Consider the following 57671-nt stretch of genomic DNA (forward strand, 5'->3'; position numbering starts at 1 on the left):
CATGATAATTATTTTAGGATAACATCTGATGAAGGAAGAACACCTTCTTCTGTTATCTAATCATAGAAACTTATTAACCGAGTAGTCTTATTGACTACACCATTATTATACTAGGGGGAAGAAGCATGGCCATATTTAATGCCGACATCCGGTTCCGGGATCAGAAACGAATGAGCCTGCCGATCGTCAAAGTCCCGAAAAATATCCGGGAAGCGTTTCATATCGATACATTATACGAAAATGGCATTGCTAAATTGGAAAAAGGAAAGAAAAACTGCCTGTATGACCGGTGTTACCTCTTTGAGGAGATCAATTACATCAACAAGGACGATGGGGAGAAGACTCGTTTCTTAAATCAATTCATGAGCTGGCTGAAGGCCATGAACGTGGATTTTAAGATCACAATAGCAAACGAGTTCCAGTCTGCGGCAGAGTTCATCCGGAAATACCGTTCCAATAAAAATAAAGAAAGCTATCCGGAGACGGAAAAAGGTATCCGGGATTGGATTGAGGAAAAAATGGGGGAATCTAACCCCAACGTGACCACATACCGGTATCTGACGGTGTCCTGTCGGGCAGAAACCCAGGCGGAGGCGGTCATTTTGCTAAATGCGATTGATACCGTTATCCATGACATGTTCCGGGCATGGCGGGGGCAGGTCATGCGGCTCTCGGCGAAGGAACGTCTCTTCTGCATCCATTCCCTGCTCCGTCCGGGGAAGAAAGAGGAAGAAACCTATCTTGCTTTTGGGAAGGGGCATGACTGGAAAAATGATATCCTGCCTCAGACGATCCGTCAGAAAAGCAACTTTCTTATCCTGGATGATACCTATATGTCTGTCCTGTTTGGGCATAAGTACCGGGGGTCCATTGATGCGGACAGTTGTATCCGCAGCTTTTCCCATATGGAGTTCCCGTCCTTCCTGACGTTGGATTATGCCCCGGTGACACCGGATATCATCGAGGATAAGTTAGGGTCTGCATCCATGAATAACGAGCGGGCCATCAGCAGTGAAGAAGACCAGAAGAGGAAAAGAAACCAGATTTCCACCGGACCGTCCTACCGTCTGCAGAAACGGAAAGAGAAAATAGAGGAGTATGCCGACCAGATCAATGACAATGATGAGACCGGTTTTTTTGTCAACTTCCTGTTAGTTGTCACTGCCCCGGATGAGGAGATGCTGGCGGAACGCGTCGGCCAGATGGAAGCCATCGGACGAAAAGAAGGGGTGTCCATTGAGACCGCAGACTGGCATCAATTAAAGGCCTTGAACACAGCCCTTCCTTATGGCGGACGGCAGGTAGATTACATGCGCTTTTTCCTGGCATCATCGGTGGTTGCCTTACAGCCCTATTATGCGCAGGATATCATCGACCTGGGCGGATATTTTATGGGGATCAACCGGACGACAAAACGGCTGATCTTTGGAAACCGAAAACTGCTAAAAAATCCCCATGGAATCATCATCGGCCATACCGGTTCCGGAAAATCCGTCATCATCAAGCTGACGGAAATCTTACAGACCCTCATTGCCACCGATGATGACGTGCTGGTCTTAGACCCACAGAATGAGTTCGAGGATATCATCCGTGCGCTGGGCGGTGTTTATTTTGATCTGACACCGAAAAGCGAGATGCACTTAAATGGCTTTGAGGTGACAGAAGAAGTTTTTTATGCCGATAAAAAGACAAGGGAAAAATTTGTAGCAACGCAGACTGCCTATGCAAAGAGCCTGGTAGCTGCCACCATGAATCATATCCTCTTCACGCAGGAGCATGCCACTTTTGTGAGCCGGGCGACAAATGTAATGTACGAAACAATCTTCGCGCAAAAACGGCTGAAAAAACAACCGACACTAAAGATGCTCCGGGAAGAGATCCATACGATTTTATCCGGGGAGACCGGGCAGGATAGCCACAACCGGGAAATCCTGCAGACCATCGATAACTGTCTGGAAGAGTATACGGAGGGAAGCTGTGACATGCTGGCCCATCCCTCCACCATCCGGCTGGAGAATCGTCTGGTGGGGTTTGGTCTTAAGAACGTGCCGGAAGATAATTGGGAGGCGGTCATGCTGACTGTGATGCACTATACCTCTTCCCGGATCGAATATAATCAATCCCTGCAGAGGGCCGTCCATTTCGTCGTGGATGAGACTCAGGTCATCTGCCAGAAGGGAACCTCAGCGGCGCAGTTAAACACTGCTGTTACGACTTACCGGAAATTTGGCGGGATCTGTACCATGTCGATGCAGAATCTGACGGCGGCACTTAACGATGAAAAACTGACAGAGCTGTTTTCCAACTGTGATTATAAATGTTTCTTAGATCAGGGCGGTGTGGATGCCAATGCCCTGCGGGAAATACAGGAATTATCCCAGACGGAGTTTGACGCGTTAAGCAGCGACCAGACAGGACAGGGGGTCATGGTCTGGGGGAAGAAAGTCGTGCTCTTTGATATGCGTATTTCAAAAGACAACCTCCTGTATCCCATGATCTCCACGAACTTCCACGAGCGGGCAGCACAGGCAGAAAAGGCCGGACAGGAGCTGGCGGAAGAGCCTGTTTATACAGAAGCAGACCGGACGGAGCAGATCATCCTTCAGATGGCCGATTTTGCGGAGATCAGTGCCAGAGATATTTTATCGGTGTTGGATATCACGCAGGATGAGGCAGAAGTACAGCTTGCTTATCTGGTAGAGCAGAAAAAACTTGTGGAGACCCGGACAGAGGGGATCCCACGATATAAAAAGGCAGGATGCGTATGGGAATAAAAAAGAGCAGAGATTCTACGTTTACAGTCGTAAAGAGCGGGTTCCAGATTTCTAAGGATGGCATCCGCCTCGCTGGGAGATATGCAGATCCTATGGGACAGAAAAAAGAGGAGGAAGAACAGGACCCTGTCCAGTTCCTCCCAAAAAAGTTACAGAAAAAATGGATGAGACTGCCGGAAGACAAAAAACAAGCTTATAAAGAGCAGGCCCTCCGTGCTGTCCGCAGGAAAGCCGGGAAGAAGGGACCGGCAATCAGTGAGGAACCGCCTGGCGTATCCGGAAAGGAGGCAGGGCAGGAGACGGCCCGTCTCTTTGTAAAGGATGAAACCTATCCGACCCATGGCTGGCGCAGGCCGAAGGATAAAAAGATCATCGGGGAAGGCGGACTGCCGGGGATGGTGTCCCGAAAAAAAGTAGGTGCGGCGGCGATCACGGGCAAGCGTCAGGCAAGGAACAGCCCGGCAGCCACTTCCGGAGAAAGTTTGAATGGCAGAACTGTAAGTACAGGGATAAACAACCAGACAGCCGTAGGAACATCCGGGCAATTTTCTATGGATAATCCTGTCCGACTATCCGATCAAGCCGGAAAAAAAGTGATGACGGTAACATCTGCCCCTTTACAGACAGGACTTGCTGTGGAGGCGGCAAAGAAAGCCGCCGGTATGTTCGCGGAGCAGATCCGGTTTCAAAATACTGCACTGGAAAATCAGCGAGTCCGCCTCCAGTCAAAGATGGACAGCGTAAAAGAATCCCATCGGCAGATGGAGACGCCGACTGACATACTGGCTTATACCGCGGCAGTGGCGGCCACAGGATTGCTGGCGGTAGCTGTTGTCGCTGTCCAGGTGTTTGCAGCCGTCCTATCTGTTTTTTTATTGCTCCTGCTCCCTCTCCTTATCCTGGCAGTCCTCGTTACGACAGTTATTGCATTGCTCACCAGTATATTTTCTGCCGTAGATACTACGTATGCATATGGCACTGGCGAAAGTATCGTGGCCGTTGCCATCGGGGAGATCGGTTATCATGAGAAAGCCGGAAACCAGACAAAGTATGGGGAGTACACCGGCACCAACGGTCTGTCCTGGTGCCATGCTTTTGTGAGCTGGTGCGCCAATGAGTGTGGGTTTGTTGATATGGAAATCTTTCCAAAGACGGCGTCTTGCGAGACGGGCCGCCAGTGGTTTATCCGCCATCAGGAATACCAGGCATCGGGTGGAACCTATGAACCACAGCCGGGGGATATCCTCTACTTTGATTATGACCATGTGGGTGTTTCCCATCATGTAGGTATCGTAGAATATACGGAAAATGGCGTGGTACATACCATTGAAGGAAATAAAAACGACCAGGTCATGCGGGCACACTATGATCTGAATTATGCAGGCATTATGGGATATGGCCAGCCAGCATATCCGGAAACCGGCATCAGTGAATACGGGACAGCAGCAGAATTTTTAGCAGAATGTAAAGAGATCGCAGATACCATTGTGAGTGATGGGAACTGGATCTATTCCAATTCCGATGTGAAATCCAGTTTTTCTTCCGCCAGAAAAGCGGAGGTACGGAAGACGAATTGTGCGCTTTATGTGGGTTTTGCCATGCAAAAATTTGGTACGCTGAAAGAGGGGCAGACCTTTTACAGTGACGCCAGTGGAAGGCTGATCTGCAGCAGTACCGTCCGCGAACGGCTGGAAGAGTACTATGACATTTACCATATAGGGGATGACTTTCCGGAGAAAGATATCAAACCTGGGGACATCTGTCTGTGGACAGGGCATACCAACATCTATGCCGGTAAAGACAGCCAGGGGGAAAAAGTCTGGTATGATTTTGGACGAGATCAGACTTCTGACGGACAGACGGACAGTGGTCCATTTGTACGGGGCACCCGGACAGGAAACATTGGATGGGCGGGAATGACGACGGTCCTGCGCTTGAAAGGCCAGGATTCCTACGGAACCGGCAAGACGATCACTCTGCCAAAAGGACTGGGCGATGTGTATTCCTATATGGGATGGAATATGATCACCTACCGCGGGACAAGACAGTATGAACTCCGGATCCAAAGTGGAGAACCGTATGACCGGAATAGCTTTGGTGTCATTGATGGCCGCTATGTGGTTGCCTGCACTTCTACTTTTGGAGAAATTGGAGACGAGGTTGATTTTGTTCTCGGCAATGGAAAAGTCATCCATGCCATCATTGGAGAATATAAAAGTTTTGATGACCCGGATTGTAACACCTGGGGACATGAATACGGTCACTGTGTCGTAGAGTTTTGTGTGAATAAATCTTCCTGGTATGGTTCTGGAAAGAGCATTACAGGCTATCATCCGGAGTGGGCGGATACCACTGTTGTAAAAGCTGTGAACTTACAGAAAAACTTTTTTGATGATTAATAGGATAAAAAGGATGTACTGAAATTCAGTACACATGAAAACATCAGTGGTAACAGATTTGAGAAAGGAAGGGAAGACCCGATGAGAAAAAAAACACTGCTGTTTGGAATCCTGGTTGCTGTTATACTTATTGCCCTGTGCATTTGCCTGGGGCTTTTTTTATTGCGGCAGGATGACGGTAGAGAAACGAACAGAACCGAAACGACAGGGGAACAGATCGGCATAAGCACAGCAGAAGAGAAAACAACAAAGGCAGCCAATGTTCTGGAAACAACGACGGAAAAAAAGGAAAATCCATATACGTTTTTGAATCTGGGAAAAATTTATTATCTTCCGCTGGATACGACGGCTTTCAAAAATCAGGTGGCAGCCTTTATGGAAAACAATCATCTGACTGCCACAACGGTACTGGCACTGGGAAAGGTGGAAGACAATAAGGAAGACCCAGACGGAACTGCAAATTTTTATCTCCAGCTTGATGATGCGGCAGGTACGATTTTGCAAGCGGTCTATGATAAACAGACGGCAGTATTTACCCTGTCTGTTTCGGAGTCTATCCCGGATGTAGAACAGTACGGCGGCGTTGCAACGACAGAAGCCAATGAAAATATATCGGGGACAGAACCGGAGTATTCCAGTGAAGGAACAGAGATTATCAACTTTGGCGATGCCAATATCACAGATGTGGAACAGACCTTATCTCGTGTGGCAGATATGGCAACGCTGCAGCATGACCTGGGGATTTTCTTAAGAGAAAACGGAGAAGAACGAAGGAACCTGTTTGTTTCTTCTGTAGAAAAAACAGAAACAGGTTATAAAACGGTCCTGGAGTTTGAGACTGCCCGGATTGATCGGAAGAAAGTACAGGTACTTTTTGAAAACGGAAAATATCATTTTTCCCTGGTGGAGTAAACAGAAAAAAGAAAGAAGGTGAGCGTGATGGACAGAGAAGATCTTATTTTCGAATCGGAGAAATATTTTCTGAATTTAATGAAAGAGAGCAAGACCAGCCTTTATATCCGGGCAGGGGAGATCGATTGCAAAAAAAATTTTTTTCAGCATTTGAAAGAAAAGGAAGATATGTTAGAGGATGGGACTTACCTGGGGCTGGTCTCTGACGCGGCAGACCGATTTTATCTTTTCTTTTTAGAGAAGTATGAAAAAAAGCTGCAGGATCTGTATGGCAGGGCTGCGGCGGAATGGCTGCAGGAGGTGTTTTACCGGGAAATTTCTGCCGCCGGGAAATGAGGTCTTGTGGAAACCGGGGTTTTAGGGGTGTCCCCTGACAAGAGGCATTTGTATATACAAAATGCGTATCTTGCAAAAAGCCTGCGGCTTTTTATGGCATAGCACAGACGGTGAAAGACCAAAACCGGTATGTATTTACCATAACTGGTAGCAAAAGAATACCGGAAATGGTCCACGATTCTACCAGGATTGGTATTCCAAACAGAGCGAAAATGGTAGGAAAACGGAGAGGAGGAGAGGGATGGCGGTGCAGAAACATTTCCGACTGCCGGAAGACGTGGCGGAAAAGATTGCAAGCAGGGACAGGGAAAAATATCCGACAGAAAACAGCTATGTCAGTATGGCAATCCGGAAATTCTCGGTTTATGAGGAACAGGAAGAAATCCGAAAAGAGCTGTTGGAAATCCGGAACAGAGTGGAGGAAATCCATGCATTTTGTAGAAATGGTTTTCCTGCTGGCAGTGATATTTATGGAAAAAATTTTTCATACTAACGAGTACACAGTCAGGCATAGAAAAACCGTTTATTTTTGATGGATAGATGGAGGTGGAATTTATGGACTGGCAGGAACAGATCATCCGGCTGGAAGAAAGATTGTATAAGATCACAGAAAAAAAGAAAAAGATCTTAGAGGAAGAAAAAGAATTATTGGAAAAACTCAAGGAGATTAAAAAGAAAAAGGAGGAAGAAGAGAACCGGAAACTGGCGGACATGGTACAGGAACAGCTGGGAGAAATGAGTGAGCAAAAGATGAAAGCGTTAAAGAATTTCCTGATGCGGCATGCAGGGGAAATCCAGGGAAATGCAGAAAGTTTTGAGGAAAAGTCACAGGAAAATAAAAAGGAAAGGAGGGAGGACCACTGGGCAGGGACCGGACATTTTTGATCCGTTTTACACAGGAGGAATACCAGGAAATCGTGCGGCTGGCTGAGCGTGATACAGAGACAAAACAGAAGAAAACACAGGGAAAAAATGTATCCGCCTACATCCGCAAATGTGTTTTTGACAGGAATGAGAATTCGGCAGCTATCAAAAAAGAACTGAAAGAACTGGCCTACCAGGTACGCAAGATCGGTGTAAATATCAATCAGGTGGTGACAAAGATCAATGCGGGATATGCTGTGCCGATGGATATTGATACCCTGATCTTTTACATGAAAAAGGTGGAAGAAAAATTTGAATATCTGGAAAAAAATCTGGAGGGACGCGGGATATGGCCATCACAAAATTAAATTATATTGGCATGCCAAAAGGCGGCGGGGCGGCTCACCTGAAAAATGCCATCAACTATATCATGAACCCGGACAAGACAGAAGATGCCATGTGGATCGGCGGCAATGCTGGGAACACGCCGAAGGAAGTATACCAGACGATGCTGGATACAAAAAGGGAGTGGGGAAAAGAAGGCGGGAGGCAGGGATATCACTTTGTCATCTCCTTTCCGCCAGGGGAAGCAACGGTACAACAAGCCTACGCGGTCATCCGTGACTTTTGCAAAGAATATCTGGGGGAAAATTATGATTACGTGTTTGCCATCCATACAGACCAGGCCCATATGCACGGTCATGTCATTTTTAATTCGGTGAACCGGATGAGCGGATATAAATACCGTTATGAGAAAGGCGACTGGGAAACATGCATCCAGCCGATCACAGATCGCATCTGTGAAAAGTATGGGCTGCCGCCTCTTACTTATGAAAGGGAAGGAAAGAGGAAAGGAAAGACATATGCAGAGCATTTCGCAGAAAAAGAGGGAAGACCGACAGAAACAAAGATCCTCAAGGCAGATATTGACTATTTTATCAAGCGTGCAGTCAGTTGGGAAGATTTTGTGAAACAGATGCAACGGTGTGGGTATGAGATCCGGCAGAAAAAATATGTGACCTACAAAGCGCCGGGGTATGGAAACGGACGCCGGGACTATCGGCTCGGACCGGGATATACGAAAAAAGAGATCATCGAGAGAATCGCCCAGAAAGACAAGGAAATGCCAGGGAAGCCTTTGCTGTCCCCAGAACTTTTCCACAGATATCAGAGAGGATTGTTCCAGTATGTTTCTCCCACTCTGTCCCCATACCAGATGAAAAAACTCCGGATTTTTTACCGGGCAGGCCGTTACTTAGAGGATAGAAATCCGTATCGCAGGGACCGGGCTTATGTCCGAAAGCATGCCATCCACATCAACCAGCTCTATGAAGAATGCCGGTACATACTGCAAAGCGGCATCAAAAACCCAGAAGATCTGCAGGGGCGTTTGCTGGAATTAAAAAAAGAAGAAAGCATGTGGAAAAACCGACGCAGTACATCCGCGGCGGTCTATGACCAGGAGCTGGTGAAGAAGTATCAGAAGATGAAAAAAGAACTGGGCTCCCTTCCGGCCTGGGATGACCAGTTTGAGACACTGCAGGAAGAACTGGCACAGATTGAACAGGAAATGCCAGAAAACTTTTTCACTGATTTTGCAAAAGAAAAAGAAAAGATCGACGCCAGCCTGCGGGATATCCGTAAAGAGAAAAGGCTGGTACAACGGATGCTGCGGGAAGAACAGAACAAAGAAAAATATGAGAAAAAAGAGAAAGAGGTGGAGCAAAGTCCCAAAAGGTAATGTCTGTACTTAATGGAAGGTACAGGCTTTTCTTTTTGGGAAATGGATATGGAGAATATATCAGCAATGCGTCAGCATCAGGCTGTGCTGGCCTGGGTAGACTGTGCAAAAGAAATCCAGCAGTTTATCGAAAAGATACCAGACGGGCTGCTATGCGAATTGTTTTATCTTTGTGCGCTGGATGGAATGAAATTGAATGAATTGCAGAGGCTTGATGCCTTGCCGGCAAAAGATCGGACGGAAAAAGCAGTCATGATCTGGAAAGAACGCCAGATATTTTTACAGAAAATCTATGGAAATGATCCAGAAAGGGAGAGACATAGGGAAGCATTGCACCGGGAAATAAAGCAGATGTTCGCCAACAGTGAAAAAATATGGAAAAAGTTAGAGGAGGGTATGGCAGAGACACTGGAGATGCAGCACTCCTTATTAGAAGGACAAAAAGTGACCAATGAGACGGTTCTGGATGAAAAGAAAAAACAGATTCAGGAGAAAGAGCAGAAAATACAGGAGCTGGAAGGGCGGATATTCTCTTTGCAAGAACAGTGTGACCGGCTGCAGAAAGAAAACCAGCGGATCAAGGAAAATGTGAAAAGAAGAGATGTTCGTCCCAGGAGCTTCCGGGGCATATGCTGGAAAGTTCGGAGAAAAGCAAAGGCAGACGCGTTTATTGCAGCGTATCTGGAGAATAAGGAATACAGTAGGGAACAGAAGGAATATCTGCTGCAGTGTCTAGAAAGTGGGGACAGTTTCCGGGAGATCAAGACATTTGCTTCTCCGGGACTTACTATCCCCATGATGGAACGACTCCGAAATCTTAACAGGAAACCATCCGCTGGCCAAAGAAAGGAGGAATAACGTGGGAAGACCGATGGAACCGCAGCCGGTACGGCCCCTCCTCCTTACCTCCCGTGATCCGTCTGACAGGATGAAAGAACTGACAGACCGCCTGGAACAGGGAATCCGGGATGTATTCCAAAGCAGGCAGTACCAGGAGTACCTGCAGGTCATGGCCAGGTTTTATGATTACAGTTTCAACAACGTGCTCCTGATCGCCATGCAGAAACCGGATGCCTCTCTGGTTGCCGGATATGCAGCCTGGCAGAAACAGTTTGGACGGTATGTGAAAAAAGGGGAAAAAGGAATCAAGATTCTGGCGCCGATGTTCCGAAAAACGAAAAAAGAGGAGGAAAGCAGAGAGACAGCAGAGCTTGCGGCAGAGCAGCCGGGGGAAGAAGAAAAGACAGAAAAGATCCTCACGGGTTTTAAGGTAGTATCTGTTTTTGATATTTCCCAGACAGAAGGGAAGGAGCTTCCCACGTATGGTGTTCCTATGCTGCAGGGAGATGTGGAAGGATACGCGGAATTTTTTCAGGCAGCTAGGGAGATATCGCCGGTTCCGGTATCCTTTGAGACCATACAAGGGGAAGTCCATGGGTATTACCACCAGATGGAAAAGCGGATCGCTGTGGCAGAAGGGATGAGCGAACTGCAGAATGTAAAGACTCTCCTTCACGAAATTGCCCACGCAAAACTGCATGCCATGGATCCGGATGCCCCAAAAGGGCAGGAGACATTGGACCGGCATACAAAGGAAGTCCAGGCGGAGAGTGTCGCTTACGTGGTCTGCCAGCATTATGGCCTGGACACCTCGGAATATTCGTTTGCGTATGTGGCGGGATGGAGTTCGGGGAAGGAATTGCCGGAGCTGCGCTCTTCCCTGGAAACGATCCGGAGTACAGCCAGGGAAATGATCACAGGGATCGATATCCGGCTGCCGTTGTTATGGGAACAGAAAAAGCAAGAAAGGAAGAATGAAAATGAAAGAGTATATCACAGAAACACAGGATATCAGGAAATGGGGAAAAAGACAGAAGGAAAGGCTGTCGGCGTATCAGGCAAGGATAAAAGGGTACACAAACAGTGAAAACAAAACACAGGGAGGAAAGAAGGCATGATGGATAAAAATGAATTTTTTGATTATATGAGAGAACATATCCGTACCTATCTCCCGGCAGAGTATGCCAATGCAAAGATCACGACAGAAGAAACCGTAAAGCATAATGATGTACATCTGACAGCGCTGCTGATCCGGCAGGAAGGGATACCCGTCGTACCGAGCATCTACATGGATGACCTGTTTCAGGATTACCGGAATGGGCGGCCGATAGAAGATTGTCTGGAAGCAGTTGCACAGCTGCGAGTCCGGGAAGAACAGAACATACGGGTACATATGGATAGGATCAAAGGCATCATGGATTATGACAATATAAAAGACCGCCTGCAGCTGCGGGTCTGTGATTATGAGGATAACAAAGAACGGTTACAGGGGACGGTCTATCAAAGACAGGGAGATCTTGCTCTGACGTGCCATGTGCTTTTGGAAAGCAGCCAGGAGATGGAGGCAGGATTCCGGGTAATGGAAAGCATGCTGGAACAGTGGGGCGTAGACCGCGATACCGTTTATCAGGATGCCCTGGCAGCTGATGCAAAAAGAGGACCGGTCCTTCACAACATGGATGATGCACTGGGAATCGTCCTGTACGGCAACCCGAGCTGGGGAAACCTGCTGGAAAGGGAAGGAATATTGGATATGGAAAGATGGAACCTGCCGTTATTTGTCCTGACCAGCCAGTCAGGAAAAAACGGAGCGGGCATGCTGTATCAGCCGGGGATGATGGAAAAACTCTCGGAACTCTTGGGAGGGGATTATTACGTACTCCCTTCTTCTGTCCACGAACTGCTGGTCGTCCCGGCTGACGGGGCAGTCGATGCAAAGACATTGGAATCCTTTGTCCAGGAGATTAATGCAAAGGAAGTCGATATCCAGGACCGGCTCTCCAATAAAGTCCAGTATTATGATGCGGCAGGTAAGACACTGGTAAATGCCGTGGCTTTTGAACAAAAAGACAGGAAGCTGGATGTACAGAAGGTCAGTCCAGTCTTACGCTCGATCATCCTGGCATGTGCGGAGATAGATGCTGATACCTATACTGTAAAAAAGGGAACCCTGCACTTTGGGGAACTGCAGGCACTGCAGCAGGAATGCCGGCAGGAAGGACTGGGAGAATATATACAGTTTGGCCAGGAAGGAAATGATGTCCAGTGCAAAAAGACAGTGACAGAAAGATTTGACATTCCGGCAGCTATGGAAAAGAAAACGGGCGGCCGGACACCAGAGAAGACACAGGAAAAAATGCGGCAGTTATGAAACAGGGGGAACCAACAATGCGGGTATTTTTGAAATTGAATCAGGTGATGTTTTCTCCTGCTTTGGTACAGAGTGTGGAGAAGGAATATAATACCAGCTGTATCATCACTTTTGAAAACGGAAGACGCCTCCGGGTAGAGGAATCCTATCCAGACGTGTGCCGAAAGATCCAGGAATCTTTTACAAAAGCTTCCGGATCTGCAGAGGGAAAGGAGGGGGGAGACCATGGAGATTGACCAGGAAACGCAGCAGATCTTTTTAGGTATCCAGCGGGCGGCTGCCTGGATGGATCCTTTTCTCAAGCTGACAGCCATGGGCGGTATCCTGCTCTTACAGTATTTTGCCCGCATGGTCACGGAAAAGAAGCTGCGGGCAGGTACTTTTCAGGATTTTCAACAGTTTATCCATCTGACGGACGGAAAATATGACATCATGAACATACCCGCAGTGGATACAGAAGGAATCAGTTTGGAGTTACATGACCTTGGTGTGCGCCATATGGTGCTGCCGGATCTTGATAAGGAAGACGGGATGCTGCAGGTGGCTGTATATCAGCCGGACAGGGATAAGTTTGGTGCCTGGTACCAACGGCACATCCTCCATCAAATGCAGGGAGGGGAACAGGAAGTCTGTGACCTTAGAAACCTGACTGCTGGCAGGACGAGTATCCTTTCCCTGCCTGTGGCGGCGCTGGATATAGGATGGAAGGAAGATTTCAAGAACATGGGGGTGAATTATGCTTCCCTGCCGGATCTTCGGGTCGGGGATGGACAGATACAGGTCATTGTCGCAAACAGTGACCTGCCGCAGGTGGAGCAGTGGTATCAGTTAAAAAGGGAAGATTTAAAAAAAGAAGGTATCGCTCTGGATGATTACAGCACCATCTCCATGACAGAGTATTCCCAGATGGGGCAGATGACGGAACAATCCTATCTTGACAGCGCATCTTCCGAATACCAGGAAGCAAACCGGAAGTATGAAGGGGCAGAAAAAGGAGAGATAGAAAAAACAGTAGAAAATAACCAGAGGATCAAAGACGAAACAGCAGTATCCTTTGAAAAATATAAGAACGATCCAGAGTATATTCCCCTGAGCATTGACCGCACGACCCTGGTGGAGCAGGCATCCAGGAACCTGCAGGATTTCTGGAAAGAAGGGAAGTTTGCCTGCCGGATTCCCGGAACCTGGGGCAGCAGGGAGTACCTACTCCTCCTGCCCTTACAGCAGGTGTTTATCCAGAAGGAAAAGAATTCTTATCTGGCATTTATCAGCAAAAATAATCCTCCCACTGTGATTCATGCAGGAACTGGGGAAGCCATGCAGGGGATCAAGAAAATGTCCGGCCGTGCTTTTGCCAAAAAGTATTTTGACCCTGTGATGGGATCATCCATGGAGAGAGGACAGAATCTGGCAGATGCGGATAGAAAACAGGATCCTTCTCCGGAAAGAATCGATCGTTCTTCTAAAAATCAAGAAAAGAAACAGCCGGATCTGTCTATTCATTATAAGCCAGACCTTGGCCGACCGAAGCGTACTTTGCCGCCGCCAGTCTTAAAAAAATAAAACATACGCCAGCCGGATGTGGGACTTCGGCTGGCGGGAAAGGAAATCATGACGCAAAAAAAGAAAATACCATGGGGAGTTTTTTTCATTATCCTGGCTGCTGTTTTATTGGGGGCCTATCTGGTTTCCGGTCTGTTTATGATGGATGGAGTGACAGTGAAGAACTATCAGGAAAAACTTTCTTATATTCTTTTCCATCCATTTACGCCATGGTGGAATGAGAGGACTCCCGCATTCATGGGAGTGGGAGTGATCCTGTGGGTGATGGGAGTCTCTTATTATCTGACCTATCATCGGAATTTTCATCCGGAAAGCGAGCACGGTGTGGCAGAATGGGAAGATGTGAGAAAGGCAGCAAAACGGCTGCGGGATAAGGAAGAAACGAGGAATACCTATGTCAGCCGGAATATAAGGATCGGATTTGACGCATTATCCAATATGAACATGCTCATTATCGGCGGTTCCGGTTCCGGTAAGACAACCTCTGAACTGATCCCGAACCTGCTCCATATCAACATGACAAATATCATCCTGGATATCAAAGGGGATCTTCTAAAAAAATATGGAGCGTACCTGAAACACATCGGTGTGACAGTGAAAGCTATCAATTTTAAGAATCCCCTGGAATCCCACCGTTTTAACCCGTTTTGTTACATCAAAAACTACAGTGACCTGATCGGTATCATCACCAACATCCAGCAGTCCGTCAAACCGCCGGATGCTATGAAAGGAGACCCGTTCTGGGATGACGGCGTTGCCCTCTACCTGCAGTCTTTGTTTGAATATGAATGGCTCCTTTCACAAAAACAAGGATACACCGGGACAATGAACCATATCTTAGACCTGGTGAACATGGAAACAAAGACTGTGGATGAGGATGGTACGACCGCCCTGCAGCAGGAAATGGACAGCCTGGCAAGAGTATATGGGGAGGATTATCCCCCGGTGCGGGATTACCGGAAGTTAAAAGAAGGGGCAACAGAGACGGTACGCTCGATTATCATTATGGTAAATGCGCAGCTGAAACTTTTTGAGATCCCGGAGATCCGGCGGATCTTTGAGGATGACGATATTGATATCCCATCCCTGGGGTTGGGCATAGACAACAACCCGGAAAAAAAGACGGCTTTATTTTTAGTCATGCGTTCGGGAGATACTTCCTATAATCTCTTCATCAATATGTTCTATACTCTGCTTTTCCGTGTCCTCCGTGACATTGCAGATAACGACTGTCCGGGAGGAAAGCTGCCAATCCATGTGCGGCTGTGGGCGGATGAATTCTACGCCGGTCCGAAACCGGCAGATGCCGAAATGCTCCTGGGGGAGATCCGCAGCCGGAATATGTCCATGGTGCCAATCCTTCAGGACATCGCACAGATCAAGACCCTTTTTCCCAACGATAAGTGGGAGATATTTACCGGAAACTGCGCCGCCATGATCTATCTGGGTTCCGGACCGACGGCCCATACCACCCATCAATGGATCTCCGACATGTTAGAAGATATGACCATTGACACCCGTTCTGAGAGCATGGGATATGTACTGGCAGCTAACAGCAATTCCAACCTGCAGATGCAAAAGGCGGGGATGAAGTTGATGACACCGGGCCAGGTCAGCCGGATGCCCAAAGATGACTGTATCCTGTTCCTGGAGGGATACCGCCCTATCTATGATAAGAAGAACTGGCCCTTCCATACCAAAGAATTCCAACAGGCAGAAAGAGCAGCAGGAAAACAGGGGTATACCAATCCTGTCCGGGTCATCTATAATGAAAAAACAGGCCAGTATAAAACACTGGAAGGGGAAGAAAAACTCCGTATCTTATCAGAAGAGGAATTTGCTTTCTTTAAAGAAGCGGAAAAGACGGATGATTCCATCAAGACCTTTGAAATGGACATGCAGCAGTTTTTGTATACCAACTGGAAGGAGATACCGCATCCAACAGAAGAGGAGATACGTAACATGATTCAGAATATCCCCAAAAAAGATATCACGAAGATGGAGCCGCCGGAAGATGTGTATCCATTTTTGGAAGAAGAAGATTATGATAGAGAAAGTGAAGAAGAAAAGCCGTGGGATTTGTCCGGGAGTGTGGTAGATTGTCTGCTTCGTTATGCGGAACAACTGTCCCCAGAAGAGATTGAGGAGATCATTGGCGGGATGGAAGATGGATTGAGTGATAAAGAGATAAAGAAATACTTTGCATTGCATGATGTGGAGAAGATGAGGCAGTATCATCGGGCAGTGACTGCCGGGTGGTAAAATGTAAGGAAATGTAGAACAGAGTTATTTAGTCGATGAGAACCGATATCAGTATAAATAATGAAATGAAGTGATATACTAGCGTTGTAACAGTAGTGGCTAATAAGATATAATCAATTTATCAAAGAAAGAAGGAATTATTATGCCACAAAGTTACACATCTGAGTTTAAAAAGAAAATTGTCCGTCTCCATCTAGAAGAAGGACGCACTTACAATAGTATCACTGCCGAATATGGCGTATCGAAAGCCAGCATCTCCAAGTGGTGCAGAGAATTCAGCGAAGAATGCCAGGAAAAAGCCATCAAAAACCCAGATACTACAAATGAAATGGATCTTATGAAAGAAAATCTCCGGTTACGAAAAGAATTGGAAGAGGCAAAAAAGGAAAATCTCTTCTTAAAAAAAGCCGCGGCATTCTTTGCAAAGGAAATCGATTAGAGGCTTATCGATTTATAGAACAACACCATGTTCAATTTGGCCTGCGTTGGCTCCTACGACATTTTCACATTTACCCAAATGCTTATTACAATTACCGAAAACATCGGAAGGCGGATTACTATGCGCAACGCAAGAATGCTTTGTCAAAAATTACAGATATTTATCATAAACATCATGGCATAGATGGTTACCGCCAAATGCAGGTATACTTAGAACGCGAGGGATTCCCATATAGTAAAACGACTATTCATAAATATATGAATTCCATGCTTGGATTGAAATCGATCGTGTGCCCCAGGAAACCGAAATATGAGAAGGGAAAGCCGCATAAAGTATTCGAAAACAAAATCCAACATCATGTCCTTCCTGTACCGAAGGATATCATCTTGACCAGAACGATTATAAATTTGTGAAATCTGTTGTGCCGCCTGCCCTGCTCCCGCACAGTCCTGCGTCTGCTTCTATCGTGTCCTGGTGCATCTATCAAAAATACAGCCTGTCCCTGCCATTGTACCGCCAGGAAAAAGACTGGTAGCAGTTCGGTGTGGAAATTTTCAGGACGACAATGGCAAACTGGATCATAAACTGTGTTGCCAGATATTTTATCCATCTATATAGATACTTTCGGAAAGAACTTCTCAAAAGAGAGTTCCTGATGGCCGATGAGACCAGGGTACAGGTACTAAAAGAACCGGAGAGGCGTGCACAATCCCAATCCTATATGTGGCTGGTAAGGTCTGGGGAAGACGGCCAGCCGCCGATCATTATCTTCGGATATACACAGACCAGGGCCAGATACCATATCGAAAAGTTTTTATCAGGATATCCGGGAGGTTATCTTGAAACAGACGGGTATCAGGGCTACAATAACCTGAAAAATATCAAACGGTGCTGCTGCTGGTCGCATGTCCGAAGGTATTTCCTGGATGCCATTCCAAAAGGGAAACAGGATGACTTGAGCATCCCGGCTGTCCAGGGCGTCCAGTACTGCGACAAGCTGTTTATACACGAAAGATACTGTAAGGAACACGGATATTCGTTTGAACAGCGCAAAGAATATCGATCAAAAAAATCCAAACCAGTCATCGACAGTTTCTTTGCGTGGCTGGAAAAGCAGCATCCGGCCGTAAATTCCCGGTTTGATAAAGCGGTGAAGTATGCCCAAAATCGAAAACAATACTCGTATACTTATCTGGAAGATGGACGATGCAGTCTGTCAAACAATTTAAGCGAGAATTCCATCCGGCCTTTTACAGTGGGCAGAAAGAACTGGCTTTTTTGTGCAACCCCGGAAGGGGCACACGCAAGCGCTGTGGCAGATACCATGGTTGAGATGGCAAAAGCCCATGATTTAAATATTTTTAGATACCTGACTTATGTCCTGGAGAACCGGCCAAATGAAGATATGGGCGATGAACAGTTGGCATTATTGGCTCTATGGAATGAGGAAGTCAAAAAAACTTGTAAAAATAAATAGAGTAAAATACTCGCATCCAGATGCTCTAGCATTTGGGTGTTATTTTTTTGCTAGCACCTTGAGATAAGGCGCTTACAGTTCATCTAAATATTTTCTTCCGCTTTCTTCCAAATGATAATAGACGCGAACCTTTCTTCCCACAATTTTATCATAGCTAGATACAAAGCCTTCGTCCATCATCTTATACAAAATATTATACATTGTTCCGTCGCCAACACTTATCACTCCTTTTGAACGCTCTTTTATAGATTTTGTAATTTGATAACCGTAACAATCTTCTTTTTTCAAAATGCTCAGAATTAACATTTCCAGTTTATAAAAATTACTTCGATTAGCCATAACACAATTCCTAACATATCATGATATTATTTTTGATTATATTAAAACGGTATTTTGATAAAATAAATACCTTTTTAAAAAATATATAATTGACAAAATGATATATTTAATATATTATAATAACAAACAATTATGCAATTAAAAATATATAAAATTATCTGTATTCTTATGTATTGTAATCAGAGGAATTTTATTAAACGGGAGAGGGTGATTCCATTGTATACATAAAAAATCCTCATAAAACCGAAAGAGCCATTACGGCCATTTACTGCAGCCGGAATTATGAGGATAGTGTAATTATAATATAATTATATACAAATAAATAGTAACGAGGAGAAAATCAAGGCTTTTGTTAAACTTGTACTAAAAAGAATGGAGAGGTAATATTATGGATAAAAAATATTCAATAATTGCTGGTGTTGTTTTTTCTTTGATGATAATTGTAGGTGTTACAGTTTCAGTTGATGCACAAACAGTGGGTTACCGATACAACTTAAAAGTAGGGGAAAGTGAAACGAATTATGGCGCTACAAAAGCAGGTGGCAGTAAATTTGAAAATAAATTTTATGTGTCACATGAGTTTACTGCTGGACCATCTAATAAAGGATTAGAATTTGTGTATCATCCTAGATATAATGGAGCTAAAGTAGGAAAGAATTTGTCATTGAAAAGTCAAGAAATAGAAGCAAAAGGAAACAAAGAATATTTGTCAGGACAAGCTGTTGCCGGTAGAAAATATAAATTGCGTTGCAAAGCTAAATGCAGTAGTGCTCAGGGAGTTAATACTACAGTAACCGGAAGATGGACACCGTAAATAAATTTCACACAGCAGGCGCAAAACAATTGCGCCTGCTGCACGTTAATATTGAAGGAGGTAATATGAAAAAATCGATTTTTATTCTGAGTATATTTCTGTGTGCTTCTTTAGTATCTGCTTGTAATCAGGCTGGACAAAAGGAATCGGATCTCTCTGGAAACGGGACAGAAAATATACATAAAGTAGCTGCAAATTCAGCGATAAACGAAGATGAGATAGTATTATCTTTGGATGAAAATACACAGGTGAACGCGGAAGTATCGATACCGGAATCTTTGCAAAATATGAAAATGAATCTGGTAAAAGCCCATCGTCCAACGATGAAGGAAGAGGATGTCAAAAAGCTTTTTGCCACAGAGATAAATGTTAATAAAAAAGTGATGGACAAAGGATATAAATCTCGGGAACTGGGGGAATATGATATTGCTTTATTATACGGTAAACAGGGAGAGTTTATGGAAGTTTCACCAACCGATATTTATTTTCATACTCCCGATTATGATTTTTATCTGAACTGTCTATTTACAGATCCTGCTATTGAAGGCTATAATCTCTCACGTTTCTCCCTTACAAAAGAATTACCTTTTGCATCCCGGGAAAATGTATTTCAAGTTATAAAGAATTACTTTGATATGATTGGGGTTAGTATATCGGATGATTATGAAGCTTATTCCTTAAATCATAAAAAACTTCAAAAAGAGGAGAAACCGATGGACGCTGATGGAAAGATTTTGGAAGAAGATAAAAAGGAAAGCTGGACGAAAAAAGACGACGCTTATTATTTTATCTTCCATCAAGAGGTAGATGGTGTTCCCATTCGGCAGGTACAGTATGGAGATGGTTTTCAGGGAACTGGTATTGAACAGACGGAACTGATGGCTATTTACGGCGCCAGAGGTATGATTGCTTTTCGGGAATATTGGGGATATGTACTGGAAAAAACTACGGAAGGTAAAGAAATCATTTCTTTGGATCGCGCGCTGGAATCCCTGCAAATGAAATACGATATGTTGCTCACAGAGGACTCCACATTATTTGATGAAATTGCTCTGGAACTGATGCCTGTATTTATCAAGGATAATGAATATGAGATTCATCCGATTTGGTCATTTCGGGGACAGATTCAGGTTGAAGGCTGGCAGAGTAGTGATATAGAAATATTGTTTGATGGATTTAACGGGAAAGAAATCACATCCTAATTTATATATGCAATAAATTTAACAGACAGGAGATTATATCGTGATGAAACTTTTTAATGTTTTGTGGGCTGATAGCATGCGATGGTTTGGACGTAGGAAAATGTGGGCTGCTATTATTGGAATTGTTGTAGTTGATTATCTTATGCTGGGGCAGGACGCGACGACAATTCCTGACTCCTCTGTATTGGACATGGTTTATTTATACACCGATGATCCATTTTTTATTCTTTGTCTTATGTTGTCTGCTGCTGTGATGGGAACTTCTTATTGCGATGAAAGAGAAACAGGCTGTTTCTTTTTTTGGATGAAAAGATGTAGCAGGAAAGAATATGTCATTTCAAAGATTATGCATACATTTTTCAGTGCTTTGTTTATTCTGACTGCCGGAACGTTTATATGGATTTGTAGTATGCGGTTTTTTATGCCCTGGGCCAATCCTCAGGAAGATTTCTTTCATTCCATGACGTCAAATGGGATGGGAGAACTTTTACTCGGACAGAAGTATTTTCTTTATTTTTTTCTTCATTCTCTTGGATATGGAATGATAGGAGGGATAGTGTCTGCGGCAACCTTTTTAATCTCTATGATATTAAAAGATAAGATGATGGTGCAGGTTGTGCCAATATTTCTATATTATATCAATACTATTTTCTTTCCGTCGTATTCGCAACAATGGTATGATTATCGTTTATCAAATATTTTTTGTTTTATTAACAGCAGTATCTCTTCCACAAAATTGCTCTTAGTCAGAGGCGGTGGTGTCTGTACGGTTCTGCTTTTCATTTTTGGTACGGTGTCTTATTGGGTATTGGGGAGGAATGGATATGATTAGAATGACCATACATCTACTTTACTGCCAGTTCAGGCAATGGCGCGCCAAGAAAAATATATGGGTTTTCTGGATGCTTATTCTACTTCTTGCAGATTTATATCTGCGTCCGACTCGACGGCTCATCAATCTTTTGGGTGTTTCGCCGGATACGACTGTGTTTCCTCTCATCTGGAACAACACTTTCTTTTTGATGCTGTTTTACTTCGGGGTGATTCTGTATTTCAGTGATGTCCCTTTTCAGAATACCATGTCACAATTCTTGTTGATCCGATGCGGCAAATACCGGTATGCCTGTTCTCATATCCTTTATATTTTCTGCTCTGGCGTGATCATATCAGGATTGTTTTTTCTTATTCAGTGGGCTATGCTTCCGGCTCCGTTTTTTGGAAGCTGGGGAAAGTTCTGGGGAACAGTAGCGCAGACATCAGTTGCGTATGAAGTGGGGAGCGGAATTGAATTTCAGTATCATATTTTGTGGGACTTTACCCCGGAGGAAGCACTTGCCATTTCTTTTGTTGTTTCTATTTTACTAAATGTACTTAGCGGATTATTTTTATATTTTTGCAGCCTTTTTGGACAGAAAACAACAGGAATGTGCATTGTCGCCGTGTTTGCCGTGTTGCCTCACATTGTGAGCTGGCTGGATTTCACAACTTTTTATTGGTTTTCTCCGTATTCTTGGCTTTGCCTGGATACTACTATGAAAAATTATAATGGTTCATTACCGTCTTTGTCCTATGCGTTTCCTATACTGATTTTTCTGAATGTAATTCTGATAGTGGCCATCCTCATTCGGATATGGCTAAAGAAAGATATGGATTGATTGGCTGGTGTGATGGGAAAAGTGAAAGCCATCAACGTATGGACAATGAAATTTCAACAGATATTGCTCTGTTTAGAGAATAGGAAAGGATAATATTTCATGAAAATAATTGAAATAGAAAATGTGTCAAAGAGCTTTTCCAATAGGAAAGTTCTTGACGGAGTATCTCTTGCAATAGAAAAGGGAACTATTTGTGGACTCATTGGCAGGAATGGTTCGGGGAAAACTGTATTGATGAAATGTATTTGTGGTTTTCTTACTCCGGATTTTGGTAATATCCGCATAAGAGGTCGGGAACAAAATCGAAAACAGAATGTATCTGGTAATATGGGAATCATCATTGAGTCTCCTGGGTTTCTGGAATATGAATCTGCCTACAGAAATCTTCTTTATCTGGCGCGTTTGCGTGGTCTGATTGGAAAAAAGGAAGTAAAAGAGGCTATCGAGCAAGTAGGCTTATGCCCTAAAGACCGGAAAAAAGTAAAAAAATATTCTATGGGTATGCGTCAGCGACTGGGAATTGCTCAGGCTATTATGGAAAAGCCAGATATCCTGCTTTTGGATGAGCCTATGAATGGGCTTGATGAACAAGGAGTCGCTGATATGAGGAAATTGTTTCTTTCTTTGAAAGAAAACGGCGTTACAATTTTACTTGCAAGTCACAATTCAGAAGATATTAATTTTCTTTGCGATAGTGTGTATCGGATAGATGGGGGTAAGATAAAGTGTGAGGATGAATGACTTGTGAGAAAGTGTTTTAAAAAGGAGATTGATAAAAAGTAATCATGTTAGTTATAGTATGAAAAATTGTATCTAAATATAAAGCCAGAAAGCCTAGAATACTTTCTGGCTTTTTCTTTGTTAAATTTTGCGATTTTTTATCAGGATAGTTCAAAAACGTGGTCCGCCATCTATCAAAAACTAATACACGAGCAGAAAAAATTAAATAAAATTTTTCTTTTTTCGATTTTTTTCTGCTTTTTACCTGTTCTCGCTATGAAAGGGAGGATCAGGTATCTTTTATTACGGCTATATGCAGAGGGGAGGTGATCCCCTTGAAATTAAACCGGCGTGAAAAGGAAATCGTGCGAAGAAAATTCTGTGCTTACTGTATAAAAGTATTGCGCGGTGAAGTTTTGAACTATCTTGATGAGTTAAAAAAACAACTGGAAAGAGAAATCAGTTTTTCTGACCTTTTACAAAAAGATTGGAACCTGCTGTGTTCTTACGATGATTATGAAATAGCAGAAGAGTTTACAGTCATGGGGCAAAAAGTTTTTGTCCATGATGAATGGCTCAGCGAGGCTTTAAAAAAATTGCCGGCAAAGAAACGAGAAATTATTCTCATGCTTTTCTTTCTGGATATGACGGAACAGGAAATTGCTGCATATTTGAAGTTGGTGCAGAGTACGATACATTACCACAAAGATGATTCGTTGAAACGATTAAAAAAATACATGGAGTAAAAGCATATGAAATCACGAAAGCATAGAGAAATGCCGGAATTTGAAACAATTGAGATGGCTATCCAGGGAGATGCCGAGGCAATCAACCGTATTGTTTACTATTTCCAACCGTTCATCAATCAAAAAGCCAAAAGAAAATGTGAAGATGAATATGGAAGAACATATTATGTGACTGATGAATATATGAAACGGCGGATGGAAACAAAGTTGATTACAAAAATCCTGGATTTTAAGATTCAGGTCTAATTAGTAAGCAGAAGCATTCCCTTTCTGCTTCTGCTTACTGAAGAATATTTTTTGGGGACGCATGTGTATCTTGAGTTATTCTCACTTTGCGACAACATGTCGCAAAGCTCACTAATAAAAAGAACGTAAAAAAAACTGCTTAGTAATATCATCAGAGGAATAATTTATATTAGAAAAGGAAAGAATTAGTCATTAAAGGAAGGAGGGGTATTTTATGGAAAAAATGATTACAGCGACAGTGAATCGTTCTGAATTAAAAGACATTCATGATGTGGTAATTGATACAAAAAAACCATGTCGGGAAAGGATTAAAGATTTTATTTCACAGATGGGATCTCCGTATTGTTATCTGGATGATGGTGTAGTGGTTGAAATAGGATATGCGAACACACAAGTGAGCCTGCAGGATCGACTGGTTTCTTATGTGAGTGGAGTAGATCAGGAAATTGGAAATTTAAAGTAATGTGTAAGAGTATGTTGACATGTAGTTTAAAATTCGCCATAATAAGTATGGTTAATGAGGGCTGCTTTGTCAGCTGCTATGGATAATGTACCGGAAACAAATTTCCTGATGATTTTGGAATTAAGGAGGTTTGTTATGGTTGCAGATACAATTTTTCATTCTAAATCAGATTTAAATCTTTATGATGCAATGGCTTATTACCGTTTGTCCAAAGAAGATGGAGAAGGGGAGGTCAGTGACAGCATATCTAATCAACGTAAGCTTATTCATGCTTATATTGAAAATCACCCTAATATTACTTTAATAGAAGAAGCATATGATGATGGATACACAGGGACAAATTTTGATCGTCCAGGATTTCAAGCCGTTATTGAAGCAGTGAAATCAGGACGAGTAAACTGTGTTATAGTAAAGGATTTGTCCCGGTTGGGAAGGGAATATATAGAAACTGGAAAATATCTGGAAATGATATTCCCTTCCTTTGGAGTACGTTTTATTGCAATCAACGACGATATCGACAGTGAGAAGACAACGACTGGAGAGGATATCATCATTCCTATAAAAAATATTATGAATGAATCCTATTGCCGTGAATTGTCAAAAAAATTAAGAAATCAATTTCGGATACAGCGAAGCAAGGGAGAGTATTTAGGAGCGTTTGTTTGCTTTGGATATCACAAATCTTTGAAGGATAAACATAAACTTGTCATTGATGAGTATGCTGCAGAAATAGTACGAAGTATTTTTTCTATGAAGATAAAGGGATACAGCCAGGCTCAGATTGCAAATTTTTTAAATAAAGAACAGATTTTGCCACCAGCTGAGTATAAGAAAAGCATTGGACTAAAATATCAAAGTGGTTTTCAGGGTACTTCCCAGACAGGATGGAGGGCTGTCACGGTCAGTAGAATTCTGAAAAATCCTATTTACATTGGAACATTAGTGCAGGGTAAACGTGGTACACCGAATTATAAAATAAAAAAAATGAGGGTGCGCGATGAAAATGAATGGGTCGTTGTTGAACATAATCATCCTCCTATTATTGATTCATTGATTTTTTCTACCGTGCAAAAACTGATGGAACGAGATACACGTCGATCTCCGTATCGGAATACGGTCCTTCCTTTAGCAGGGACATTGTTTTGTCCAGACTGTCATCGTGCGATGCAGCTTAGAAATGTGAAAAGAGGAAATCGAAAATATTATTATTACGTTTGTGCAACATATAAAAATGGAAAAGGGTGTAGCAGCCATAGCATTGAGCAAAAAAAATTAGAAAATATTGTTCTCCGGACAGTCATCAATCAGATTCAAATGATTGTGGAAATGGATCAGCTGATACAGAAAATGGATGCACAGATAGCCGTAAATTTTAGGGTAAAAGGTCTTGACATTAAGATTGCAAAAAAGAATGAGGATCTGGACGGTCTGAAAGAATACCGTGCAAAGTTATATGAAGCATTGACAGAAGATTTGATAGACCGTGATGAATATAATAAAATGCGTCAGAAATATACCATCCAGATTCAGGAAACAGAAGAAACTATCCGTAAACTGAATTTGCAGAGAGAGAACATACTGCTAAAACCAGATATGGATCGGAATTGGGTACTGCAATTTGCAAAATATCAGAATATGCAGGAATTATCCAGAGAAGCAGTTGTCACGATGATTGACCGTATTTATGTATACGGAAACAGCAGAATTAAGATTGATTTTAACTATAGAGATGAAATTGCCCGATATCAGAATCTTTTGGATCAGGAGGTAATGTAAATGGCACGAAAAAGCAGAGTAGCAATCCGGGTAGAACAACAAAAGAAACCAAATAGGATTATTTTGGCAGGCCAGTATGGACGTCTTTCTGTGGAGGACGGAGACAACATAGAACAAAATTCTATTGGGAATCAGCAAAAGATGTGCATACACTATCTGGATGCTCATCCAGAAATCAAACTGGTCGATCAATATTTTGATAATGGATATACGGGGATGAATTATGTTCGTCCAGGTTTTCAACGTATGATGGAAGATATAAGGAAAGGGCGTATCAACTGTATTATAGTGAAAGATATTTCGCGTATCGGAAGACATTTTGTCATGACTTCCGAATTGGTAGAACGTATATTTCCAGAGATGGGCATTCGTCTGATCTGTATCAATGATAATTATGACAGTGAAGAAGTAAACGCAGATAGTTCTGCATTAATGATGCCGTTAAAAATGGTCATGAATGATTATTATGTCAAGGATATTTCCAGGAAAATTCGTTCCAGTATTTCAGCAAAAATGAAAAATGGAGAATATCTTCCTTCTTCATCCAGTATCCCATATGGTTATATTCGAAATCAAGATGCACTTACGTACGATATCGACATAGAAACTGCTGAAGTAGTAAAGCGGATTTATGCATGCCGTGCAGCTGGTCAAAGTATTAGCCAGATTGCACGTCAGCTGAATGAGGATAATATTCCATCTCCTGGACATCTTCGATATTTAAGAGGGATGACAACCGCACAGAAGTATGAAAATGCAGTATGGATACGAATAACCGTAAGAAAGATACTCCATAATCCAGTATATGTTGGATGGCGTATCCACGGATCTGTAAAAAGTACGAAGGTTGGGCAGAAAAAAGAATGTCGTCCTGAAAATGAATGGCAGATTATCAAAGATTCTCATCCTCCCATTATCTCAAAAGAGCTTTTTGATCAAGTGCAGCAGGTGAACAAAGAAGAATTGCAAAAGCGAAAGAATTTTACGAAAAGAAATAAGGTGTTTGAAAATCATAAAGAACTGTTCCAGGGAAAAGTGTTCTGTGATGAATGTGGCAGTATTATGGGAGCTGCTAAGGGGTGTGCTCGAGCAGGGGCAAAAACATCCAGCAGACTTTTTTTTGATTGTAACCGATATCGGGATTCTGGACGCACAAAGTGTGACAGTCATTATATTCGACAGGAAAAACTACTGCAGATTGTTACAAATCTTCTGAATCAGCAAGTTAAGATGGCCGTGGATGCAGAACAGTTCATAGAAAAAGTGCAAAAGATGACAAAAGTCCAATTATATCAAAAAGAAGCTTCCAGTAAATATGCAAGAATATCTATAAAAAGAAAAAATCTGGAAATGAGATTACAGAGGATGATGGAAGATTTGATCCAAGGAATTATTGATAAAGAAGAATTTCAATATATGAAAACTAAATATGACCGGGAATATGAAAACTTGATAGAAGAAGAGACAAAAGCATCTGCAGATATGCAGTCATTATCTTCAGCCATAGGAAGTACTCAAAAATGGATAGAAGCAGTAAAAAAATACCAAGACTTACCAGAATTGAACCGGGAAGTTATGGATCTTTTGATAAAGGAAATCCGAGTTACAAAAACACGGCAGGTCAAGATCATACTGAATTATGCAGATCCTTATCAGCCAATCCATCAGTATCTACAGAAAATTGAGGTGATGGAGTATGCTATCTAAAAAAGGAGAATTTTATTATCTCAGATTGTCTAAAGAAGATGGTGATAAGGAAAATGGATCGGATGAGGAAAGCTACAGTATTACCTCCCAAAGAAAATGTATAAAAAATTTTTTGAAAAAGAATGGATTTTTTGCAGATAATTTTGAAGAGATCATTGACGACGGATATTCTGGAACAAACATGGATCGGCCTGGAATGCAGCGGTTGTTGAAGATGGTACGAAAAGGTCAGGTAAAAACGATCATTGTCCGTGACCTGTCAAGATTTGCGCGTAATTACTTAGAAGTTGGTCATTATCTGGAATTTGTATTTCCGGTATATCAAGTCCGATTTATTTCGGTTATTGATCAGTTTGACAGCCAGTCAGTTGGAGAAACGACGGGAGGTTTTGAAATAGCAGTAAAAAATCTCCTCAATCAGATGTACAGCAGAGACCTTTCAAGAAAGATTAAAAGTGTAATGGATTTGAAAAAGATAAACGGCGAATATGTTTATGGCACGGCACCTTATGGGTACAGAAAAGGAGAAAAGAAAAACACCATTTTGATTGATCCGCCGGCAGCTAAGGTAGTAAAACAGATCTTCGAATGGGCAGCCACAGGCATGACTGTTACCCAAATTGCAAGAAAACTGAATGAGGAGCATGTAACAACACCATCTGTTTATCTAGCATCGGTACGGGGAAACTATAAAACCTGTGCACAGTGGTCATATGTGTCAGTGCATAATATTTTGGAGAATCGAATTTATACAGGAGATACGGTCCCGTTCAAATCCCATGTGGTGCGGGTAGGAAGTAATTTGGTGAAGCAGGTTCCCGAAGAGCTTTGGGAAATCATACCGGATACACATGAAGCTGTCATATCCCGTGAACTATATTATCAGGCAAAAAAAGTAATTAAGTCAAATAAGAAGTCAAAACCGTCATCCCATAAAAATCCATTTACTTCTCTTTTGATTTGTGGATGCTGCGGGAAACGAATGATAAAAGGAAAGGCTCAAAACAAAAACTGGATATGTGTTTCCCATCGGTATTATCCGGATTCCGACTGTAAAAAAGTACGTTTTCCTGAAGAAAAACTAAAAGAAATCGTTTTGAGAGCCATCATAACTCAGTGCAAATTGATGGATGTCAAAATAAAACAAATCCGGGAAGAAAATAAAGATATGAAGTTGGAAAACAATCTTCTTCAAAAAGAATTTAAAAAACTAAAGGGACAGCTGGACCATTTGGAAGCTACAAAACTCCAATATTATGAAGAATATGTTCAAGGAGCTATCACTAAAGATGAATTTTTCTGTAAGAAACAAGGGACAGCAAAAAAGGTGGAAGAATTTAAACTGCAGATAAACATCCTTGCTCAGAAAATAGAGGAGGAAAAGAAAAAAGAAAAAGATCGAGAATGTCAAATTTCTATTGTAGAACCGGTGACGAAATATCAGGAGATCACAGAATTAACCCCAAAACTGACCAAAGAGTTAATCCGTGAGATTGTAATTAATCCAAATGGAAGTATTCATATTGAGTGGAATTTTTGTGATGAATTGATGGGAGAAGGGAATGGTGAATGAAATTTTTTTGGATAAGGTCATGTGAGTATTAGGATTTATATTAAAGTGGAAAATGAACGATAATCCAATTCGTGTACATTGTTGGTAGAGAAGAAGTATTGGGTACCGCAATTTACAGCTGTACCCAGTGTACTTCTTAATTTAATAATGCCAGAATATAATTGTGTATTAGAAATATGTGATAGGTAATAGAAAAGAAATATTTATATTATAATATGTAGAAAGTGTATTCCAAAAGCAAAAATGAATTGATAGGTTACCACATACAATGCATGTGGAGACAGTTGTCTTGATGTCAAAAGTCAAAGAATAAGATAGCGAAAAAGTGTAGAAAACAAGGGATTTCCGGGAGTCGGGGCTTGTCAGAGGACAGGTTTTGGCTCCCGGATTTTTTCGTTTTATGGGTAAGTGGGAACTGGTCTACTGTGAAAAATGGCGGAGAGTGGAGTGGTTGATTTTGATATTGGGGGTGTTGAGTTGACAGGTTGGATAAAAGAGGTGTCGAGTTGACAGGATTGTTAAATCAGATAAAACTTGCAATTCTTTTTATATTCGATTAATATGCGACTACCTTGAAAATGCGTATGAAAAGTGCCGTTGACTTTTCCCTTGGGGCAAAGTTTATACTGGTACTGGAAAGGAGGCCTATTATATGTTGACGATTGGAGAATTTTCGAGTATATGCCGAGTATCCACAAAAACACTTCGGTATTATGCAGAAATAGGATTGATACTTCCAGAAGAAATCAATCCAGAAAATGGGTATCGTTATTATTCTATTAATCAGTTGGAGACGATGCTGTTTATTAATCGGCTGAAAGCGTATCATTTTTCGTTGGAAGAGATTAAGGCAATTCTTGAGTCAGAGGAGGCAATGGATGACAAACTATATGCGGCCCTTAGTAAAAAGAAAAAAGAGATTTCAATGCAAATGATGATGTATAAAAATATGTTGGAGCAGATAGATGCTGATATGTCTGCCATAAGAAAGGGCAAGTCGATTATGTCATATATGGAAGATATTGGTATAGAACTGGTGGAGGTGCCAAAGATGTATCTTCTGTCCATACGAAAGATGATTCAGGAACAGGATTTTCCTGATGAGTATGGGTATTGCTTTGAAAAGCTGTTTAAGAAAATGAAGGAAAAGAACCTGACAGCATCCGCTCCACCAATGGTTTTATTCCATAGTGATGAATATAGTCCATTTGGACTGGATACAGAATTTGCTGTCCCAATCAACGAGTATGCAACGGGAACAAGGGATTTTTATCCTGGACTTTGTTTGAAAACTGTTGTGCATGGTTCCTACTCTCAGCTCTCTTCTGTTTATGCGAAGCAAATTGAATGGGCAGAAAAAGAAGGGTACGAAAATTGTAATGCACTTTATGAAGTTTATGTAACAAGTCCTTCGGAGGTTTTGCAGGAGAGCGATTTCATTACAGAGGTCTATTATCCAGTAAAAAAGATATTAAAAAAATAAAGCAGAAAAAATGCGTTTACAAATAGGTTAAAGGAAAGGAGATATCATGGATCAGAAAAGAATTAGAGAACTCGAACAAAAAATCAGCACTGATTATGGGAATACCACAGGTGTGGCGGTATTAAAAGAAGGAAAATTGGTATATGAAAAATATTTCAAGGGATGTACAAGAGAAAGCCAGGTTCATGTTTATTCTGTAACAAAAAGTATTATTTCAATACTGATTGGGATTGCAGTAGATAGAGGATATATCCAAAGTGTTGATCAGAAAGTGCTGGATTTTTTCCCTGGATACATAGTAAGAAAGAGAGAAAACACCATCCAAAATATCACAGTCAAGGATATGCTGACAATGACAGCACCTTATAAGTATCGTTTTTTTGCTCCATATGTGAAATATTTTACTAGTGAGGATTGGGTGAAATTTTCTTTAGACCAGCTAGGGGGCCGGGGGAAGATCGGAACATTCCGATATGCACCTCTGATTGGTCCGGATATTTTTTCAGGAATATTAGTAAAAGCAACAGGGCAGTCAGTATTTGAGTTTGCAGATGAAAATTTATTTTCACCATTAGAAATTCATGTAGATGGAGATTTGATGTTTAAAAGCAAGGAGGAACAACTGGCATTTAATGAATCTATAGATACCAGCGGATGGGTACGGGACTCATTAGGGATTCATACAGCGGGTTGGGGACTTACACTTTCCCCTATGGATATGGCAAAAATTGGTCAGTTATATTTGAATAAAGGCATATGGAACGGAAAACGAATTGTATCAGAAAAATGGGTGGAAGAAAGTACGAGAGAGCATAGCCGATGGAAGAAACATGATTTATCGTATGGATATTTATGGTGGGTAAATGAAGATGGTTATGCAGCGATGGGGGATGGAGGAAATATAATTTATGTGAATACAAAAGATAAAATAGTTGTGTCATCTTCTGCGCTTTTTGTGCCAAAGATAAGGGATAGGATAGACTTAATCAAAACATATATTGAACCAATATTTAGATAGACTGAGAATAAACTTGCTATTCAGGGCATTCTACGGTAAACTAAAAAACCCTACATTATAACACCAGACTTATAAAATATGACATAATGAGGGATGGAGGTGCGTTGAATGAATACATATAAGACAATAGACATAGCAAGGATAATCGGCATACATGTAAATACGGTACGTTTATATGAAAAGTGCGGTTTAATTCCAAAACCAGAGCGGTTAGAGAATGGTTACCGGGTATTTACTGACCTGCATATCGAACAATTTAAATTAGCGCGGGCGGCTCTCCAGGTGGAAGTTCTTCAAAATGGACTTCGTAAACAAGCGGTTGACATTATTAAGGTTTCTGCTTTGAGGAATTATGAGAAAGCTATGGAATTGACCAGGCGATACATTGCTCAGATAGACATCGAAAAAGCCAATGCAGAAGAAGCGATACGGATTACCCATAGTATTTTATCGGGTATGAGTGAAAGCAATGTTGGAGTGCAGAGGACATATAGAAGAAAGGAAGCAGCAGATATATTAGGGGTAACGATCGATACATTAAGAAATTGGGAGCTGAATGGTCTGTTTACCATCAAGCGAACTGAAAACAGATACCGAGTGTACACAGAAGAAGATATGCTTCGCTTGAAAATTATACGCTCTCTTCGTTGTGCAAACTATTCTCTCTCTGCTATTTTAAGAATGCTTCAGGCCTTATCGGATGATCCGCAAACTAATATCCGAATAGCTATTAATACACCAAAGGAAGATGATGATATCATAAGGGCTTGCGATAAGCTATTGACTTCATTGAATGAGGCAAAAAACAATGCTTTTTATGTAACTTGTCAGATTGAGAAGATGAAAAAAATATCAGAATAAAAACCCTACAGTTACCCACCATAGTTGGATTGGATGCTAATCTTTATTTCAGAATTAAAATAAGGAGGCATACGAAATGGAAAAAACAATCCAAATTTCCGGGCTGAGTAAATCTTATGATGGAAAGAAAGTGATTGAGAATCTCAGCTTCTCAGTTGCTGCGGGTGAAGTGTACGGTCTGCTTGGAGCAAATGGCGTAGGCAAGAGTACTACAATAGAATGTATCCTTGGGACAAAGAAAGCGGATTCGGGAACGGTTCGCATTTTGGGGCTAGACCCGTGGACGGAGCGAAAGCAACTTTTTAAGCAGGTTGGGGTACAGTTCCAGGAAGCAAATTATCCAGACAAGATCAAGGTAAAAGAATTGTGTGAGGAAACGATCTGCCTTTATAGGTATCCACTGGCATATAAAGAGTTGCTGCACAAATTTGGTCTGGCAGATAAGGAAAACGCTTTTGTAAACGAGTTATCTGGAGGTCAGAAGCAAAGATTATTCATTGTGTTGTCTCTTATCCCTAATCCTAGGGTGGTCTTTTTGGATGAGCTTACCACAGGGCTTGATACAAAAGCGAGAAGAGGTGTTTGGAAAAGCCTGCAGGAGTTAAAGAAACATGGCCTGACAATATTTCTGTCTTCTCATTTCATGGACGAGGTGGAAATTCTCTGTGACCGGATTGGTATCCTGAAGGATGGCGGATTCGCCTTTGAAGGGACTGTGGAAGAAGCGGTGGCATTAAGTCCCTATGAGAAATTGGAAGATGCGTATTTGTGGTTTACTGGAGAGGAGGAAGAAGACAATGAATAAATTTTTTACAATGTTGAAAACAGAACTGAAGTTATCCTTCCGGGGAATGGACATGGTTATTTTTGCTCTCTGTATGCCGGTAGTGGTTGCTGTAATTTTGGGAGTCATTTATGGAGCAAAAACAGCGGCTCCCGAAGTAAAATATACCTTTTTGGAACAGTCCTTCGGGGCATTATCGACCATTGCGATTTGTGCAGGTGGTGTGATGGGGCTTCCGCTGTTGATTTCCGATTATCGTCAGAAAAAGATATTAAAAAGATATAAAGTTACGCCTACAAGTCCGGCATTTCTGCTCGCAGTGTGGGTGACGATTTATGCAATCTACTCGTTGCTGTCCTTGTGCCTTGTTTTTGGAGTTTTGTCCATCTTTTTTGGATGCAGGTTCAACGGATCGATAGGAATTTTCTTGTTCATGTATCTTCTGGTGATGTTTTCGATGTTCAGCATCGGACTTATGGTAGGAGGTGTTGCGCCTGATACGAAAACAGCCAGTGTGGCTGCCAGCCTCCTGTATTTTCCGATGCTCATTTTTTCAGGGGCAACCTTACCTTATGAAGTGATGCCGTCTGCATTGCAGAAAATTGCAGATGTTTTGCCTTTGACACAGGGAATTAAGTTGCTGAAAGCAACTTCGTTGGGCCTACCGTTAGAATCAGTCTGGTTTCCAATTGCAATCATGGCGGTGGTCACAGTGGTCTGTGGAGGTATTGCCATACGTTTTTTCAAATGGGAATAGATACGGAATTTGTATTTAACTTTCTAATGACAATTTAAATTGCCACCTACCAAAGTACGAGAGTCGTTTGACTCTCGTATAATGTGAAGTTTTATAATGAAGAGCAGGTGGTTTCTTTGTTAAAATAGGACAATTTTCAGTCCTATTTCAAATCAGTATCTACATGTTGAGGCATTATAATGAAATTGGTCTGTTGATTCCGGAGCAGGTAGATGAGCTTATAGGGTTACAGATATTACAGTGAAGGGCTGCCGCTAATTGCGGGGAAGATACAGGCATTGAAAAGTATGGACCTGAGTCTGAATTTGATTAAGGAAATATAGACAAAGTATTTGGACAACAAAGGTTTAAAAATTATTTTGAACTCCAGGCTATAGAGCAAAAAGAGAAGATAAAATAGAAACTGCAATTTTGTTCTTATGATTTTAGCGGCACAGCGAGGTGAGTATGTGGGAAAGCTGATTGTACTTTCGTTGGATGAATCAGAAAAAATTATATATGACAAAATAATGAAAATCGTAGGAGAATCAGATATTTGTGTGGATAAAACATTATTAAAAGAGCAGGAACCAATGCGAATCGGCGAATTATATATTCAGTCGGAGCAGCATAAAGTTTTGAAACGAGATCAGGAAGTGAGACTGACAAATATTGAGTTCCGAATTCTGTATGTACTGGCTCTTCATCAAGGTAGCATTCTTTCTAAAGAACAAATTTATAACTTCGTCTGGAATGGGGAGTATCTCCGGGATGACAGCAACATCACTTCCCATATCCGCCGCCTTCGAAAGAAAATTGAAGATGACCCTAGCCGGCCTGAGTATATCCAGACTGTACGAGGGGTTGGTTATCGAATGAATATGGTAAAAAAGGAATAGGCAGTGTTCTGAAGCGTAACGCTTGGAATGCTGCCTATTCCTTTTTTAGGAACGAGTAGGGTTTGGTATGGTGTAATATCTGCGGATATATTAATAATAATTAGCAGACTGGAGGAATGGAATATGCAGAACAAAGTATGGGAACAGGTTGGATGTTTTTTGAATAAGCTTCGTTGTGAAAATGTGACGAGGGACACCGCAGTTGAGGTGCCGGGATATAGAGATACACAGCAGGAATTAGAGGAGATGCGTGAAACGTGTGAGGAGATAGTTCGTAGTCTTCCTGAAGATCAGTGGCAAACGCTGTTGGAGTGGATGGCAAAGCTGGAAGATATGAATTCTATGGAGGGGCAGAAGGCATACTGTCAAGGATATGTAGACTGCATCCTTCTATTAAGCGGTCTGGGACTTTTCCGGCAGGAGATATCTCCAGAGGAATTGATTAAACAGATACAGTGACGAAAAGGCTCATTTTTGCAGGAGGATTCCGGTGCAGGGATGAGCCTTGAAAATTACAGGAAAAATGTGATGTAAACACCGCCTGAATACCGCCTTTATCTGTTACTCTGAATCTGAAGGCATTTCACTCTCGGACAGCAACGCTTCTGTGGTGGCAAGGATGACACGGAGTTGCCCTTCATCACAGCGTGTAAGTAGACGCTCAATCTGCTGATATGTAGTATTGGTCAGATTCTCGTTTGGATAGATAACAGTATCTGCTGACAGGTTGAAGTAGCGGATTACTTTTTCGAAGACATCGTAGCTCGGATTGTTCCGGAAGCGCTCCAGGTCTTTGAGATATGGTAAAGAAATATCCAGTATTTCAGCTAATTCTGCTTGTGTGAGTTTTTTATCCATTCGTGCATTTTTCAGCACGATGCCGAACTGTCTTGGATGAATAGCCATGATATCACCTCCTGTAAGTATGTTAGTGCCATACCTTTGAAAAGTAAAAATGGCGATACAAGACTTTTTGAGAATGGTACAACCATACTTGCTGGAAGAATGGAGATGTTTTTGATGGATAGAGGAGTGGTTTTACGGTTAAAAAAATTCAGGCAGTATCCGTAGAGAACTGCACCATCAATAGTATGGAAGAGCCATACTTCCACAAAATTATTATCTCACATAGGGAAAAGGCGTGAATGCAGTGGTGTCTGCAGGAACGCCTTTTCCCTATTTTGTATTTCAGGGAGTATGGGACACGGGAAAGGAGTGAGGAAGAAATGGGACCATAGAAATAATAGTCAGTTATATGAATACATGAGATAGAGTGCCATTGGAAGAGATTGGACGGTGGAAAATACAGATTGTTATGAAAGGAACATAAGAATGATAGAAACGGATTTATTTGATTTTGCTTATGTGCCGGACTGGTACGGACAATTGGATGAGTTGTCGAAACTGGCTCTGCCGGAGCCATGGCGGTTCAAGAAGCCAATTTATAAGACGAAAAATGAGGATACCCCCATACTGGAGCGGTACATACATATTGTTTTCCGAAAGCAGAGCATTGATTTTAATTCAGAAAGGGATGCCAGGAAAGCGGCAGGTTATTTTCATGTGGAAAATGAGTGTGCCTGTTTTCATACAGGATTATACACATCCCGATACAAAGGGATTTATGCCTGCTTTGATCGGAACCATAAAAAGACTTCGATGAAAGATTGGTACTTCAGGGGATTCTGCGATGAACTGTCACCGTTTCTGAAATATGTGCAGCCATTGCCGCAGATGCCCTCCTACTATATGGCGCAGAACGGCGCAGGTTTTCAACCAGACTGGCCTATCAGGGTCAACGTGGAACACATATTGGGAGACACAGAAAATCTGGAGCGTATTCCAGCGAAAATCCGTAAAGCCAGGAATCTGCCACTTTTATTTGAAACGGCAGTGGAACTTGGCAGGAGAAAGACAGTAGTTGAGCCGGGGCTTATAGTGCCGCAAGGGTATCAGGGAAAGATGCAGTATCTTCTCCCGATATATCTGACGAATGAGAAAAAGCCTGATCTTGCCCTGACACTGACAGTTATGGAAGGATATTATTTGGGTAATACATGCCTGACACTGGAAATGGCTTATTTGAATGCCAGAGTAATATCAAGGCCGATAGCTCCCTGGCTGACAGAACTTGTAAAATAAAAGGAATCAAGATGATTCATATACTCCCTACCCCTGAATGCCGGATAGCAGCCAAGAAAGGAGTGTATGTGATATGCAAAGAAAGAAGGAGGTACAGGCCAATGGACTAGAGAAGAAAAGGAGATCCATTCTATGTCCAAAATGCGGACACAGGCTATTGGATGCATCTGTAAATACAAAAGCACAGTTGGTTACCCCGACAAGGAACTGTAATCCCGATTTCGTGATAAAGTGCAGGCATTGCAGTTCAGAAATCGGGGTAATTAAAACTGAATAGAGGAAATCTGATTCGCTCCAAATGTTTACGCAGGGAGCTGACCGAGGCGCTACGGTAATACGGCAAGTCCCATAAGGAATGTATATGGGATAGGGAAACGGATAGCTAAATCGGGACAAGGATCATTCGTTTGTTTGAGCATGATGCACGAGGGGGAAATTTCATTCCTTAGTTATCGGTTAAACCCTCATGATACCATCTGAAAGATGATGGAGACGACATTGAGCCTGGCAAGCGGCACTTTTGTGCTGCTTGTCAGGCTCTTTTTTATTTTAGCGGCTCAGGTGCCGCCTGCCGGGCTCCGAAAGGAGAACGGCAAATTGAAAATCAATTACACATTTGCAAATGGTGAGACTTCTGACGTAGAGGTCAGAGAAGAAATCGGAAACTTGATTCTGGATTCCAGACGGGAGGAAAGCAATCAGGATCGGAAAGAGCGGTACCATTGCTATTCCCTGGATGCGGCGGAATATGAAGGCGCGGATTATGCGGACGGCAGTACGCCGGAGACAGAACTTTTTCTGCAGCTTGAAAACCAGCGGATCAAAAAGGCGTTCGAGCAGCTCTCGGAAGTACAGCGGCGCAGGCTGCTGATGCTGGCCGAAGGGGTATCCCTTCGGGAGATCGCCCGCAGGGAGGGCAAGGATATCAAGTCCATCCGGGAATCCATCGAAGGGGCCAGAAAAAAGTTTTTGAAATATTTCTGAGATACCCCCTCAAAACAGCCTTCCAATCTCCGTATGTTGAAGGACATCCCGATACCGTCCTTCAGAAAGCAGAGGTGATGAGATGAAACACACATTACAGATCCGTGTTTCAAAAAAGCCTGTGAACAGCGGCGCGGTCAGTGTACGGAATGTCTCTGTGCGGGAGCGGTTCATGCGTTTCCTGCTGGGTGACAAGGTCAGGCTGACGGTCATCGTTCCGGGCAGTTCCGTGGAGGAACTGTCCATCCGGGAGGTTGCGGAAGGAGGGCTGGCGCATGAGTAAGATGAAACTTCTTCTGGACGTGGTATCCGATCTCCGTTCCCTGGCAGACAGTTTGCAGGCGGTGGCGGACGCTGTCGCACAGGGCGGACAGGAGCAGCCGGACCAAACCACGGAGGAAAAGCCGGCTCAGAAACCAGAAAAGAAAAATGCTGCAAAGCAAGTGGAGCCACCAGTGGAGAAGCCAGAGCCAAAGCCGCTGACGCTGGAACAGGTGCGGGCGGCTCTGGCGGAGAAGTCCCGTGCCGGACACACATCGGAAGTAAAGGCGCTCCTGATCAAGCACGGTGCGGATAAGCTGTCGGACATTGACCCGGCGGAGTATCCGGCGCTCCTTGCGGAAGCGGAGGTGCTGTGATGGGAAAACACGCATTGCTTTCCGCATCCTCCAGCCACCGGTGGCTGAATTGCCCGCCTTCCGCAAGGCTTTGCGAGAAGTATGAGGATGCGGGCAGCGAGTATGCCCAGGAAGGGACGGACGCCCACAGCCTGTGTGAATACAAGCTGAGACAGGCGCTCGGCATGGATGCCGCTGACCCCACGGAGAACCTTTCCTTCTACAACGAGGAAATGGAGCAGTGCGCTTTGGACTATGCGGCCTATGTGCTGGAACTGGTGGAAGGCGCAAAGAAATCCTGCAAAGACCCGGTGGTGCTGATTGAGCAGCGTCTGGACTTTTCCCGTTTCGTCAAAGACGGCTTCGGAACCGGCGACTGCGTCATCATTGCAGACGGTACTCTCGATATTGTGGATTACAAGCATGGGAAAGGCGTGGAGGTGTCTGCGGTAGAAAATCCCCAGATGATGCTGTATGCCCTGGGCGCTCTGGAATTGTTTGACGGCATCTATGACATTGATACCGTCCGCATGACCATCTTCCAGCCACGCCGGGATAACGTGAGTGTCTGTGTCATGGCAAAGGATGATCTTTTGCAGTGGGCCTATAACGACTTGACCTATAAGGCGAAACTGGCCTATGAGGGCGGCGGGGAGTTTGCCTGCGGGGACTGGTGCCGGTTCTGCAAGGCGAAGGCGGTCTGCCGGAAGAGGGCGGAGTACAACCTGGAACTGGCGAAATACGATTTTGAGATGCCCGACACACTGGAGGACGCGGAGATCGCTGCCATCCTGGACAAGGCGGATGAACTGGCCGCCTGGGCTGCGGATGTGAAGGAATACGCGCTCCGGCAGGCACTCAGCGGGACAGAGTATCCCGGCTACAAGGTGGTGGAGGGGCGCTCCAACCGCCGGTATATCAGCGAGGACGCGGTGGCCGATGCCGTTTCCCAGGCAGGATATGATCCCTACGCCAAAAAGGTGCTGGGCCTTACGGAGATGCAGAAGCTCCTGGGTAAAAAGAAGTTTGATGAGCTGCTGGGCGGCCTGATTGAAAAGCCACAGGGCAAGCCCGTCCTTGTGCCATTGTCCGATAAGCGGCAGCCTATGAATACGGCACAGAATGATTTTAAAGATTGAGGAGGAAACCAGAATGTCAAATAAAGTCAAGAACCCGATGAAAGTGATCACCGGCCCCAATACCAGATGGAGCTATTGCAACGTGTGGCAGCCCAAGTCCATCAACGCGGCACCCCCAAGTACAGTGTCAGCCTGATCATCCCCAAGTCGGATACGGTCACCATCAACAAGATCAAAGCGGCTATCGAAGCAGCTTATAAGGAGGGCGAGGCCAAGCTGAAAGGCAACGGCCGGAGCGTACCGGCGCTTTCCGTCTTAAAGACGCCGCTCCGTGACGGGGATGCGGAGCGCCCGGACGATGAAGCCTACGCAAACGCCTACTTCGTCAACGCCAACAGCGCCACGGCTCCGGGCATTGTGGACGCGGACCGCCAGCCGATCCTGGATACTTCCGAGGTTTACAGCGGTGTGTACGGCAGGGCGAGCATCAACTTTTATGCGTTCAATTCCAATGGCAATAAGGGGATTGCCTGTGGCTTGAATAACCTGCAGAAGATCCGTGACGGTGAACCGCTGGGCGGCAAGTCCCGCCCGGAGGATGACTTTGCGGATGAGGACGAGGATTTCCTCTCCTGACACAGAAAACCGCTGGAACCGGGTGGCGGGGGTATCAGCCCCTGCTGCCCCTTTGGCGGTTGAAGGGAGATGATAAACTTGAAATCTATATCATGGGATTTGGAAACGTACAGCAGTGTGGATCTTACGAAATGTGGGGTGTACCGATACTGCGAGAGCGAAGATTTTGAAATCCTGCTTGCCGCATATTCCATCGATGGCGGGGCGGTACAGGTGACCGACCTTGCCTGTGGGGAGAAACTCCCGCAAGAGATTCTGGATGTGCTGGAAGATGAAACTGTAGAGAAGTGGTCATACAACTCGCAATTTGAACGGATTTGTCTCTCACGGCTCCTCGGCTATCCGGCCGGTGACTATCTTGCTCCGGAATCCTGGCGCTGCTCTATGGTGTGGGCCTCAACACTGGGCCTTCCACGTTCCCTGGAAAGCGTGGGCGTAGTGCTGGGGCTGGAGAAGCAGAAGTTGACGGAGGGCAAAGACCTGATCCGCTATTTCTGTGTCCCCTGCAGACCGACCAAAGCAAACGGAGGCAGGATGCGGAACTTGCCGGAGCATGACCCGGAGAAATGGGAACGGTTCAAGGCATATAACGTCCGGGATGTGGAGACGGAAATGCAGATACAGAAAAGGCTCTCCAATTTTCCGGTACCGGATACCATCTGGGAAGAATACCATCTCGACCAGGAGATCAATGACCGGGGAATCGGCGTGGATATGGAACTGGTCCGGCAGGCCATCGCCATGGATGCCCGTTCCCGTGAACGGCTGACCGCCGCTATGCGGGAACTGACGGAACTGGAAAACCCGAATTCCGTACAGCAGATGAAACAGTGGCTGGCAGACCACGGGCTGGAAACGGACACCCTGGGGAAAAAGGCAGTGGCGGAATTGCTTAAGACCGCGCCGGGGCCGCTCCGGGAGGTTCTCTCCCTCCGGCAGCAGCTCGCTAAGAGCAGCGTGAAGAAATACACGGCAATGGAGAACGCGGTCTGCGCCGACAGCCGGGCCCATGGAATGTTCCAGTTTTACGGGGCCAACCGCACCGGCCGGTTCTCCGGGCGGCTGATCCAGTTGCAAAATCTGTATAAGAATACCATGCCAGATCTGGCACAGGCACGGGCTCTGGTGCGGAGTGGTAATTACGAAGCCCTTTCCTTGCTCTACGAAGATATCCCAGATACCCTATCACAGTTGATCCGCACGGCATTTGTGCCGCAGGATGGCAGGAAACTCATCGTAGCGGATTTCTCCGCCATCGAAGCAAGGGTACTGGCCTGGTTCGCTGGAGAGAAATGGGTATTGGAGGTCTTTGAAAAAGGCGGAGACATTTACTGTGAGACTGCTGCCCGTATGTTCCACTGCAGGGTGGAAAAGCATGGGGAGAACGCAGAGTTGCGTCAAAAGGGGAAACAGGCCACTTTATCCTGCGGGTACGGCGGAAGCGTCGGTGCGCTGAAAGCAATGGGTGCATTGGAGGCAGGAATGACGGAGGAGGAACTGCAGCCCCTGGTGGACAGCTGGAGAGAGGCAAATCCCAATATCGTCCGTTTCTGGTGGGATGTAGACCGGGCAGTGAAGGACTGTATCAGGCAGAGAGTCCCCACGGAGACACACGGGCTCCATTTTGATTACCGGAGTGCTATGCTCTTTATCACGCTTCCTTCCGGCCGGCGGCTTGCCTATGTGAAACCGAGGATCGGAGAGAACCAGTTTGGCGGGGAGTCGGTGACTTACATGGGTGTAGGCGGTACGAAGAAATGGGAACGGCTGGAAAGCTATGGCCCCAAGTTTGTAGAGAACATCGTCCAGGGTACCGCCCGCGATATTCTTTGCTATGCCATGCAGACCTTAAAAAACTGCTCCATTGTCGCCCATGTGCATGACGAGATTATCATCGAGGCCGACCGACGGATGTCGGTTGCAGCGGTGTGCGAACAGATGGGAAGGACGCCGCCCTGGGCGAAAGGGCTGAAGCTCCGGGCGGACGGATACGAATGCGAGTTTTATCAGAAGGATTAGAAGGAGGTGCAGCCTATGGGTATTAACAAATATAACAGCGAGGGCTACTATGACCCAACGGTCTATGAAGCCCTTGTCAATATTGAGAAAGCGGAAAAATCGGCAAGGCGTGTATACCGGCCTCTGGTCTATATATGCTCTCCCTACGCTGGTGATGTGGAACGGAACGTGAACATGGCAAGGGCATACAGCCGCTTTGCGGTACGGAATACCTGTATTCCCATTACCCCTCACCTGCTCTATCCGCAGTTCATGGATGACGCCGTCCCAGCAGAGCGGGAACTTGCCCTGTTCATGGGAATGGTGCTGCTCACAAAATGTGAGCAGGTGTGGGTGTTCGGCAGCGTCATATCATCGGGGATGCGGGCAGAGATTGCGAAAGCGGAAAAGAAGAACATACCGGTGCGGTATTTTACGGAGGAATTGGAGGAGATGCCATGCGCGAATTAAACATTGCCTGCGCCAACAGCCGCAGCACGAAACAGTTGACGAACAAGAAGATCGAACTCTCCGCTTTGAAGGAACGGCTGAAAGTGACAATCCGCACAACGGAGTCCGCAGAGGAATACGCCCGGCTCCCCAGGTCGAAACGGGACGCCGCGAAGGACCACGGCGGCATTGTAGCTGGCGTGCTAAAGGACGGGAGGCGCAAGATCGACACGGTGGTCTCCCGGTCCATGGTAACGCTGGACGGGGACCGGATCGAGGCGGAATTCCTGGAGGACTATGAACGCCGGGTTCCCTACACCTCCATCCTCTACAGCACCCACAGCCACACGCCGGAGACGCCGCGGGTGCGGATACTGGTTCCCCTGACGAGGGATGTAACGCCGGAGGAGTATGTGGCGGTGGCAAGATACCTGGCCCAGTCCCTGGGCATGGACTATTTTGATGAATGCTCCTACCTGCCCAACCAGCTCATGTACTGGCCCAGCACACCGGCCAACGGGGAGTTTGTCTATAAGGAGACGGACGGGCCGTGGCTTGACCCGGACGAAATCCTGTCGGCGCATCCGGAATGGACAGACCCTACCAGGCTGCCTACCTCCTCCAGGGAGAGCCGGGCGAAGGGGATCGGGGATAAGAAACAGGCAGATCCGCTGGAAAAGGAAGGTATTGTTGGAGTTTTCAATAACGCCTACTTTCCTATAAACCTCGCCATGGAAAAATTCCTGAGTGACATTTATGAGCTTTCAGCGGATGGGACACGCTACCGCTTTAAGGAGTCGAGCAGCCAGCCGGGTGTGGAGATCAAGGAGGGCGGCAAATTTGTATACAGCCACCACGCCAAAGACCCGGCATATCTGAAGCTGTGCAGCGCCTTTGACATTGTTCGCATCCATCTCTTTGGCGATGAGGACGAGAAGAAGACGTTCCGTGCGATGGCGGATTTTGCCAGCAGGGACGAGACGGTCAAAATGCTGATCCTTGAGAAAAAGCAGCAGGCGGCAGAAACGGACTTTTGTTTCACGGACGGGGACGATACCTGGAAGAAAAAGCTGGAGTATGAGTCTCGTTCTATGGTGTTAAAAAACAACCTCCATAACATTACCCTGATTATGGAGAACGATCCCAACCTCAAAGGAATCGTGTTTAACCAGTTGGCAGACGGCATGGAGATCAAAGGCGAGGTGCCATGGAAACATCCGGCAAGGTTCTGGCGGGATGCGGATGACGCGCAGCTCATCAGTTTTGTAGATTCCCATTATGGCTCGTTTTCAGAACGTAATTACCGTATCGCAGTTACCAAGGTGACGGACGACCGTTCCTATCACCCGATCCGGGAAATGTTCGAGTCCCTTCCGCCATGGGATAAGGTCAGGCGGGCAGAGACCGTGCTGATCGATTATCTCGGTGCGGAGGACAACCGCTATGTCAGGGCGGTCACCAGGAAGTCGCTGTGCGCAGCGTATATGAGGGTACATTATCCCGGCATCAAGTTTGACAACATGATTGTTTTAAACGGGGCTCAAGGTATTGGCAAAAGCACCCTCATTTCCGCCCTTGGTGGGGAGTGGTTCTCAGACAGCCTTGCCCTTTCTGACATGAACGATAAAACAGCCGCTGAGAAACTGCAGGGGTACTGGATTCTGGAGATCGGCGAACTTGCGGGCATGAAAAAGGCGGACATCGACAAGGTCAAAGCCTTTATTTCCAGACAGGACGACAAATACCGCGCCAGTTTTGGGCGGAGGGTGACTCCGCACCCAAGGCAATGTGTGTTCTTCGGCACGACCAACAGCGAGAACGGGTATCTCCGCGATATTACCGGAAACCGCAGGTTCTGGAACGTCAAGGTTACCGGCCAGGGAAAGTGCAAGCCCTGGGAAATGACCGCCGAGGTGGTCCGGCAGATATGGGCGGAGGTCGCCGAGATCGCCAGGTCGGGAGAAAAGCTGTATCTTGATGCTGACATTGAGGCTTACGCCAGGCAGGAACAGCGGGAAGCGATGGAGCAGGACGACCGCGAGGGCATCGTGCGGAATTATCTGGATATGCTTCTTCCCGATGATTGGGACAGCATGGATTATTACAGGCGCAGGGAGTATATCCGAGATATTGATGATCCGACCAGGGCTGAGGGTACTGTAAAGCGGCAGACCGTGAGCAACATCGAGATCTGGTGCGAATGCTTCGGCAAAAGCAAGGAGGAGATGCGCCCCTCGGACTCCTATGCCATATCTGCCATTATGGTGCGGATCGAGGGCTGGGAGAAATGCGGGATGCGGCAGATGCTCCCCATCTATGGGCGGCAGCGCATATATACGAGGACAACCTGAGCCGTCCCACACCTGTCCTGGGGTTGTCCATGGCCGGAAAACGCAGTCAGCACAAGGGTTTCCGGTATCTTACTGGACAACTGGACAGAAAAACCTATATAAGACAAAAACATGAATTTATATGGATATAGATCCCGTCCTGCACACGCGCGAACACGCGTATTTCGCGCGTAAGGGAATTTTCCGTCCACTTGTCCGCAGAAGCGGCAAAAACGCAGTGATTTCAAGGGTTTTTGCTGTGGACAGGCCCTGTGGACAAGGGCTGGACGGGACAACTTCTGAAAGGAGAAATCGGAAATGATCAAAAATGGAAGGCCTTATACGAATGAGAACGGATTTACCGATGGGGCGCTGATCACCGGCCGTGAGGATGCTGTGGTTACCGCGGTTGACGGATGGATCAGAAAGAATATTCGAGCCGGGAAGAAGATCCTACAGGGACACACGAGTTACGGGATGAAACACCTGCTGGAACATGATACGGGCGTTTACCTTACCAACAACGAGTTCAAGGACGCCATGCTGCTTGCCGGATACCGGCCCGTGAATCCGAACAGCCTGAACTGGAAGTACCGCATTGAGCTGACACGAGAGATCAATGACAATCCCAGCCCGTTCTTCCGCTGGGCGAGGAACTTCGGGGCGGACGCCACGCCATGCGGGGATTTTGTCCGGGATATGCTCCGCGACTTTGAATTCCCGGTTCTGGCAGAACATGATGTTATTGCGCGGTACCTTGGCCGTATCGGCGCCTGCAGCGGAGCGGTGGAGGCATTTGAGGTGTTATGGAGGGAATATGCGGGAGCGGCAGATTGAACAGACCCTGGCAAAAGCCGTAAAAGCGGCAGGCGGCATCGCACCGAAATTTACCTCTCCCGGATTTGCCGGGATGCCCGACCGCTTAGTGCTGATGCCGGGCGGACACATCGGCTTTGTGGAGGTAAAAGCACCGGGAGAAAAACCGAGGCCCCTGCAGCTTTCCAGGCACAGGCTCCTTCGGCGATTGGGCTTTAAGGTGTATGTGCTGGATGACGAGGGGCAGATTGGAGGGATCATGGATGAAATACAGTCCCCATGAGTATCAGAGCCATGCCACGGAGTATATCGAGACACACCCTGTTGCGGCGGTGCTTTTGTCGATGGGGCTTGGCAAGACGAGCATTACCCTGACCGCTTTGAACGACCTGCTGTTTGACCGCTTTGAGATCCACAAAGCCATCGTGATCGCACCCCTGCGTGTGGCACGGGATACCTGGCCGGCAGAGATTGAGAAATGGGACCACCTGGGCGGCCTGATCTATTCCGTGGCTGTGGGAACAGAGGCGGAGCGGCGGGCGGCGCTGAGACGGCAGGCAGACATTTACATCATCAACCGGGAGAACGTGCAGTGGCTGGTGGAGGCAAGCGGCATCCCCTTTGATTACGACATGGTGGTGGTTGATGAGTTATCTTCTTTCAAGAATCACCAGTCCAAGCGGTTCCGTGCCATGATGAAGGTGCGGCCGAAGGTGGGACGGATCGTGGGACTGACCGGGACGCCCAGCAGCAACGGGCTGATGGATCTATGGGCTGAGTTTAAGCTGCTGGATATGGGGCAGCGGCTGGGGAGGTTTATTGGGCAGTACCGCACCCGGTTCTTCCTGCCGGACAAGCGCAATGGGCAGGTGGTGTTTTCCTACAAGCCCCTTCCAGGGGCGGAGGAACAGATCTACCGGCTGATCTCCGACATCACGATTTCCATGAAATCCACAGATTACCTGCATATGCCACAGTTCGTTTCCTCCGGCTATGAAGTGTATCTCTCTGAGGAGGAAACGCAACGGTATGTTTCCTTCAAGCGGGATCTGTTGCTGCAGCTCCCGGACGGGGAAATCACCGCCGCCAATGCTGCGGCTCTTTCCGGGAAGCTCTCCCAGATGGCGAATGGCGCGGTATACACAGATGAAGGAGAGACCATTGCCATCCATGACCGGAAACTGGATGCCTTGGAGGACATCATCGAGAGTATGGGAGGGAAACCGCTCCTGGTGGCTTACTGGTTCCGGCACGACCTGGAACGGATCAGGTCGCGGCTCCATAAGCTGAAGATCCCATTTTCCAGGCTGGATTCTTCGGAAAGCATCCGTAGATGGAATGCAGGGGAACTTCCAGTGGCACTGATTCACCCGGCATCGGCGGGACACGGGCTGAATCTTCAAAGCGGGGGTTCCACCCTTGTGTGGTTTGGACTGACCTGGTCCCTGGAACTTTACCAGCAGACCAACGCCCGTCTCTGGCGGCAGGGCCAGCAGTCCGATACCGTGGTGGTGCAGCATATCATCACGAAAGGTACGATTGACGAGCGGATCATGAAGGCCCTGTCGGAAAAGGACACCACACAGGCAGCGTTGATCGAAGCCGTGAAAGCGGATCTGAAAATCTGAGCCAAACCATGAAAACAAGGAGCCAATCAAAGACAATCTGTGAAAATCCGGGGGAATAAAAAAATCTTTGATTGGAGGTACCGGGTATGAGCATTATCTGGAAGTATCTTGATAAACGGTCGGCGGCTGTGGACGCCTTGAAGGATTTCGGCAGCATGAAATTTATTATCGGCCACACGGATGACGAAATCAAAAGAGCCTATGAGAAAATGGAAGGCATCAGCAGCCCGCAGCTTGACGGGATGCCCCGCAGCCATAATCCGCAGGCTTCAGAGGAGAGGATCGTCAAGGGCATTGAGGAGATCGATGTTTTGAAGGAACGATACCGGCAGGCGGTGGAATACATGGCGTGGTTCGTCCCAGCCTGGAAAGAACTGACAGAGGATGAACGGTATGTGCTGGAAGCGTTCTATGGTGAGGACAACCAGTACGGAAGTAATGCCGCTGACGATGTGGCAGACTATTTCCAGATTGAACGGGCTTCCGCATACCGCAGGAAGAACCGGGCGCTGGAGCGCCTGACCATCCTCCTGTTTGGGAAAGCCTGATGTCCACTCTGTGAGATGAAGTTTCCATTTGGACATGGTACGATAGTAACATCGAAAACTGCATAAAGACAGCCAGCCTCATGGGAGAAATCCTGTGGGGCTTTCTTTATGCCCGGAGGAGGTGAGCCGATGCCAAGGAAACCAAAGCGGCCGTGTTCCTACCCCGGCTGTCCCAAGCTGACGGATGGCAGGTTCTGTGAGGAACATCAAAAGCTGGAGAATCAACGGTACGAAAAGTATGACCGGGACCCGGCAGCCAAGCGCAGGTACGGACGGGCATGGAAACGCATCCGTGACCGGTACATGAATGCGCACCCGCTTTGTGAGCGGTGCCAACGGGAAGGCAGGCTCGTAAAAGCGGAGCAGGTGCATCACATCAAGCCTCTGGCAGAGGGCGGTGATCACAGCGAAACAAATCTTATGTCCTTATGTTCTTCTTGTCATGCGAAAATTCATGCAGAACGTGGGGATCGCTGGCACAATCACTAAAGGCCCCAAGGGCGGTCAAAATCTCTACGGCAGAGCGGCCGGGGAACGGGCGCGGGGGCTCGCGTGCGAAAAAGGCGAAATCAAAAGGGTAATAAAGGGTGGCCGGCTGCGGCTGCTTTACTTTTCGAGGAAAGGGGTGAGAAAATGCCGACAAAATCCAACAACACAGGCGGGCGCGGCGGTGCAAGACCCGGTGCGGGAAGAAAAAAGTCTGCGGTCAAGGAAAAAGCCGAGAATGGCAATCCGGGCGGACGCAGGCTGGAAGTGCTGGATATTCCCGAAGTCGAGGGTGTCGATATGCCAAAGCCCCATGAATTCCTTTCTGCCGAGCAGCGTGACGGGAGTACGCTCCAGGCGGAGGAGATATACACGGAAACCTGGGAGTGGCTGAAAAAGGTGGGCTGTGCGGCGAAAGTGTCTCCCCAGCTATTAGAACGGTATGCTATGTGCTCCGCCCGGTGGATTCAGTGCGAGGAGATGACTAACCGTATGGGCTTCCTATCCAAGCACCCGACCACCCAGAAGCCAATCCCGTCTCCGTTCATCAATATCGGCATCAACTATATGAACCAGGCGGTGCGGCTCTGGAACGAGATTTTCCAAATCGTGAAAGAAAACTGCAGCACCGATTACGGGGAGGTTTCTCCCCAGGACGATCTGATGGAGCGCCTGCTCCGCGCAAGGAAGGGGTGAAACCTATGTTTGAAAAAGTAAATCCGTGCCACCCGGATAAGGTGGCGGACCGTATCGCCGGCGCTCTGGTGGATGCGGCGTATAGGAAAGAGGAAAATCCCAGGATCGCCGTGGAAGTCCTCATCGGCCACGGCGTCTGCCACATCATTGCGGAGAGTTCCGTACACATCCCGCTGGATGAGGTGGATGCCATTGTGAAGCGTATCGGCGGGAATCTGCACACAGATTATGTGGAAGTCCCGCAGGACGGACGCCTCGCCGATAACCAGGCGGAAGGAATCCGCTGCGGCGACAACGGTATCTTTAAGGGGATGCCGGTCACGGAGGAGCAGAAAGTTCTCTGTGAGATTGCAAAAAGTGTGTATCACACTTACCCCACAGATGGGAAGTACATCATTGATGAAGCAAGGCTGACCCTCTGCCAGAGCCATGCCCCTGCCGCCAAGCTGCAGAAGCGGTATCCGGGCGCCGAGGTCAATCCCCTGGGCGACTGGACAGGCGGCACGGATGTGGACGCAGGCGCCACCAATCGGAAACTGGGTAGCGACATGGCCGATTCGGTGACGGGCGGCGGGCTTCATGGGAAAGACCTCTCCAAAGCGGATGTGTCTGTGAACATCTACGCTTGGCTCAAAGCGCAGGAAACCGGAAAGCCAGTGGAACTGTGCTGCGCCATCGGGGATGATACAGTGGACGGTGTTCCCTACGCTGAGATCGTGGAGACGGCCCGGAGATACATCCAGATCCTTGGCGGTTTTGAGAAATTTGCGGAATGGGGGCTGGTGCGATGAAAACTACATCTCATTCGGAAGGAGCATTAATTTGGGTTGATGAACAGATGAAGACTCTCGGTGTGGATGATTATCATTTTTGCCCAGAGAACGATTGTTATGTTTGTGATCGCTACGGGAACTTCTATTCAATTTGTCACAGACAGTATTCCAAGGCAGGAAATTTAGTTGAAAAATACAGGATAATGAAACTAAACGGATCAATCGATAAGTATGGCTATGTTACGTATCGCATCACGATAGATGGAATCAAAAAACATCTTAAGGCACATAGAATGATGCTAAATGCGTGGATTGGAGAAAGGCAAAATCTTGTAGTAAACCATAAAGATGGCAACAAACAGAATAATGCCCTCTCAAATCTCGAATGGTGTACAGTTGCTGAAAATAATGCTCATGCGATTAGTACGGGATTGTTTGATCCGCATGCCGCCAAACATGAATTAGCCATACCGTTAGCAGACTGGCTCACATTATATATTCTGTATGAGCATTTCGGAATGTCTATGTGCGAATTAGGGCGGATAAATAATGTTTCACATTCGACTATTTCAAAAATCGTCCAAAGAATCCGTACAATTCTGCCGAAGGAGGTGCAGCATGGAACATAAAACAATTACAGAATTCCAGTTGGTTGATATTAATCGGCTTGTCCCATATATCAATAATGCAAGGACACACAGCCCGGAGCAGATAAACAAGCTTCGGGCTTCTTTACGGGAGTTTGGATTTGTAAATCCGATTATTGTTGATAGAGATTACAACGTTCTGGCAGGACACGGACGTCTTATCGGCGCAAAGGCAGAAGGATACAAAGAAGTTCCGTGCGTTTTTGTGGATGAAATGACGGAAGCGCAGAAGAAAGCCTATATCATTGCGGACAACCGCATGGCGATGGATGCCGGATGGGATGAGGAACTTCTGCGGGTGGAGATTGAGTCCTTGCAGGGTATGGACTTTGATCCCCTGCTGACCGGTTTTGATGAAAAGGAACTGGCAGACCTGTTTGGTACAGATGATGAGGCGAAGGAAGATGACTTCGATGTGGAAGCGGAACTGGAGAAGCCCTGCTTTTCCAAAGCAGGTGACATCTGGCGGCTTGGAAAACATACCGTCATCTGCGGGGATTCCACAGACCCGGAGACGTTCCGTTTGCTTCTTAGAGACACGAAGGTCAACCTGGTCTGCACGGACGCCCCGTATTTTGTTAAACTGGAGAGCCAGTCCGGGCGGATCGCAAACGACGATCTGGAGGATGCCCAGGCCTACGAGTTCCTCATGAAAGCATTTACGAACTTCAAAGATGCCATGGCCATTGACGCTTCTATCTATGAATTTTACGCCACTATGAAAGCGCGTGTGTTTTATGACGCCTTTGAGGATGCCGGGTTCAAGGTCGGCGCCGGACTCATCTGGAAAAAGCCCAGGGCTCCGCTGATGCGGACAGACTGGAAGTTCAACATGGAACCGATCATCTTTGGCTGGAGAAAGGATGGAAAGCACAAGTGGTATGGAGACCAGAAACAGAAAGCCGTCTTTGAATTTGATGGAATCAAGAATTCAAAAGAGGACGGACATGGTCATCCTTCCAGTAAACCTGTTCCTCTCATTGCGTATCTGATACAGCAAAGCACACAGGTAAATGGAATCGTACTGGATGGGTTTCTGGGTTCAGCATCCACGCTGATTGCCTGTGACCAGATCGGGCGGATCTGTTATGGGGTGGAACTGGAACCAAAGTTTGTAGATGTGGCAGTTATGCGTTACATGAACCAGCATGGCAACAGTGCGGATGGTGTGCTGTTGATCCGGGATGGAAAGGAACATACCTACGAACAGGCACTTGATATGGCGGAGGTAATTGCAGATGAGTAATGTAAAATATCGGTTTTCTGAAGACGGCCTTGTAGCCTATGGGGAACTGGCAAGCGGTCAGATTTTTGTGATAGATGCCGATATGGTCGAAAAGATTCGTACAGTTAAATTTTATCTGGGCAGCAAAGGAAATGGCAGCCAATATTATGTGATTGACTGTAAGGGACGAACCCTCCATGATTATCTGTTTGAACACAGGCCAGGCTATGAAATAGACCATATAAATCTGGACACATTTGACAATCGCAGGTGCAATATCCGTTATTGTACACATCAGCAGAACCAGATGAACCAGCCGCTGCAGAAAAATAATACTTCCGGTGTCAGTGGCGTGAGTTATTATCCGCCAAGGCGCAAATTCCGGGCAAGAATAAAAATCTGCCAGCAAGAGATACACCTTGGCTATTTTGATACCTTTGAAGATGCAGTAAAAGCGCGGAATATTGGAATGCTTTGTATGTTTGGACAGTATGGGAGATATAACGATACTGGAAAAGCACCGGATTGGATTGAAAGAAAAGTCGCTGGAAAATGTGCGCGTTATGCGGAACTCTCGCAGAACAGCGCATTTTTTGATTTCTGGGATGGGGGTGTTGTCAATGATCCATGACAAACTGACCCTCGGCAGCCTCTTTGACGGCTCCGGCGGCTTCCCCCTGGGCGGCTTGCTCTCCGGCATTACCCCCGTTTGGGCATCGGAGATTGAGCCGTTCCCCATCCGGGTGACCACAAAGCGGCTGCCTTTTATGAAGCATTACGGCGATGTCTCCCGGATGGACGGCGCAGAGGTAGAGCCGGTGGACATCATCACCTTCGGCTCGCCCTGCCAGGATATGAGCATTGCCGGGAAAAGAGCCGGGCTTGGCGGCTCACGGAGTAACCTCTTTTATGAGGCAATACGGATTGTAAAAGAAATGAGGTGTGCAACCGATGGAAAATATCCGAGGTATATCGTCTGGGAGAACGTCCCTGGCGCGTTCAGTTCCAACAAGGGCGCGGACTTCCAGTCCGTCCTCGAAGAGGTCTGCTCGGTCAAAGGATACGAAATTCATACTCCTCGACCTGAGAGATGGGCAAACGCCGGGGAGATCATGGCAGACGATTTCAGTCTCGCATGGCGGGTATTTGATGCGCAGTACTGGGGAGTTCCCCAGCGCAGAAAACGTATCTACCTTGTCGCAGATTTTGCAGGCGGGAGTGCCGGAAAAATACTATTTGAGTCCGAAGGCGTGTCTGGGTATACTCCGCAGGGCTTCCGCCCGTGGCAAGGAACTGCCGGAACTTTTGCGGAAGGCGCTGGAGCGTCAGGCTGCGTCTGCTTAAACGACCAGGGCGGCAGCCGCATGGATGTGACGGAGGACGTTGCGGCAACGCTCCGGGCAGAAAACCACGGGCATCCTCCCTGCGTGATGGGGGCAGCCGGTTTCTGTACCGAGCATTCCGCACAGGCCAGGGGCATCGGGTATGAGGAGGAGACCTCGCCTACTCTCCGTACCGGTACGGTGCCGGCGGCGGTTTATGAAAACCATAGCCAGGACACCAGATACACCGGCCCGCTGGAGACAGCCCCCACGGTTATGTCTACCTATGGCACAGGCGGAAACAACCAGCCCTTTGTGGTGGAGACACCCAAGACGCTGAAGATCCGCTCTGGCTGTGAGGGCGGCGGCAAAGGTGCACTGATCCAGGATAACAAATCCGCTACGCTTGGCTGCAACAACGACCAGACGGTATTCGTGCCGTTTGTGAAAGGTACCCGGCCCCACTCTCCCGATGAAGAACCGCAGTGGAAAGCCTCCGATGTGGCGAACACACTGAATACCTGCGATGTGGGCGAGACCCGGTGTAATGAACTGGCGGTCAAAGTATATGGCATCTGCTCTAAAGACAGCAACGCCATGAAATCCGAGAATCCCAAGAGCGGCTTCTACGAAGCGGAAACTTCCAGATGCCTGGATGCGAACGGCGGAAATCCTACCTGCAATCAGGGAGGCATGGCCGTGGTGGCCCTGCAGGGTTCCATGATTGGCAGGGCGGAAAAGAACGGTCCCCAGGGCAGCGGCGTGAATGAGGATGTATCCTTTACGCTGGATGCTGCTGATCGTCACGCCGTAGCCTACTGCATGACCACCGGCACTTACACCCAGATGCTTAAGGAACAGTCCCCGACCTTGATGGCAAGGGACTATAAAGACCCGCCTGTAGTGAACGAGACAGAGCCGGAATACATTGTACGCAGGCTGATGCCCACCGAGTGCGCAAGGCTGCAGGGGTTCCCGGACTGGTGGTGCACCGGGCTTGAAACCGATGAGCCGTCTGAGGAGGAGATCGAGTTCTGGACAGAGGTGTTTGAGATACACCGCTCCGTCATGGGGAAGTCCTCCAGACCCAAGAGCCGGAACCAGATCATCAAGTGGCTGAAAAATCCCCACTCCGACAGCGCAGAATATAAAATGTGGGGCAACGGCGTGGCGCTCCCCAACGTCTATTTCGTGCTTTCCGGCATTGTGTACTACTCACAATTCCCGGAATTTTTGTTGTGACATATTTTGTGCCGGATTCGCTTGCTATTTCCGCTGCTTAGAGTGATTAATGTAGTACCGAAAAACAAGGAGGTACAGGGAATGCGAATTGAATTTCACAGAACAGGAGCGGAAAGGAAGGCGCTGGTAACAGCCATCGGGGAAATCCTGGAGGTCAGGCCGCAGTACAAAGGAATGCCGAGCGCCGCTTACGAAATCGGCTACTTTACAGTAACGAAAGAAGGTACGCTGGAATTTGATGACCGGGCCGACAGCGGGGAGGTGGAAAACCTGCTGGAGCAGCTTGCTGACCGGGGGATCGTTGCAGCACCCGCAGAAATGGCACAGGCATGGCTTAACGCAAGGGCAGAGGAATTATCCAAGGCAAGTGAAAACGAGCCACAGGAGGCGAACGTGGGGCTTACGGTGGAAATCCCGCTTGATAAGGTATCGTTGGGCAATCTTACTAAGCTGCTGGAAGCCAAGGGCAAACTGATACGGAAAGCTTTGGGGATCAGCGAGCTTTCCTTTGAAATCATGGAGGACCGGGTGGCGTTTCCTTGGTTCGAGGAACTGCCCGATTCCGATGCTGCTAAAGCCTACACCCACTTCATTTCCGCACTCTGCGAGATGAGCAGGAATGCCAAGCGGGTAACAGCGACTGAGAAACCGGTGGAGAATGAGAAATACGCATTCCGCTGTTTTCTGCTGCGGTTGGGATTTATCGGCAGCGAATATAAAGCGGAGCGCAAGATCCTGCTGAAGAATCTGACCGGGTCCTCGGCTTTCAAGGATGGGGGTGTGAACCATGAAGTTTCCAAGTAGAGAGATTGTGGAAAGCATCCGCCGGGAATATCCCGCCGGCACCCGTGTGGAATTGGTGCAGATGGATGATGTGCAGGCTCCGCCTGCCGGTACAAAAGGCACCGTCAAAGGTGTGGATGACACCGGTTTCCTCCTTATGCGCTGGGATAATGGCAGTGGCCTGAACGTGGTCTATGGGGAGGATATTGTCCGGAAAATTCCTGTGGTCAAAACAGTTTGTTATGGCAGAACCAAAGAATGGTACAGCCGTGCGGAGGCAGAGCAGTTTTTCTTTCACGCAATGATGAACTCCGAAGGCAGTGAGCAAAATCGGTACATGAAAATATATACGGAATTGAAATTGGGGAAAGCATTCTGTACGGATGAGGAGGAATGAGCAATGGAACAGGATATTTTGGAGCAGCTCTATTTTGGCAGGATTGTGCCATGGGAGAACCGGAATGATAAGACTCCTGAGATGGAACAATGCAGTGAGCAGGTTTATCGGGATACAGAGCATTTGACACAGCTACTGGATGAGGACGGGAAAAAGATCCTTGAGCGGCTCATGGATAACCGTTCTGAACTGGAAAGCCATCAGATCCTGGAGGGCTTTAAGGATGGGTTCCGGCTGGGGGTTCAGCTTACGGCAGCAGGTTTTGGAAATAAAAATAAGCTGTAAAACACACAAATTCTGCCCGGAATCATTGTGTAATATATAGTGCGGAATTAACTTGCTATTATCCTCTTTTAGAGCGAATATGTGTACACCGAAAGGGAAAACACACAGCCGCAGGGCAGAAAAAACGGAGGATTTCAGAATGAATGAGAAAACAGCAAGGCAGATTGCAGAGATGAAAACGCAGACTATCGGGGTTGAGGTGGAAATGAACAATATCACCCGGCAGAAGGCTGCGAAGGTTGCCGCCACCTACTTCGGCACAGGCAGATATGAGAACACTGCCGGCCGCAACGGGTACAGCACTTGGAGCGCATGGGACAGTCAGGGACGCGAGTGGAAATTCCAGAAGGACGTTTCCATCGCAGGACCGGAAGAACAGGAATGCGAACTGGTCACCCCGATCCTGACCTACGGCGACATCGAAACCCTGCAGGAGCTTTGCAGGCAGCTCAGACATGCCGGAGCGAAAAGCGACGCCAGCCGTGGCTGTGGAGTTCACATCCACATCGGAGCGCAGGGGCACACGCCGCAGAGCCTTCGGAACCTTGCCAATATTATGGCGAGCCATGAAAGCCTGATCGCCGAGGCACTGAAACTTGACCGGGGCCGCATGAACCGTTACTGCCGCACGGTAGACCCACAGTTTTTGGAGCAGGTCAATCGCAGGAAGCCCCGCACAATGTCACAGCTTGCAGACATCTGGTACAACAGCAACGGCGCAAGCTACGGAAGAAACCACCATTACAACGACAGCCGCTACCATATGCTCAACCTCCACGCCACCTTTACCAAAGGCACGGTCGAGTTCCGGCTCTTCCAGTTTGATGAGCCGACAGCCGAGCGCAGGGGCGGCATCCACGCGGGGCAGCTTAAAAGCTACATCCAGCTTTGCCTGGCCTTAAGCCAAATGGCAAAGGATGTGCGGACGGCAAGCCCTAAGCCCCAGCAGAACGAGAACCCCAAATACGCCATGCGCACCTGGCTCCTCCGCCTGGGCTTCATCGGCGAGGAGTTCGCAACGGCCAGAGATTTTCTGACCCGCAATCTTTCTGGGGACACAGCCTTCCGGCACGGTAGAGCAGCCGCTTGAAGGACACGCAGGAGTTAGCCTCCTGCCACCTTACCCTTGACCGCCTCGGCGGTCTTAAGGTGGTAGAAGGGTGATCCCTTCGGAAAGGAGATGCGGATATGCATTTGACAATTAAGGATACTGCGAAAATGAGGAGAATGGGATATACCGTTAAGGCGATGTACGAAACGGCGAAAGGCATCCCGTTCCTAAAGTATTTCATGGACAAGGCAGAAATGGACAGATTTACCGCAAATGCGGAAGAAGAGGGTTCAAGGCTGGTGGCTTGGGCAGAAAGGGGTGCTTGAAAGATGAAGAGATATTACATTGCTTATGGAAGTAACCTCAATGTTGGTCAGATGCGGATGCGCTGCCCGCACGCCACAATCCTCGGTACGGCAAATCTTAAGGGCTGGGAACTGCTTTTTAAGGGGAGTAAGACCGGCTCCTACCTGACCATCGAGAAAAGCGAAGGCGGTACGGTCCCTGTGGTGATCTGGGAGGTGACGGCGACCGAT

60 protein-coding genes and 3 pseudogenes (1 of these 63 running past the window's edge) are annotated in these 57671 nt (G+C 46.3%); 61 read left to right on the forward strand and 2 right to left on the reverse strand.

All coding sequences use genetic code 11. The features are described from left to right. Positions 1–125: 125 nt before the first annotated feature. From B5E53_RS10390 to B5E53_RS10465, 16 genes and pseudogenes are all read left to right on the forward strand, one after another. Complete coding sequence (locus B5E53_RS10390; RefSeq protein ID WP_087314746.1) at positions 126–2774, forward strand: DUF87 domain-containing protein; 2649 nt, start codon at positions 126–128, stop codon at positions 2772–2774. Next, a complete protein-coding gene (locus B5E53_RS10395) occupies positions 2765–5173 on the forward strand; it encodes a CHAP domain-containing protein (RefSeq protein WP_162611890.1) in 2409 nt (802 codons plus the stop codon). Before B5E53_RS10390 ends, B5E53_RS10395 begins: the two co-directional genes overlap by 10 nt. An 81-nt stretch (positions 5174–5254) precedes the next feature. After that, positions 5255–6085: a hypothetical protein gene (locus B5E53_RS10400; RefSeq protein ID WP_087314749.1), complete on the forward strand. Its 831-nt coding sequence runs from the start codon at positions 5255–5257 to the stop codon at positions 6083–6085. 27 nt (positions 6086–6112) lie between these two features. Continuing rightward, on the forward strand, positions 6113–6421 hold the full coding sequence (locus B5E53_RS10405; protein ID WP_087314751.1) for a hypothetical protein: 309 nt from the start codon (positions 6113–6115) through the stop codon (positions 6419–6421). A gap of 241 nt (positions 6422–6662) precedes the next feature. Continuing rightward, complete coding sequence (locus B5E53_RS10410; RefSeq protein ID WP_087314753.1) at positions 6663–6914, forward strand: hypothetical protein; 252 nt, start codon at positions 6663–6665, stop codon at positions 6912–6914. A gap of 47 nt (positions 6915–6961) precedes the next feature. Further along, positions 6962–7306 (forward strand): hypothetical protein, encoded by a 345-nt coding sequence (locus B5E53_RS10415; protein ID WP_162611891.1) that lies wholly within the window; start codon positions 6962–6964, stop codon positions 7304–7306. Further along, entirely contained in the window at positions 7303–7653 is a 351-nt protein-coding gene (gene mobC, locus B5E53_RS10420; RefSeq protein ID WP_162611892.1) for a plasmid mobilization relaxosome protein MobC, read from the forward strand. The genes B5E53_RS10415 and mobC overlap by 4 nt, the downstream gene beginning before the upstream one ends. After that, positions 7635–9026 (forward strand): relaxase/mobilization nuclease domain-containing protein, encoded by a 1392-nt coding sequence (locus B5E53_RS10425; RefSeq protein ID WP_087314759.1) that lies wholly within the window; start codon positions 7635–7637, stop codon positions 9024–9026. Before mobC ends, B5E53_RS10425 begins: the two co-directional genes overlap by 19 nt. 48 nt (positions 9027–9074) lie before the next feature. Beyond that, positions 9075–9884, forward strand: a complete 810-nt coding sequence (locus tag B5E53_RS10430) for a hypothetical protein (protein ID WP_140401481.1) — start codon at positions 9075–9077, stop codon at positions 9882–9884. A gap of 1 nt (position 9885) precedes the next feature. Continuing rightward, positions 9886–10953 (forward strand): ArdC-like ssDNA-binding domain-containing protein, encoded by a 1068-nt coding sequence (locus tag B5E53_RS10435; RefSeq protein ID WP_087314763.1) that lies wholly within the window; start codon positions 9886–9888, stop codon positions 10951–10953. A 27-nt stretch (positions 10954–10980) separates the two neighbouring features. Next, on the forward strand, positions 10981–12237 hold the full coding sequence (locus tag B5E53_RS10440; RefSeq protein ID WP_087314765.1) for a DUF5688 family protein: 1257 nt from the start codon (positions 10981–10983) through the stop codon (positions 12235–12237). A gap of 17 nt (positions 12238–12254) precedes the next feature. After that, on the forward strand, positions 12255–12473 hold the full coding sequence (locus B5E53_RS10445; RefSeq protein WP_087314767.1) for a hypothetical protein: 219 nt from the start codon (positions 12255–12257) through the stop codon (positions 12471–12473). Continuing rightward, positions 12463–13800 (forward strand): hypothetical protein, encoded by a 1338-nt coding sequence (locus tag B5E53_RS10450; RefSeq protein ID WP_087314769.1) that lies wholly within the window; start codon positions 12463–12465, stop codon positions 13798–13800. Before B5E53_RS10445 ends, B5E53_RS10450 begins: the two co-directional genes overlap by 11 nt. Positions 13801–13848: 48 nt before the next feature. After that, positions 13849–16062, forward strand: a complete 2214-nt coding sequence (locus B5E53_RS10455; RefSeq protein WP_087314771.1) for a type IV secretory system conjugative DNA transfer family protein — start codon at positions 13849–13851, stop codon at positions 16060–16062. A gap of 142 nt (positions 16063–16204) precedes the next feature. Beyond that, positions 16205–16501, forward strand: a complete 297-nt coding sequence (locus tag B5E53_RS10460; RefSeq protein ID WP_087314774.1) for a transposase — start codon at positions 16205–16207, stop codon at positions 16499–16501. A gap of 406 nt (positions 16502–16907) precedes the next feature. After that, positions 16908–17978 (forward strand): annotated as a pseudogene (locus B5E53_RS10465) (IS66 family transposase); the annotation flags it as partial. Between the two features lie 72 nt (positions 17979–18050). Here B5E53_RS10465 and B5E53_RS10470 read toward each other — a convergent pair. After that, positions 18051–18317, reverse strand: coding sequence for a PadR family transcriptional regulator (locus B5E53_RS10470; RefSeq protein ID WP_087314778.1), 267 nt, complete (start codon positions 18315–18317; stop codon positions 18051–18053). A 388-nt stretch (positions 18318–18705) separates the two neighbouring features. On the opposite strand from B5E53_RS10470, the gene B5E53_RS10475 reads away from it, so the two are divergent. The 19 genes from B5E53_RS10475 to B5E53_RS10565 all read left to right on the forward strand — a co-directional run bounded on the left by B5E53_RS10475 (position 18706) and on the right by B5E53_RS10565 (position 35459). After that, entirely contained in the window at positions 18706–19131 is a 426-nt protein-coding gene (locus B5E53_RS10475; RefSeq protein WP_087314780.1) for a hypothetical protein, read from the forward strand. After that, entirely contained in the window at positions 19119–20333 is a 1215-nt protein-coding gene (locus tag B5E53_RS10480) for a hypothetical protein (protein ID WP_162611895.1), read from the forward strand. The genes B5E53_RS10475 and B5E53_RS10480 overlap by 13 nt, the downstream gene beginning before the upstream one ends. Before the next feature lie 43 nt (positions 20334–20376). Further along, positions 20377–21165, forward strand: a complete 789-nt coding sequence (locus B5E53_RS10485; protein ID WP_087314784.1) for a hypothetical protein — start codon at positions 20377–20379, stop codon at positions 21163–21165. Positions 21166–21490: 325 nt separating this feature from the next. After that, positions 21491–21988, forward strand: coding sequence for a hypothetical protein (locus tag B5E53_RS19280; RefSeq protein ID WP_162611896.1), 498 nt, complete (start codon positions 21491–21493; stop codon positions 21986–21988). Positions 21989–22087: 99 nt separating this feature from the next. Beyond that, on the forward strand, positions 22088–22729 hold the full coding sequence (locus B5E53_RS10495; RefSeq protein WP_087314788.1) for an ATP-binding cassette domain-containing protein: 642 nt from the start codon (positions 22088–22090) through the stop codon (positions 22727–22729). Between the two features lie 314 nt (positions 22730–23043). Next, on the forward strand, positions 23044–23454 hold the full coding sequence (locus B5E53_RS10500; RefSeq protein ID WP_087314790.1) for a sigma-70 family RNA polymerase sigma factor: 411 nt from the start codon (positions 23044–23046) through the stop codon (positions 23452–23454). 6 nt (positions 23455–23460) lie between these two features. Then, positions 23461–23700 carry a helix-turn-helix domain-containing protein gene (locus tag B5E53_RS10505; protein ID WP_087314792.1) on the forward strand — a complete coding sequence of 80 codons (240 nt, stop codon included), beginning with the start codon at positions 23461–23463 and terminating at the stop codon, positions 23698–23700. Between the two features lie 214 nt (positions 23701–23914). Then, entirely contained in the window at positions 23915–24163 is a 249-nt protein-coding gene (locus B5E53_RS10510) for a DUF6870 family protein (RefSeq protein WP_087314794.1), read from the forward strand. Between the two features lie 135 nt (positions 24164–24298). Continuing rightward, positions 24299–25939, forward strand: coding sequence for a recombinase family protein (locus B5E53_RS10515; RefSeq protein ID WP_162611897.1), 1641 nt, complete (start codon positions 24299–24301; stop codon positions 25937–25939). Next, entirely contained in the window at positions 25940–27646 is a 1707-nt protein-coding gene (locus B5E53_RS10520) for a recombinase family protein (RefSeq protein ID WP_087314798.1), read from the forward strand. Then, positions 27636–29219, forward strand: coding sequence for a recombinase family protein (locus B5E53_RS10525; protein WP_087314800.1), 1584 nt, complete (start codon positions 27636–27638; stop codon positions 29217–29219). Before B5E53_RS10520 ends, B5E53_RS10525 begins: the two co-directional genes overlap by 11 nt. 652 nt (positions 29220–29871) lie before the next feature. Next, the gene (locus tag B5E53_RS10530; protein WP_087314803.1) at positions 29872–30702 is read left to right on the forward strand and encodes a MerR family transcriptional regulator; all 831 of its coding nucleotides are present in this window, start codon (positions 29872–29874) and stop codon (positions 30700–30702) included. Positions 30703–30748: 46 nt separating this feature from the next. Further along, positions 30749–31720: a serine hydrolase gene (locus B5E53_RS10535; RefSeq protein WP_087314805.1), complete on the forward strand. Its 972-nt coding sequence runs from the start codon at positions 30749–30751 to the stop codon at positions 31718–31720. Between the two features lie 108 nt (positions 31721–31828). Beyond that, complete coding sequence (locus B5E53_RS10540; RefSeq protein ID WP_087314807.1) at positions 31829–32581, forward strand: MerR family transcriptional regulator; 753 nt, start codon at positions 31829–31831, stop codon at positions 32579–32581. Between the two features lie 76 nt (positions 32582–32657). Beyond that, a complete protein-coding gene (locus B5E53_RS10545; RefSeq protein WP_087314809.1) occupies positions 32658–33386 on the forward strand; it encodes an ABC transporter ATP-binding protein in 729 nt (242 codons plus the stop codon). After that, positions 33379–34122 carry an ABC transporter permease gene (locus tag B5E53_RS10550; RefSeq protein WP_087314811.1) on the forward strand — a complete coding sequence of 248 codons (744 nt, stop codon included), beginning with the start codon at positions 33379–33381 and terminating at the stop codon, positions 34120–34122. Before B5E53_RS10545 ends, B5E53_RS10550 begins: the two co-directional genes overlap by 8 nt. Before the next feature lie 157 nt (positions 34123–34279). Further along, positions 34280–34366 (forward strand): hypothetical protein, encoded by an 87-nt coding sequence (locus B5E53_RS19745; protein ID WP_242963639.1) that lies wholly within the window; start codon positions 34280–34282, stop codon positions 34364–34366. Positions 34367–34541: 175 nt separating this feature from the next. Next, positions 34542–35000 (forward strand): winged helix-turn-helix domain-containing protein, encoded by a 459-nt coding sequence (locus tag B5E53_RS10560; RefSeq protein ID WP_087314813.1) that lies wholly within the window; start codon positions 34542–34544, stop codon positions 34998–35000. 123 nt (positions 35001–35123) lie between these two features. Beyond that, complete coding sequence (locus B5E53_RS10565; RefSeq protein WP_087314815.1) at positions 35124–35459, forward strand: hypothetical protein; 336 nt, start codon at positions 35124–35126, stop codon at positions 35457–35459. A gap of 102 nt (positions 35460–35561) precedes the next feature. Here the strand turns inward: B5E53_RS10565 and B5E53_RS10570 are convergent, their stop codons facing one another. After that, the gene (locus tag B5E53_RS10570; RefSeq protein WP_005947561.1) at positions 35562–35906 is read right to left on the reverse strand and encodes a helix-turn-helix transcriptional regulator; all 345 of its coding nucleotides are present in this window, start codon (positions 35904–35906) and stop codon (positions 35562–35564) included. Between the two features lie 426 nt (positions 35907–36332). Here B5E53_RS10570 and B5E53_RS10575 point away from each other — a divergent pair, with 426 nt between their 5' ends. The 26 genes and pseudogenes from B5E53_RS10575 to B5E53_RS10700 form a co-directional block, all read left to right on the forward strand. Further along, positions 36333–37142 carry a DUF3825 domain-containing protein gene (locus B5E53_RS10575; protein ID WP_087314817.1) on the forward strand — a complete coding sequence of 270 codons (810 nt, stop codon included), beginning with the start codon at positions 36333–36335 and terminating at the stop codon, positions 37140–37142. 483 nt (positions 37143–37625) lie between these two features. Beyond that, on the forward strand, positions 37626–38126 hold the full coding sequence (locus B5E53_RS10580) for a hypothetical protein (protein ID WP_242963633.1): 501 nt from the start codon (positions 37626–37628) through the stop codon (positions 38124–38126). An 82-nt stretch (positions 38127–38208) separates the two neighbouring features. Continuing rightward, positions 38209–38409: a hypothetical protein gene (locus B5E53_RS10585; RefSeq protein ID WP_087314821.1), complete on the forward strand. Its 201-nt coding sequence runs from the start codon at positions 38209–38211 to the stop codon at positions 38407–38409. Then, a complete protein-coding gene (locus tag B5E53_RS10590) occupies positions 38402–38764 on the forward strand; it encodes an rRNA biogenesis protein rrp5 (protein WP_087314823.1) in 363 nt (120 codons plus the stop codon). Before B5E53_RS10585 ends, B5E53_RS10590 begins: the two co-directional genes overlap by 8 nt. Next, on the forward strand, positions 38764–39882 hold the full coding sequence (locus B5E53_RS10595) for a DUF2800 domain-containing protein (protein ID WP_087314825.1): 1119 nt from the start codon (positions 38764–38766) through the stop codon (positions 39880–39882). The genes B5E53_RS10590 and B5E53_RS10595 overlap by 1 nt, the downstream gene beginning before the upstream one ends. A gap of 13 nt (positions 39883–39895) precedes the next feature. Next, positions 39896–40458: pseudogene (locus B5E53_RS10600) on the forward strand (DUF2815 family protein). A gap of 78 nt (positions 40459–40536) precedes the next feature. Continuing rightward, complete coding sequence (locus tag B5E53_RS10605) at positions 40537–42477, forward strand: DNA polymerase (RefSeq protein ID WP_343215634.1); 1941 nt, start codon at positions 40537–40539, stop codon at positions 42475–42477. A gap of 15 nt (positions 42478–42492) precedes the next feature. Next, positions 42493–42927 carry a DUF4406 domain-containing protein gene (locus B5E53_RS10610; RefSeq protein ID WP_087314829.1) on the forward strand — a complete coding sequence of 145 codons (435 nt, stop codon included), beginning with the start codon at positions 42493–42495 and terminating at the stop codon, positions 42925–42927. Next, positions 42915–45257, forward strand: a complete 2343-nt coding sequence (locus B5E53_RS10615; RefSeq protein WP_087314831.1) for a virulence-associated E family protein — start codon at positions 42915–42917, stop codon at positions 45255–45257. Before B5E53_RS10610 ends, B5E53_RS10615 begins: the two co-directional genes overlap by 13 nt. 297 nt (positions 45258–45554) lie before the next feature. Continuing rightward, on the forward strand, positions 45555–46073 hold the full coding sequence (locus B5E53_RS10620) for a YozE family protein (protein WP_087314833.1): 519 nt from the start codon (positions 45555–45557) through the stop codon (positions 46071–46073). Then, positions 46054–46335: a VRR-NUC domain-containing protein gene (locus B5E53_RS10625; protein ID WP_087314835.1), complete on the forward strand. Its 282-nt coding sequence runs from the start codon at positions 46054–46056 to the stop codon at positions 46333–46335. The genes B5E53_RS10620 and B5E53_RS10625 overlap by 20 nt, the downstream gene beginning before the upstream one ends. Continuing rightward, positions 46316–47680 (forward strand): DEAD/DEAH box helicase, encoded by a 1365-nt coding sequence (locus tag B5E53_RS10630; RefSeq protein WP_087314837.1) that lies wholly within the window; start codon positions 46316–46318, stop codon positions 47678–47680. The genes B5E53_RS10625 and B5E53_RS10630 overlap by 20 nt, the downstream gene beginning before the upstream one ends. Positions 47681–47766: 86 nt before the next feature. After that, positions 47767–48228: a hypothetical protein gene (locus tag B5E53_RS10635; RefSeq protein ID WP_087314839.1), complete on the forward strand. Its 462-nt coding sequence runs from the start codon at positions 47767–47769 to the stop codon at positions 48226–48228. 129 nt (positions 48229–48357) lie between these two features. After that, entirely contained in the window at positions 48358–48717 is a 360-nt protein-coding gene (locus tag B5E53_RS10640) for an HNH endonuclease (protein WP_087314841.1), read from the forward strand. A gap of 144 nt (positions 48718–48861) precedes the next feature. After that, positions 48862–49410 carry a P27 family phage terminase small subunit gene (locus B5E53_RS10645; protein WP_009269271.1) on the forward strand — a complete coding sequence of 183 codons (549 nt, stop codon included), beginning with the start codon at positions 48862–48864 and terminating at the stop codon, positions 49408–49410. A gap of 5 nt (positions 49411–49415) precedes the next feature. Next, positions 49416–50201: an S-adenosylmethionine synthetase N-terminal domain-containing protein gene (locus tag B5E53_RS10650; RefSeq protein WP_087314843.1), complete on the forward strand. Its 786-nt coding sequence runs from the start codon at positions 49416–49418 to the stop codon at positions 50199–50201. Next, positions 50198–50812 (forward strand): HNH endonuclease, encoded by a 615-nt coding sequence (locus B5E53_RS10655; protein ID WP_087314845.1) that lies wholly within the window; start codon positions 50198–50200, stop codon positions 50810–50812. The genes B5E53_RS10650 and B5E53_RS10655 overlap by 4 nt, the downstream gene beginning before the upstream one ends. After that, positions 50802–52076 carry a DNA methyltransferase gene (locus tag B5E53_RS10660; protein ID WP_087314847.1) on the forward strand — a complete coding sequence of 425 codons (1275 nt, stop codon included), beginning with the start codon at positions 50802–50804 and terminating at the stop codon, positions 52074–52076. The genes B5E53_RS10655 and B5E53_RS10660 overlap by 11 nt, the downstream gene beginning before the upstream one ends. Next, entirely contained in the window at positions 52069–52686 is a 618-nt protein-coding gene (locus tag B5E53_RS10665) for an HNH endonuclease (protein WP_087314849.1), read from the forward strand. The genes B5E53_RS10660 and B5E53_RS10665 overlap by 8 nt, the downstream gene beginning before the upstream one ends. Continuing rightward, positions 52676–54619, forward strand: a complete 1944-nt coding sequence (gene dcm / locus B5E53_RS10670; RefSeq protein ID WP_087314851.1) for a DNA (cytosine-5-)-methyltransferase — start codon at positions 52676–52678, stop codon at positions 54617–54619. Before B5E53_RS10665 ends, dcm begins: the two co-directional genes overlap by 11 nt. Positions 54620–54700: 81 nt before the next feature. Then, positions 54701–55423: a virulence protein gene (locus B5E53_RS10675; RefSeq protein ID WP_087314853.1), complete on the forward strand. Its 723-nt coding sequence runs from the start codon at positions 54701–54703 to the stop codon at positions 55421–55423. After that, positions 55407–55622 (forward strand): annotated as a pseudogene (locus B5E53_RS20135) (DUF4314 domain-containing protein); the annotation flags it as partial. The gene B5E53_RS10675 and the pseudogene B5E53_RS20135, both read left to right, overlap by 17 nt. Before the next feature lie 180 nt (positions 55623–55802). Beyond that, positions 55803–56084 carry a DUF6809 family protein gene (locus B5E53_RS10685; protein ID WP_087314857.1) on the forward strand — a complete coding sequence of 94 codons (282 nt, stop codon included), beginning with the start codon at positions 55803–55805 and terminating at the stop codon, positions 56082–56084. Positions 56085–56223: 139 nt separating this feature from the next. Next, complete coding sequence (locus tag B5E53_RS10690; protein ID WP_087314859.1) at positions 56224–57174, forward strand: amidoligase family protein; 951 nt, start codon at positions 56224–56226, stop codon at positions 57172–57174. A gap of 98 nt (positions 57175–57272) precedes the next feature. Continuing rightward, positions 57273–57461, forward strand: a complete 189-nt coding sequence (locus B5E53_RS10695; RefSeq protein ID WP_087314861.1) for a hypothetical protein — start codon at positions 57273–57275, stop codon at positions 57459–57461. Positions 57462–57464: 3 nt separating this feature from the next. Then, on the forward strand, positions 57465–57671 hold the beginning of the coding sequence (locus tag B5E53_RS10700) for a gamma-glutamylcyclotransferase family protein (RefSeq protein ID WP_087314863.1). Its footprint extends 264 nt past the window's final position; only the first 207 of its 471 coding nucleotides appear in the window; it begins with the start codon at positions 57465–57467; the stop codon falls past the right edge of the window.

Source organism: Eubacterium sp. An11 (assembly GCF_002161065.1).
Lineage (GTDB): Bacteria > Bacillota > Clostridia > Lachnospirales > Lachnospiraceae > Anaerobutyricum > Anaerobutyricum faecale.

What these genes read in the sequence shown, in the direction of transcription:
- B5E53_RS10395 (WP_162611890.1), top strand. Translation starts at nt 2,765, where the DNA reads ATGGGAATAAAAAAGAGCAGAGATTCTACGTTTACAGTCGTAAAGAGC.
- B5E53_RS10550 (WP_087314811.1), top strand. Translation starts at nt 33,379, where the DNA reads ATGAATAAATTTTTTACAATGTTGAAAACAGAACTGAAGTTATCCTTC.
- B5E53_RS10590 (WP_087314823.1), top strand. Translation starts at nt 38,402, where the DNA reads ATGAGTAAGATGAAACTTCTTCTGGACGTGGTATCCGATCTCCGTTCC.
- B5E53_RS10570 (WP_005947561.1), bottom strand. Translation starts at nt 35,906, where the DNA reads ATGGCTATTCATCCAAGACAGTTCGGCATCGTGCTGAAAAATGCACGA.
- B5E53_RS10430 (WP_140401481.1), top strand. Translation starts at nt 9,075, where the DNA reads ATGGAGAATATATCAGCAATGCGTCAGCATCAGGCTGTGCTGGCCTGG.
- B5E53_RS10405 (WP_087314751.1), top strand. Translation starts at nt 6,113, where the DNA reads ATGGACAGAGAAGATCTTATTTTCGAATCGGAGAAATATTTTCTGAAT.
- B5E53_RS10485 (WP_087314784.1), top strand. Translation starts at nt 20,377, where the DNA reads ATGAAACTTTTTAATGTTTTGTGGGCTGATAGCATGCGATGGTTTGGA.
- B5E53_RS10650 (WP_087314843.1), top strand. Translation starts at nt 49,416, where the DNA reads ATGTTTGAAAAAGTAAATCCGTGCCACCCGGATAAGGTGGCGGACCGT.
- B5E53_RS10630 (WP_087314837.1), top strand. Translation starts at nt 46,316, where the DNA reads ATGAAATACAGTCCCCATGAGTATCAGAGCCATGCCACGGAGTATATC.
- B5E53_RS10525 (WP_087314800.1), top strand. Translation starts at nt 27,636, where the DNA reads ATGCTATCTAAAAAAGGAGAATTTTATTATCTCAGATTGTCTAAAGAA.
- B5E53_RS10560 (WP_087314813.1), top strand. Translation starts at nt 34,542, where the DNA reads ATGATTTTAGCGGCACAGCGAGGTGAGTATGTGGGAAAGCTGATTGTA.
- B5E53_RS10695 (WP_087314861.1), top strand. Translation starts at nt 57,273, where the DNA reads ATGCATTTGACAATTAAGGATACTGCGAAAATGAGGAGAATGGGATAT.
- B5E53_RS10585 (WP_087314821.1), top strand. Translation starts at nt 38,209, where the DNA reads ATGAAACACACATTACAGATCCGTGTTTCAAAAAAGCCTGTGAACAGC.
- B5E53_RS10445 (WP_087314767.1), top strand. Translation starts at nt 12,255, where the DNA reads ATGCGGGTATTTTTGAAATTGAATCAGGTGATGTTTTCTCCTGCTTTG.
- B5E53_RS10475 (WP_087314780.1), top strand. Translation starts at nt 18,706, where the DNA reads ATGGATAAAAAATATTCAATAATTGCTGGTGTTGTTTTTTCTTTGATG.
- B5E53_RS10690 (WP_087314859.1), top strand. Translation starts at nt 56,224, where the DNA reads ATGAATGAGAAAACAGCAAGGCAGATTGCAGAGATGAAAACGCAGACT.
- B5E53_RS10655 (WP_087314845.1), top strand. Translation starts at nt 50,198, where the DNA reads ATGAAAACTACATCTCATTCGGAAGGAGCATTAATTTGGGTTGATGAA.
- B5E53_RS10390 (WP_087314746.1), top strand. Translation starts at nt 126, where the DNA reads ATGGCCATATTTAATGCCGACATCCGGTTCCGGGATCAGAAACGAATG.
- B5E53_RS10515 (WP_162611897.1), top strand. Translation starts at nt 24,299, where the DNA reads ATGGTTGCAGATACAATTTTTCATTCTAAATCAGATTTAAATCTTTAT.
- B5E53_RS10450 (WP_087314769.1), top strand. Translation starts at nt 12,463, where the DNA reads ATGGAGATTGACCAGGAAACGCAGCAGATCTTTTTAGGTATCCAGCGG.
- B5E53_RS10660 (WP_087314847.1), top strand. Translation starts at nt 50,802, where the DNA reads ATGGAACATAAAACAATTACAGAATTCCAGTTGGTTGATATTAATCGG.
- B5E53_RS10535 (WP_087314805.1), top strand. Translation starts at nt 30,749, where the DNA reads ATGGATCAGAAAAGAATTAGAGAACTCGAACAAAAAATCAGCACTGAT.
- B5E53_RS10645 (WP_009269271.1), top strand. Translation starts at nt 48,862, where the DNA reads ATGCCGACAAAATCCAACAACACAGGCGGGCGCGGCGGTGCAAGACCC.
- B5E53_RS10565 (WP_087314815.1), top strand. Translation starts at nt 35,124, where the DNA reads ATGCAGAACAAAGTATGGGAACAGGTTGGATGTTTTTTGAATAAGCTT.
- B5E53_RS10470 (WP_087314778.1), bottom strand. Translation starts at nt 18,317, where the DNA reads ATGGCTAATCGAAGTAATTTTTATAAACTGGAAATGTTAATTCTGAGC.
- B5E53_RS10415 (WP_162611891.1), top strand. Translation starts at nt 6,962, where the DNA reads ATGGAGGTGGAATTTATGGACTGGCAGGAACAGATCATCCGGCTGGAA.
- B5E53_RS10440 (WP_087314765.1), top strand. Translation starts at nt 10,981, where the DNA reads ATGATGGATAAAAATGAATTTTTTGATTATATGAGAGAACATATCCGT.
- B5E53_RS10610 (WP_087314829.1), top strand. Translation starts at nt 42,493, where the DNA reads ATGGGTATTAACAAATATAACAGCGAGGGCTACTATGACCCAACGGTC.
- B5E53_RS10480 (WP_162611895.1), top strand. Translation starts at nt 19,119, where the DNA reads ATGGACACCGTAAATAAATTTCACACAGCAGGCGCAAAACAATTGCGC.
- B5E53_RS10520 (WP_087314798.1), top strand. Translation starts at nt 25,940, where the DNA reads ATGGCACGAAAAAGCAGAGTAGCAATCCGGGTAGAACAACAAAAGAAA.
- B5E53_RS10460 (WP_087314774.1), top strand. Translation starts at nt 16,205, where the DNA reads ATGCCACAAAGTTACACATCTGAGTTTAAAAAGAAAATTGTCCGTCTC.
- B5E53_RS10595 (WP_087314825.1), top strand. Translation starts at nt 38,764, where the DNA reads ATGGGAAAACACGCATTGCTTTCCGCATCCTCCAGCCACCGGTGGCTG.
- B5E53_RS10505 (WP_087314792.1), top strand. Translation starts at nt 23,461, where the DNA reads ATGAAATCACGAAAGCATAGAGAAATGCCGGAATTTGAAACAATTGAG.
- B5E53_RS10625 (WP_087314835.1), top strand. Translation starts at nt 46,054, where the DNA reads ATGCGGGAGCGGCAGATTGAACAGACCCTGGCAAAAGCCGTAAAAGCG.
- B5E53_RS10620 (WP_087314833.1), top strand. Translation starts at nt 45,555, where the DNA reads ATGATCAAAAATGGAAGGCCTTATACGAATGAGAACGGATTTACCGAT.
- B5E53_RS10425 (WP_087314759.1), top strand. Translation starts at nt 7,635, where the DNA reads ATGGCCATCACAAAATTAAATTATATTGGCATGCCAAAAGGCGGCGGG.
- B5E53_RS10495 (WP_087314788.1), top strand. Translation starts at nt 22,088, where the DNA reads ATGAAAATAATTGAAATAGAAAATGTGTCAAAGAGCTTTTCCAATAGG.
- dcm (WP_087314851.1), top strand. Translation starts at nt 52,676, where the DNA reads ATGATCCATGACAAACTGACCCTCGGCAGCCTCTTTGACGGCTCCGGC.
- B5E53_RS10545 (WP_087314809.1), top strand. Translation starts at nt 32,658, where the DNA reads ATGGAAAAAACAATCCAAATTTCCGGGCTGAGTAAATCTTATGATGGA.
- B5E53_RS10540 (WP_087314807.1), top strand. Translation starts at nt 31,829, where the DNA reads ATGAATACATATAAGACAATAGACATAGCAAGGATAATCGGCATACAT.
- B5E53_RS10410 (WP_087314753.1), top strand. Translation starts at nt 6,663, where the DNA reads ATGGCGGTGCAGAAACATTTCCGACTGCCGGAAGACGTGGCGGAAAAG.
- B5E53_RS10640 (WP_087314841.1), top strand. Translation starts at nt 48,358, where the DNA reads ATGCCAAGGAAACCAAAGCGGCCGTGTTCCTACCCCGGCTGTCCCAAG.
- B5E53_RS10400 (WP_087314749.1), top strand. Translation starts at nt 5,255, where the DNA reads ATGAGAAAAAAAACACTGCTGTTTGGAATCCTGGTTGCTGTTATACTT.
- B5E53_RS10575 (WP_087314817.1), top strand. Translation starts at nt 36,333, where the DNA reads ATGATAGAAACGGATTTATTTGATTTTGCTTATGTGCCGGACTGGTAC.
- B5E53_RS10685 (WP_087314857.1), top strand. Translation starts at nt 55,803, where the DNA reads ATGGAACAGGATATTTTGGAGCAGCTCTATTTTGGCAGGATTGTGCCA.
- B5E53_RS10675 (WP_087314853.1), top strand. Translation starts at nt 54,701, where the DNA reads ATGCGAATTGAATTTCACAGAACAGGAGCGGAAAGGAAGGCGCTGGTA.
- B5E53_RS10530 (WP_087314803.1), top strand. Translation starts at nt 29,872, where the DNA reads ATGTTGACGATTGGAGAATTTTCGAGTATATGCCGAGTATCCACAAAA.
- B5E53_RS10665 (WP_087314849.1), top strand. Translation starts at nt 52,069, where the DNA reads ATGAGTAATGTAAAATATCGGTTTTCTGAAGACGGCCTTGTAGCCTAT.
- B5E53_RS10615 (WP_087314831.1), top strand. Translation starts at nt 42,915, where the DNA reads ATGCGCGAATTAAACATTGCCTGCGCCAACAGCCGCAGCACGAAACAG.
- B5E53_RS10510 (WP_087314794.1), top strand. Translation starts at nt 23,915, where the DNA reads ATGGAAAAAATGATTACAGCGACAGTGAATCGTTCTGAATTAAAAGAC.
- B5E53_RS10455 (WP_087314771.1), top strand. Translation starts at nt 13,849, where the DNA reads ATGACGCAAAAAAAGAAAATACCATGGGGAGTTTTTTTCATTATCCTG.
- B5E53_RS10635 (WP_087314839.1), top strand. Translation starts at nt 47,767, where the DNA reads ATGAGCATTATCTGGAAGTATCTTGATAAACGGTCGGCGGCTGTGGAC.
- B5E53_RS10580 (WP_242963633.1), top strand. Translation starts at nt 37,626, where the DNA reads ATGATGGAGACGACATTGAGCCTGGCAAGCGGCACTTTTGTGCTGCTT.